At 72.7% G+C, this 54,984-nt stretch carries 60 protein-coding genes and 2 pseudogenes (2 of these 62 running past the window's edge); 28 read left to right on the top strand and 34 right to left on the bottom strand.

Translation table 11 applies throughout. The annotated features are described in order from the left end of the window. The 3 genes in view from AB0K00_RS16850 to AB0K00_RS16840 are tightly spaced (at most 1 nt apart) and all read right to left on the bottom strand, a layout consistent with a single transcriptional unit that may run on beyond the window. Nucleotides 1-1,301, bottom strand: partial view of a carbohydrate-binding domain-containing protein gene (locus AB0K00_RS16850; protein ID WP_363521536.1) — the 5' portion only. 514 nt of this gene lie to the left of the window's left edge; 1,301 of the gene's 1,815 nt are visible here — the first part of the coding sequence; the start codon lies at nt 1,299-1,301; its stop codon lies beyond the left edge, outside the window. 1 nt (nt 1,302) lies between these two features. After that, nucleotides 1,303-2,052: a polyphosphate polymerase domain-containing protein gene (locus AB0K00_RS16845; protein ID WP_363521533.1), complete on the bottom strand. Its 750-nt coding sequence runs from the start codon at nt 2,050-2,052 to the stop codon at nt 1,303-1,305. Continuing rightward, nucleotides 2,049-2,627: a DUF4956 domain-containing protein gene (locus AB0K00_RS16840; RefSeq protein ID WP_363521531.1), complete on the bottom strand. Its 579-nt coding sequence runs from the start codon at nt 2,625-2,627 to the stop codon at nt 2,049-2,051. The genes AB0K00_RS16845 and AB0K00_RS16840 overlap by 4 nt, the downstream gene beginning before the upstream one ends. A 248-nt stretch (nt 2,628-2,875) precedes the next feature. Here AB0K00_RS16840 and AB0K00_RS16835 point away from each other — a divergent pair, with 248 nt between their 5' ends. Together AB0K00_RS16835 and AB0K00_RS16830 are read left to right on the top strand one after the other, a co-directional pair. Continuing rightward, nucleotides 2,876-3,124, top strand: a complete 249-nt coding sequence (locus AB0K00_RS16835; protein ID WP_363521529.1) for a hypothetical protein — start codon at nt 2,876-2,878, stop codon at nt 3,122-3,124. A gap of 402 nt (nt 3,125-3,526) precedes the next feature. Then, a complete protein-coding gene (locus AB0K00_RS16830; protein WP_363521633.1) occupies nt 3,527-4,900 on the top strand; it encodes a DUF1996 domain-containing protein in 1,374 nt (457 codons plus the stop codon). A gap of 101 nt (nt 4,901-5,001) precedes the next feature. Here AB0K00_RS16830 and AB0K00_RS16825 read toward each other — a convergent pair whose 3' ends face one another. The 3 genes from AB0K00_RS16825 to AB0K00_RS16815 form a co-directional block, all read right to left on the bottom strand. Beyond that, entirely contained in the window at nt 5,002-6,585 is a 1,584-nt protein-coding gene (locus tag AB0K00_RS16825) for a beta-1,3-glucanase family protein (protein WP_363521526.1), read from the bottom strand. Between the two features lie 192 nt (nt 6,586-6,777). After that, the gene (locus AB0K00_RS16820; RefSeq protein ID WP_363521523.1) at nt 6,778-7,854 is read right to left on the bottom strand and encodes a GGDEF domain-containing protein; all 1,077 of its coding nucleotides are present in this window, start codon (nt 7,852-7,854) and stop codon (nt 6,778-6,780) included. A 199-nt stretch (nt 7,855-8,053) separates the two neighbouring features. After that, on the bottom strand, nt 8,054-8,872 hold the full coding sequence (locus tag AB0K00_RS16815) for a PIG-L family deacetylase (RefSeq protein ID WP_363521520.1): 819 nt from the start codon (nt 8,870-8,872) through the stop codon (nt 8,054-8,056). 59 nt (nt 8,873-8,931) lie between these two features. Between AB0K00_RS16815 and AB0K00_RS16810 the strand changes: the two genes are divergently transcribed. Beyond that, complete coding sequence (locus AB0K00_RS16810; protein ID WP_363521518.1) at nt 8,932-10,047, top strand: glycosyltransferase family 4 protein; 1,116 nt, start codon at nt 8,932-8,934, stop codon at nt 10,045-10,047. Beyond that, a pseudogene (locus AB0K00_RS16805) lies at nt 10,044-10,751 on the top strand (phosphatase PAP2 family protein); the annotation flags it as partial. The gene AB0K00_RS16810 and the pseudogene AB0K00_RS16805, both read left to right, overlap by 4 nt. Nucleotides 10,752-10,916: 165 nt before the next feature. Here AB0K00_RS16805 and AB0K00_RS16800 read toward each other — a convergent pair. Together AB0K00_RS16800 and AB0K00_RS16795 are read right to left on the bottom strand one after the other, a co-directional pair. Next, on the bottom strand, nt 10,917-11,957 hold the full coding sequence (locus AB0K00_RS16800; RefSeq protein WP_363521515.1) for a lysylphosphatidylglycerol synthase transmembrane domain-containing protein: 1,041 nt from the start codon (nt 11,955-11,957) through the stop codon (nt 10,917-10,919). A gap of 207 nt (nt 11,958-12,164) precedes the next feature. Beyond that, nucleotides 12,165-13,043, bottom strand: a complete 879-nt coding sequence (locus AB0K00_RS16795; RefSeq protein WP_363521513.1) for a TIGR02452 family protein — start codon at nt 13,041-13,043, stop codon at nt 12,165-12,167. Between the two features lie 105 nt (nt 13,044-13,148). Between AB0K00_RS16795 and AB0K00_RS16790 the strand changes: the two genes are divergently transcribed. From AB0K00_RS16790 to AB0K00_RS16770, 5 genes are all read left to right on the top strand, one after another. After that, nucleotides 13,149-13,400, top strand: a complete 252-nt coding sequence (locus tag AB0K00_RS16790; RefSeq protein ID WP_363521510.1) for a hypothetical protein — start codon at nt 13,149-13,151, stop codon at nt 13,398-13,400. A gap of 64 nt (nt 13,401-13,464) precedes the next feature. Beyond that, nucleotides 13,465-13,593, top strand: coding sequence for a hypothetical protein (locus AB0K00_RS16785; protein ID WP_363521508.1), 129 nt, complete (start codon nt 13,465-13,467; stop codon nt 13,591-13,593). Nucleotides 13,594-13,725: 132 nt separating this feature from the next. Continuing rightward, nucleotides 13,726-14,325, top strand: a complete 600-nt coding sequence (locus AB0K00_RS16780) for a hypothetical protein (protein ID WP_363521505.1) — start codon at nt 13,726-13,728, stop codon at nt 14,323-14,325. After that, nucleotides 14,325-15,614: a class F sortase gene (locus AB0K00_RS16775; RefSeq protein ID WP_363521502.1), complete on the top strand. Its 1,290-nt coding sequence runs from the start codon at nt 14,325-14,327 to the stop codon at nt 15,612-15,614. The genes AB0K00_RS16780 and AB0K00_RS16775 overlap by 1 nt, the downstream gene beginning before the upstream one ends. A gap of 24 nt (nt 15,615-15,638) precedes the next feature. After that, nucleotides 15,639-15,869, top strand: a complete 231-nt coding sequence (locus tag AB0K00_RS16770; RefSeq protein ID WP_363521499.1) for a hypothetical protein — start codon at nt 15,639-15,641, stop codon at nt 15,867-15,869. On the opposite strand, the gene AB0K00_RS16765 is transcribed toward AB0K00_RS16770, so the two are convergent. Together AB0K00_RS16765 and AB0K00_RS16760 are read right to left on the bottom strand one after the other, a co-directional pair. Beyond that, the gene (locus AB0K00_RS16765) at nt 15,866-16,723 is read right to left on the bottom strand and encodes an EcsC family protein (RefSeq protein WP_363521496.1); all 858 of its coding nucleotides are present in this window, start codon (nt 16,721-16,723) and stop codon (nt 15,866-15,868) included. The two genes, AB0K00_RS16770 and AB0K00_RS16765, sit on opposite strands and share 4 nt — an antisense overlap. An 82-nt stretch (nt 16,724-16,805) precedes the next feature. Next, the gene (locus tag AB0K00_RS16760) at nt 16,806-17,270 is read right to left on the bottom strand and encodes a MarR family transcriptional regulator (protein ID WP_363521493.1); all 465 of its coding nucleotides are present in this window, start codon (nt 17,268-17,270) and stop codon (nt 16,806-16,808) included. Nucleotides 17,271-17,346: 76 nt separating this feature from the next. On the opposite strand from AB0K00_RS16760, the gene AB0K00_RS16755 reads away from it, so the two are divergent. Continuing rightward, complete coding sequence (locus tag AB0K00_RS16755) at nt 17,347-18,624, top strand: NAD(P)/FAD-dependent oxidoreductase (protein ID WP_363521490.1); 1,278 nt, start codon at nt 17,347-17,349, stop codon at nt 18,622-18,624. A gap of 83 nt (nt 18,625-18,707) precedes the next feature. Further along, nucleotides 18,708-19,751, top strand: coding sequence for a serine hydrolase domain-containing protein (locus AB0K00_RS16750; protein ID WP_363521631.1), 1,044 nt, complete (start codon nt 18,708-18,710; stop codon nt 19,749-19,751). Here AB0K00_RS16750 and AB0K00_RS16745 read toward each other — a convergent pair whose 3' ends face one another. The 4 genes from AB0K00_RS16745 to AB0K00_RS16730 are packed head-to-tail and all read right to left on the bottom strand — an operon-like array spanning nt 19,752 to nt 21,592. Beyond that, nucleotides 19,752-20,555 carry an SAM-dependent methyltransferase gene (locus AB0K00_RS16745; protein WP_363521487.1) on the bottom strand — a complete coding sequence of 268 codons (804 nt, stop codon included), beginning with the start codon at nt 20,553-20,555 and terminating at the stop codon, nt 19,752-19,754. A 22-nt stretch (nt 20,556-20,577) separates the two neighbouring features. After that, the gene (locus tag AB0K00_RS16740) at nt 20,578-20,922 is read right to left on the bottom strand and encodes a DUF1330 domain-containing protein (RefSeq protein ID WP_363521484.1); all 345 of its coding nucleotides are present in this window, start codon (nt 20,920-20,922) and stop codon (nt 20,578-20,580) included. Continuing rightward, on the bottom strand, nt 20,919-21,041 hold the full coding sequence (locus AB0K00_RS16735; protein WP_363521480.1) for a hypothetical protein: 123 nt from the start codon (nt 21,039-21,041) through the stop codon (nt 20,919-20,921). Before AB0K00_RS16735 ends, AB0K00_RS16740 begins: the two co-directional genes overlap by 4 nt. Continuing rightward, complete coding sequence (locus AB0K00_RS16730; protein ID WP_363521477.1) at nt 21,038-21,592, bottom strand: TetR/AcrR family transcriptional regulator; 555 nt, start codon at nt 21,590-21,592, stop codon at nt 21,038-21,040. Before AB0K00_RS16730 ends, AB0K00_RS16735 begins: the two co-directional genes overlap by 4 nt. Nucleotides 21,593-21,687: 95 nt before the next feature. Here AB0K00_RS16730 and AB0K00_RS16725 point away from each other — a divergent pair, with 95 nt between their 5' ends. The 3 genes and pseudogenes from AB0K00_RS16725 to AB0K00_RS16715 all read left to right on the top strand — a co-directional run bounded on the left by AB0K00_RS16725 (nt 21,688) and on the right by AB0K00_RS16715 (nt 24,050). After that, nucleotides 21,688-22,386, top strand: coding sequence for an SDR family oxidoreductase (locus tag AB0K00_RS16725; protein WP_363521476.1), 699 nt, complete (start codon nt 21,688-21,690; stop codon nt 22,384-22,386). Between the two features lie 5 nt (nt 22,387-22,391). Beyond that, nucleotides 22,392-23,303: pseudogene (locus AB0K00_RS16720) on the top strand (glutathione S-transferase C-terminal domain-containing protein); the annotation flags it as partial. A gap of 15 nt (nt 23,304-23,318) precedes the next feature. Further along, nucleotides 23,319-24,050, top strand: coding sequence for an SDR family oxidoreductase (locus tag AB0K00_RS16715; protein ID WP_363521474.1), 732 nt, complete (start codon nt 23,319-23,321; stop codon nt 24,048-24,050). 40 nt (nt 24,051-24,090) lie between these two features. On the opposite strand, the gene AB0K00_RS16710 is transcribed toward AB0K00_RS16715, so the two are convergent. The 5 genes from AB0K00_RS16710 to AB0K00_RS16690 form a co-directional block, all read right to left on the bottom strand. Next, complete coding sequence (locus tag AB0K00_RS16710) at nt 24,091-24,672, bottom strand: dihydrofolate reductase family protein (RefSeq protein WP_363521472.1); 582 nt, start codon at nt 24,670-24,672, stop codon at nt 24,091-24,093. Nucleotides 24,673-24,738: 66 nt separating this feature from the next. Then, nucleotides 24,739-25,578, bottom strand: a complete 840-nt coding sequence (locus AB0K00_RS16705) for a helix-turn-helix domain-containing protein (RefSeq protein WP_363521470.1) — start codon at nt 25,576-25,578, stop codon at nt 24,739-24,741. Between the two features lie 75 nt (nt 25,579-25,653). Then, entirely contained in the window at nt 25,654-26,886 is a 1,233-nt protein-coding gene (locus AB0K00_RS16700; RefSeq protein WP_363521467.1) for an Ig-like domain-containing protein, read from the bottom strand. Between the two features lie 125 nt (nt 26,887-27,011). After that, a complete protein-coding gene (locus AB0K00_RS16695; protein WP_363521464.1) occupies nt 27,012-27,368 on the bottom strand; it encodes a DUF427 domain-containing protein in 357 nt (118 codons plus the stop codon). 11 nt (nt 27,369-27,379) lie between these two features. After that, nucleotides 27,380-27,922, bottom strand: coding sequence for a TetR/AcrR family transcriptional regulator (locus AB0K00_RS16690; protein ID WP_363521461.1), 543 nt, complete (start codon nt 27,920-27,922; stop codon nt 27,380-27,382). Between the two features lie 103 nt (nt 27,923-28,025). Between AB0K00_RS16690 and AB0K00_RS16685 the strand changes: the two genes are divergently transcribed. The 7 genes from AB0K00_RS16685 (at nt 28,026) to AB0K00_RS16655 (ending at nt 34,237) form a co-directional block, all read left to right on the top strand. Continuing rightward, nucleotides 28,026-29,228, top strand: coding sequence for an MFS transporter (locus tag AB0K00_RS16685; protein ID WP_363521458.1), 1,203 nt, complete (start codon nt 28,026-28,028; stop codon nt 29,226-29,228). Nucleotides 29,229-29,293: 65 nt separating this feature from the next. After that, on the top strand, nt 29,294-29,485 hold the full coding sequence (locus AB0K00_RS16680) for a hypothetical protein (protein ID WP_327010241.1): 192 nt from the start codon (nt 29,294-29,296) through the stop codon (nt 29,483-29,485). 17 nt (nt 29,486-29,502) lie between these two features. Beyond that, nucleotides 29,503-30,171, top strand: a complete 669-nt coding sequence (locus AB0K00_RS16675) for a VOC family protein (protein ID WP_363521455.1) — start codon at nt 29,503-29,505, stop codon at nt 30,169-30,171. Between the two features lie 8 nt (nt 30,172-30,179). Beyond that, nucleotides 30,180-31,082 (top strand): alpha/beta hydrolase, encoded by a 903-nt coding sequence (locus AB0K00_RS16670; protein WP_363521452.1) that lies wholly within the window; start codon nt 30,180-30,182, stop codon nt 31,080-31,082. 21 nt (nt 31,083-31,103) lie between these two features. Then, on the top strand, nt 31,104-32,198 hold the full coding sequence (locus tag AB0K00_RS16665; RefSeq protein WP_363521449.1) for an SPFH domain-containing protein: 1,095 nt from the start codon (nt 31,104-31,106) through the stop codon (nt 32,196-32,198). A 6-nt stretch (nt 32,199-32,204) separates the two neighbouring features. Further along, nucleotides 32,205-33,272 carry a hypothetical protein gene (locus AB0K00_RS16660; RefSeq protein WP_363521447.1) on the top strand — a complete coding sequence of 356 codons (1,068 nt, stop codon included), beginning with the start codon at nt 32,205-32,207 and terminating at the stop codon, nt 33,270-33,272. Further along, a complete protein-coding gene (locus AB0K00_RS16655; protein WP_363521444.1) occupies nt 33,269-34,237 on the top strand; it encodes a hypothetical protein in 969 nt (322 codons plus the stop codon). The genes AB0K00_RS16660 and AB0K00_RS16655 overlap by 4 nt, the downstream gene beginning before the upstream one ends. Here the strand turns inward: AB0K00_RS16655 and AB0K00_RS16650 are convergent. Further along, on the bottom strand, nt 34,219-35,061 hold the full coding sequence (locus tag AB0K00_RS16650; RefSeq protein ID WP_363521442.1) for an NAD(P)-dependent oxidoreductase: 843 nt from the start codon (nt 35,059-35,061) through the stop codon (nt 34,219-34,221). The genes AB0K00_RS16655 and AB0K00_RS16650 overlap by 19 nt on opposite strands. Beyond that, nucleotides 35,058-36,347 carry an enolase C-terminal domain-like protein gene (locus AB0K00_RS16645; RefSeq protein ID WP_363521439.1) on the bottom strand — a complete coding sequence of 430 codons (1,290 nt, stop codon included), beginning with the start codon at nt 36,345-36,347 and terminating at the stop codon, nt 35,058-35,060. Before AB0K00_RS16645 ends, AB0K00_RS16650 begins: the two co-directional genes overlap by 4 nt. 74 nt (nt 36,348-36,421) lie before the next feature. On the opposite strand from AB0K00_RS16645, the gene AB0K00_RS16640 reads away from it, so the two are divergent. Both AB0K00_RS16640 and AB0K00_RS16635 read left to right on the top strand, forming a co-directional pair. Further along, nucleotides 36,422-37,312 (top strand): ROK family protein, encoded by an 891-nt coding sequence (locus tag AB0K00_RS16640; RefSeq protein ID WP_363521436.1) that lies wholly within the window; start codon nt 36,422-36,424, stop codon nt 37,310-37,312. A gap of 451 nt (nt 37,313-37,763) precedes the next feature. Further along, nucleotides 37,764-39,890, top strand: coding sequence for an alpha-galactosidase (locus AB0K00_RS16635; RefSeq protein WP_363521434.1), 2,127 nt, complete (start codon nt 37,764-37,766; stop codon nt 39,888-39,890). On the opposite strand, the gene AB0K00_RS16630 is transcribed toward AB0K00_RS16635, so the two are convergent. From AB0K00_RS16630 to AB0K00_RS16600, 7 genes are all read right to left on the bottom strand, one after another. Then, nucleotides 39,865-40,854 carry a CU044_5270 family protein gene (locus AB0K00_RS16630; protein WP_363521432.1) on the bottom strand — a complete coding sequence of 330 codons (990 nt, stop codon included), beginning with the start codon at nt 40,852-40,854 and terminating at the stop codon, nt 39,865-39,867. The two genes, AB0K00_RS16635 and AB0K00_RS16630, sit on opposite strands and share 26 nt — an antisense overlap. Next, on the bottom strand, nt 40,851-41,375 hold the full coding sequence (locus AB0K00_RS16625; protein ID WP_363521430.1) for a sigma-70 family RNA polymerase sigma factor: 525 nt from the start codon (nt 41,373-41,375) through the stop codon (nt 40,851-40,853). Before AB0K00_RS16625 ends, AB0K00_RS16630 begins: the two co-directional genes overlap by 4 nt. A gap of 31 nt (nt 41,376-41,406) precedes the next feature. After that, a complete protein-coding gene (locus AB0K00_RS16620) occupies nt 41,407-42,243 on the bottom strand; it encodes a sugar phosphate isomerase/epimerase family protein (protein WP_363521427.1) in 837 nt (278 codons plus the stop codon). Next, nucleotides 42,240-43,370: a Gfo/Idh/MocA family oxidoreductase gene (locus AB0K00_RS16615; protein ID WP_363521424.1), complete on the bottom strand. Its 1,131-nt coding sequence runs from the start codon at nt 43,368-43,370 to the stop codon at nt 42,240-42,242. The genes AB0K00_RS16620 and AB0K00_RS16615 overlap by 4 nt, the downstream gene beginning before the upstream one ends. After that, nucleotides 43,367-44,182 carry a carbohydrate ABC transporter permease gene (locus AB0K00_RS16610; protein ID WP_363521421.1) on the bottom strand — a complete coding sequence of 272 codons (816 nt, stop codon included), beginning with the start codon at nt 44,180-44,182 and terminating at the stop codon, nt 43,367-43,369. The genes AB0K00_RS16615 and AB0K00_RS16610 overlap by 4 nt, the downstream gene beginning before the upstream one ends. A 31-nt stretch (nt 44,183-44,213) precedes the next feature. Beyond that, the gene (locus tag AB0K00_RS16605) at nt 44,214-45,047 is read right to left on the bottom strand and encodes a sugar ABC transporter permease (RefSeq protein ID WP_363521418.1); all 834 of its coding nucleotides are present in this window, start codon (nt 45,045-45,047) and stop codon (nt 44,214-44,216) included. A gap of 91 nt (nt 45,048-45,138) precedes the next feature. Next, a complete protein-coding gene (locus AB0K00_RS16600; protein ID WP_363521416.1) occupies nt 45,139-46,479 on the bottom strand; it encodes an extracellular solute-binding protein in 1,341 nt (446 codons plus the stop codon). A gap of 176 nt (nt 46,480-46,655) precedes the next feature. On the opposite strand from AB0K00_RS16600, the gene AB0K00_RS16595 reads away from it, so the two are divergent. Continuing rightward, complete coding sequence (locus AB0K00_RS16595) at nt 46,656-47,678, top strand: LacI family DNA-binding transcriptional regulator (protein ID WP_363521414.1); 1,023 nt, start codon at nt 46,656-46,658, stop codon at nt 47,676-47,678. On the opposite strand, the gene AB0K00_RS16590 is transcribed toward AB0K00_RS16595, so the two are convergent. Genes AB0K00_RS16590 through AB0K00_RS16580 form a run of 3 tightly spaced genes read right to left on the bottom strand, consistent with a single transcriptional unit; the run spans nt 47,668 to nt 50,254 of the window. Further along, entirely contained in the window at nt 47,668-48,462 is a 795-nt protein-coding gene (locus tag AB0K00_RS16590; RefSeq protein ID WP_363521411.1) for an ABC transporter permease, read from the bottom strand. The two genes, AB0K00_RS16595 and AB0K00_RS16590, sit on opposite strands and share 11 nt — an antisense overlap. Then, entirely contained in the window at nt 48,434-49,225 is a 792-nt protein-coding gene (locus tag AB0K00_RS16585) for an ATP-binding cassette domain-containing protein (protein WP_363521408.1), read from the bottom strand. Before AB0K00_RS16585 ends, AB0K00_RS16590 begins: the two co-directional genes overlap by 29 nt. Before the next feature lie 36 nt (nt 49,226-49,261). After that, nucleotides 49,262-50,254: a medium chain dehydrogenase/reductase family protein gene (locus AB0K00_RS16580; protein WP_363521406.1), complete on the bottom strand. Its 993-nt coding sequence runs from the start codon at nt 50,252-50,254 to the stop codon at nt 49,262-49,264. 79 nt (nt 50,255-50,333) lie between these two features. Between AB0K00_RS16580 and AB0K00_RS16575 the strand changes: the two genes are divergently transcribed. Beyond that, nucleotides 50,334-50,918: a TetR/AcrR family transcriptional regulator gene (locus AB0K00_RS16575; RefSeq protein WP_363521404.1), complete on the top strand. Its 585-nt coding sequence runs from the start codon at nt 50,334-50,336 to the stop codon at nt 50,916-50,918. Here the strand turns inward: AB0K00_RS16575 and AB0K00_RS16570 are convergent. Then, the gene (locus AB0K00_RS16570; RefSeq protein ID WP_363521402.1) at nt 50,897-51,223 is read right to left on the bottom strand and encodes a MazG nucleotide pyrophosphohydrolase domain-containing protein; all 327 of its coding nucleotides are present in this window, start codon (nt 51,221-51,223) and stop codon (nt 50,897-50,899) included. The two genes, AB0K00_RS16575 and AB0K00_RS16570, sit on opposite strands and share 22 nt — an antisense overlap. 30 nt (nt 51,224-51,253) lie before the next feature. Here AB0K00_RS16570 and AB0K00_RS16565 point away from each other — a divergent pair, with 30 nt between their 5' ends. Beyond that, the gene (locus tag AB0K00_RS16565; RefSeq protein WP_363521399.1) at nt 51,254-51,829 is read left to right on the top strand and encodes a DUF4291 domain-containing protein; all 576 of its coding nucleotides are present in this window, start codon (nt 51,254-51,256) and stop codon (nt 51,827-51,829) included. On the opposite strand, the gene AB0K00_RS16560 is transcribed toward AB0K00_RS16565, so the two are convergent. Together AB0K00_RS16560 and AB0K00_RS16555 are read right to left on the bottom strand one after the other, a co-directional pair. Next, nucleotides 51,805-52,491 (bottom strand): copper homeostasis protein CutC, encoded by a 687-nt coding sequence (locus AB0K00_RS16560; RefSeq protein WP_363521397.1) that lies wholly within the window; start codon nt 52,489-52,491, stop codon nt 51,805-51,807. The genes AB0K00_RS16565 and AB0K00_RS16560 overlap by 25 nt on opposite strands. Nucleotides 52,492-52,584: 93 nt before the next feature. Continuing rightward, complete coding sequence (locus AB0K00_RS16555) at nt 52,585-53,169, bottom strand: CGNR zinc finger domain-containing protein (RefSeq protein WP_363521394.1); 585 nt, start codon at nt 53,167-53,169, stop codon at nt 52,585-52,587. Nucleotides 53,170-53,215: 46 nt separating this feature from the next. On the opposite strand from AB0K00_RS16555, the gene AB0K00_RS16550 reads away from it, so the two are divergent. Both AB0K00_RS16550 and AB0K00_RS16545 read left to right on the top strand, forming a co-directional pair. After that, on the top strand, nt 53,216-54,310 hold the full coding sequence (locus AB0K00_RS16550) for an epoxide hydrolase family protein (protein ID WP_363521392.1): 1,095 nt from the start codon (nt 53,216-53,218) through the stop codon (nt 54,308-54,310). 17 nt (nt 54,311-54,327) lie between these two features. Beyond that, nucleotides 54,328-54,984: the 5' portion of a LacI family DNA-binding transcriptional regulator gene (locus AB0K00_RS16545; RefSeq protein WP_363521389.1), read on the top strand. The gene runs 333 nt beyond the window's last position; the window shows 657 of its 990 coding nt (coding positions 1-657); its start codon is at nt 54,328-54,330; the stop codon falls past the right edge of the window.

Genomic DNA, 54,984 nt, shown 5'->3' with positions numbered 1-54,984 from the left:
GTGATCGTGGCGGTGAAGTCCCCGACCGTCTCGCCGCCACCGCCGCCGAAGCCGCCGGGCCCGCCCTGGCCGCCGCCCTGCGCGCCCTGCGCGGCGTCGGTGCCGGTGCTGCCGCCGGCGGCGTTGAGGCCGTCGTCGCTGGACACGACGCGCGTGTCGCCACCGTTGACGGTGATGTGCGCGGATTCCAGGCCCTCGTAGGACTTCGTGACGTGCACGGTTCCCTTGTCGATGACCAGGGCGGTCTCGCCGTGCACGCCGTCGCCGCCGGCGGCGAGGGTCAGCGTGGCGCCGTTGAGGTGCACCGCGCCGTCGCTGTGCACCGCGTCGTCGGCGGCGTCGACCTTCGCCGTGCCGCCCTCCAGGACGCTGATGACGCCGGACTTGAGGCCCTTGACCGACGTGTCGCCGGCCTTGGTGGCGCTGCCGCCGCCCGCGGTGACGCTCATCGCGCCGCCGGTGAGCACCAGATCGGTGGCCGCGTCGGCCCCGTCGCCGCCCGCCGTGACGGTGACCGTGCCGCCGCTGACCGCGATGAACCCGGCGTCGGCCTTCTCGGCGTTGTCGGCCTTGAGCCCGTCGCCGCCGGCCGTCACGCCGATCGTGCCGCCGGTGACGACGAGGTAGTCCTTGCCCCGGATGCCGTCGTCGGCGGCGTCGACGGTGATCGTGCCGCCGGCGATGACGAGGCCGTCCTTGCCGGTGATCGCGTCGTTGCCGTTACCGTGCACGGTCAGCGAGCCGGCGCCGGCGATGGTGAGGTCCGCGGCGCTGTACAGGGCGGCGTTGACGTCGGCGTCCGCGGCGTAGGTCTTCGTGTCCGACAGCGTGTTGCTGCTGCCGTCGGCGAGGATGACCACGACCTGCTCCGCCTCCGTCGCCGCGATCGCCGCGCCGGTGGAGCTGCTGATCGTCACACCGTCGAGCACGAGCTTCACGGTGGCGTCGCCGGCGACGACCAGGATCTGGCCGTCGGTGAGCGTCCCGGTGATCCGGTACGTGCCTCCGGCGGTGATCGTGATCTTCCCGCCGGCGACGGTGACGCCCTTGCCGGCGGTCGCGGACGAGCCGGTCAGGGTGATCGCGACCGCGTCGGACGCGCTCCAGGTGGTGTCGGCCTCGTGCACGGCGGTGTTCGCGGCGAGGACGGCGGCGGCGTTCTGGGTGACGTCCGCGGTCGCCGCGCTGCTGCTCTGGCCGGTGGCCGCGGCGTCGCCGGATCCGCTGCTGCAGCCGGCGAGCGCGGCGGTGGCGAGGACGACGGAGGTGATGGCGGCGACGGCACGGTTTCGGACACGCATCTCAGGACTCCCTGGTGGAGGGGGCGGACGGGAAGTGCCGGCGCAGCGTCGGCCGCCAGCGGTTCGCGGGAAGGTCCGGCCGCAGCGCGGCGAGACCGGTGCCGTACTTCGACACGGCGCACGGCCGGTGACCGAGGGACCACAGCAGCCGGTCGGCCTCGCAGGCGCCGCTCGCGGCCTTGGTCTCGACGATCACCCGGTCCGGCACCCGCAGCGTGGTGCCGTCGTCGAGGTGCCAGGCCAGCGCGGCGTCGACCGTGACGCGTCCGCCGGTGGCCGGCAGGTAGAGCGTCGTGCGCTCGTACCGGGTGATCAGCACCGGCCGCAGCAGCTCTGTGTCGCAGGGGACGTGGATGCCGTCCAGGGCGTCGCCGCTGAGGTGTTCGGTGCCGCCGCTGTACTGGACACGCTCCTTCACCGTGGTGCCGCGCGGCCCTCGGGTCTTCACCTCGACGTAGCGGCCGCCGGTGTCCAGGTAGGTCCGGACCCGCACCTTGAACCGGCGGCGCCGGCGGTGCGCGGCGGCGAGGTAGCTGTCCAGGCCGGGGGTGTCGAAGTAGTCGGACCGGTAGCCGAACCGGCGCCGGCCGTCGACGTCGAGGACCCGGGCGACACCGGCGAGCCCTCGCAGCACCTGTGGTAGCCGGTCGGCGGGCAGGAGGTACTTGCGGTCGACGCGGGTCAGCAGCGACGCCCGCGCGACCAGCTCGTCGAGGCCGATCGGCTCGAGCACGTCCAGCGCCGCCGTCACGCCGCCACCCGCTCGGGCCGCGGTCCGACCAGCGCCGCGACGACGTACCGGACCTCGACGAGCGTCGTGTCGTTGACCATGTCGACGTGGCGGATGCTCAGGTTGACCACCTTGCCGCCGAGCCTGGCCTCCAGGTGCGCCCGCAGCGCCGCCTCGTCGGTGTGCGCGGCGTCCAGCTGCATCGTCTGCTGCCGGTACCGGCCGAACAGCCTCGGATGGTCGGCAACGAACAGCCCGCCGATGACGAGGGCCATCAGCCCGGCGGTGAGCGGGCCGACGGTCGGGCTGAGCCCGCTGAGCAGGCCGAGCGCGAGCGCGGCGAAGTAGTAGGCGATCTCGTGCTGGGCAATCTCGTTGGACCGCAGCCGGATGATCGACAGCACCCCGAAGAGCCCGAGGCCGAGCCCCGCACCGACCGACGACGAGCCGAGCACCATCGAGGTGGCGAGCACCCCCAGGTTCACCCCGAGGAACGCCACGACCAGGTCCCGCCGGTGGTGGCGGGGAAAGTACACCCCGAAGGTCAGTACGGCGATGGCGACCAGGTCGACACCGATGATCATCAGCTCATCCACGGGAGATCCTTCATCCGGAGTTCGTTGCCCGTTCATCAAGCCGGGCGGCCCTGTGCGCCACCTGTGAGGAGCCTGCGTCCCCGCTGCCGAACCCGTGTCGCCCTTGCGAACTGCCTGTGGCCCGGCTGTGGTGTCGGGTGTCCGGCCAGGCTGCAACCGACTGGGACCCGACTCGATCGTGGTGCTGCACCCGGGCAGGCGTTGAGTTGTGTCCAGCAGCACAACGGCACACCAGCGGGGGGCACACCATGATCGGAACCGTCACCGACTTCGTCGCCGAGGCCGTCTTCGCCTCTTCGCTGCAGCCGTCCCAGCCGGCCACCGCCGCCGAGGCGTGGGCCGCGGTCACCGCCGCCGTCGCCCGCTACGGCGCGCAGGGCTGCGTCGAGCTCCTGGCCGCCGAGTACGGCGAGCGCCCCGAGACGGCCACGCCCCGGATGCGGTTCGCCCGCGAGCTCGCCGACGCCCTGGCCCTCACCCCCGCCCTGGCCGCCTGAAGAATTTCGTCGAAGGCCGCCGACCGCCGGTCGAGCGACGCCGCCGCCGCCGGTCGAGCGTCTGCCGCCGCTGGGGTGACGGCCGCCGCTGGGCTCGCGGCGGGAAAGCACTACTCCCAGAGAGCGCTCCCTCGCACCGGGTGCCGCGGGCACCGCGCAGGGACGGGAACGGCCGAGGACGGCGCGGTCTGCGGGAAAACGGATTCCTGGAGAGCGCTCTCCCATTTGCCTGGATCCATTGACACCGATCGAGTACCAGGTTCAGTGTGAAGCGACAGAGAGCGCTCTCTTGCAAGATCACCGATTCCGCTGCCACGGACCCGGTGCCGGTCGGACCCCGCCCCCGACCGTTCCCGCAGAACCGGAGGACCCGTCATGTCCCACAGTGCCCTCGTGGGCAGAATGCGGCTGCGCACCCTGGTGCTCGGCGCCGCGCTGACCGCGTTGCTCGGCACGTTCCTCACCATCCAGGCCCTGCAGACCGCCGACGCCGCCGAGACCCCGCTGTCGCAGGGCCGGCCGGCAACGGCGTCGTCGACCGAGAACGGTGGCACCCCCGCTTCCGCCGCGGTCGACGGCAACCTCGGCACCCGGTGGTCGAGCGCGTTCAGTGACCCGCAGTGGCTCCAGGTCGACCTGGGTGCCCCGGCCACGATCAACCGGGTGGTGCTCACCTGGGAGGCCGCGTACGCGAAGAACTTCACCATCCAGACGTCCGCCGACGGCGCCTCGTGGACGACGATCAACACCACCGTCAACGGCACGGGTGGGGTGCAGACGCTCAACGTGACCGGTTCCGGCCGGTACGTGCGGCTGAACACCACGGCCCGCGCCACGCAGTACGGCGCGTCGCTGTGGGAGTTCCAGGTGTTCGGCACGGGCGGGGTCCAGCCGACCCCGACGACCAGCGCGCCGGCCGGCACCGGCTGGGTGAAGATGGACCAGGCCAAGTGGGCCGCGCAGCTCGCGCAGTTCAACGCGATGCCCATCCACCCGGCGCCCGCCAATGCGGTGCGGGTCGCGGAGTTCAACGCCGCGTGCACCTACAGCCACTCGTTCAAGGACGACCCGATCGTCTTCCCCGGACTGCCCGGCGCTTCGCACATGCACAGCTTCCTGGGCAACCGCAGTACCAACGCCAACACCACCACCGAGTCGCTGCTGGCGAACACGTCGTCGAGCTGCGGACCGGCGCTGGATCACTCCGCCTACTGGATCCCGACCCTGTACCAGAACGGGGTGGCCATCGAGCCGCGGGGCGTGACCGTGTACTACGGCTCGCGCCTGCCCGACACGACGAAGACGGTGCCGTTCCCGCAGGGCTTCCGGATGATCGCCGGTGACGCCAAGCGGCAGGTGGCGACACCGTCCGGCGCGCCGGGCCAGTTCTGGTGCGCGGGCCCCGGCGGCGAGATCGGCCGCAGCGCCGACGGCAACTGGCCGATCTGCGCGCAGACCGCCAATCTCACCTACCAGCTGGTCTTCCAGGACTGCTGGGACGGCGTGAACCTGGACAGCCCCGACCACAAGTCGCACGTGTCCTACAACACGATCGACGGCAAGTGCGGCGGGGCGTTCCCGGTCGCGATCCCGAACGTCTCGTTCGTCATCGACTACAACACGCACGGCAGCGCGGCCGGCTACACCCTCGCGTCGGGCCTGGCGTCGTCGATGCACGGTGACAACTTCTTCGCCTGGGACAACGTGGCCCTCGGCCAGCGGGTGAAGGACTGCATCGTGCAGAAGGCGAAGTGCAACACCGCCGGCACCTTCTGACCCTGCACAGGTAGGTGGTCCTGGCTGGCGGGCCAGGACCACGTCGGACGCGACGGCCGGACCTCCACGGGGGAGGCCCGGCCGCGGAACAGCGGGAAAGGTCAGCCCCGATGCCACTTCTGGTTGGAGCTGCCGGTGCAGGTCCACTGGATGAGCTTGGCGCCGTCGGCACTGTTGAACGACTGGATGTCCAGGCACTTGCCGGACTGGACGTTCACGATGTCGCCGGCGCCGTTGAGCGTGAAGCGCTGCGCGCCGGTGCCGTTGCAGGTCCACAACTGGATCTTCGCGTCGTTGGCGAGCGAGCCGGCCGCGACGTCCATGCACTTGCCGCCGGCGGAGATGGTGTCGCCGCTGAAGGTCCAGTTCTGCGCGCCGGTGCCGTTGCAGGTCCACATCTGCAGCTGGACGCCGTCGACGAAGTTCGACGACGGCACGTCGACGCACTTGCTGTTCATGTTGCTGATGATGCGGTTGCCGGCCGGCGGGGTGCCGCCGCCGAACGGGGTCAGCACGATGCCGGCCGCGCGCGGGTCGCCGTCGTGCACGAGGGACTCGAAGGCGCCGACGTCGTCGAAGGGGAAGGCGTACGCCTTGCCGTCGACCATGTTCGCGTGAATGATCTTGGCGTACTGGTTGGTCGGGTTGTTCTTGTAGAAGTCGGCCGCGTTGGTGCTCGGCTGGGTGTCGATGGTGCCGAGCGTGCCGCGGTTGAGGGCGGCGCACAGGGTCCGGGAGATGGGCCCGACGACCAGGTCGTTGGGCGCGGCGAGCCGGCCGGCGCAGCCCCAGACGTCGGCGCTGGTGGGCCGCTGGAACGACGCGACCTGCTGCCCGGCGGAGTTCGTGAAGTTCATCACGGTGCCGGACGTGCGCCCGAAGTACCTGGTGTTCGGCTGGTCGCCGAACGGCACGACGGTGAGCGTCTTGGACGCGTAGGCGCCCCACGCCGAGTTGATGTAGGAGTCGAGGTACGTGCTGCTGAGCCCGCCCGCCTCGGCCGCCTTGCCCGGGGCGAGGACGCGCAGCACGGTGCCGTCGCCGCGGGTGTAGACCGCGCCGCTCCAGCCGGCCTGCGCCCGGATGCCGTTGATGACCGCGTCGCGGCCGCCGGAGACGAGGTCGCCGGTCCGCTTCGTGGCACCGGTGGCGCCGGTGACGGTGACGGCGTGCGGGACGGCGAACATGTCGACCTGCGAGCTGTTGATCCACAGCCCGGCGTCGTTGTAGGTGAACTCGCTCCAGTCGAACAGGATGTCGCGGTTGGAGTCACCGCCCGCCCACGGCGCGGGCTGGACCAGCCCGTCCGGGGTGAGGAAGAAGTTGAGCCGCTGGCCGAGCGAGAAGTAGACCCGGCCGGACAGCCCGCGGGGGATCTGGATGGTTCTCGTGCCGCCGTTGCCGGGGCCGGCGATCGACACGTCCGGCGCCGGGGTGGGCGGCTGGCCGCCGGCCGGCCAGTTGTTGAAGGTGCCGGCCGAGTTGACGTACCCGAGCCGGCCGGTGCTCAGGTTGACGCCGAGCACGTAGAGGTACACGGCGTCGCCGCGTCCGGTGCTGTTGGTCACGGTCAGGGGCAGCAGGCTCGGCCCGATCGCGTGCGCGGCGGTGCCGGCCGCGAGGGCGATCGGCACCGCCAGGACGAGGGTCGCGGCTGCGCGCAGCAGCCTGGTGAAGGTGCGCAAGGTGGCTCCTCAGTTCCGCTGGACAGCCCGCAGTGCGCCCGGTGGCGGCCGGACAGAGCTGTCGCCGACGTTGTGTGGTCCGCCGGCGCCCTCTCCCGTATCTGTGAAGACTCTTAAGAGAGAGCGCTCTCACAGCATCAGGGCGAGATCGGAGCCTGTCAATAGTCGCGAAATTGGCCGGGTGGCTGCCTGTTACGGCTGCGGCACCGTCCGGGGGCGCCGTCGCGGCGCGGTCTCGACGACGGACACCCTGTCGCGGCCGCGGACCTTCGCGTCGTACAGGGCGCGGTCGGCGGCGGCGAGCAGCGCCTCGGGTTCCGTGGCACCCGAGCGGGTGGAGGCGAGGCCGATGCTCAGGGTCGGCAGGCCGTCGGGCAGGTCCGTGATCCCGGCGACCGTGGCCCGCACCATCGCGGCGATGTGCTGCGCGCCCGCCACGTCGCCCTCCACGACCACCGCGAACTCGTCGCCACCGAGCCGGGCGGCGGTGGCGCGCCCGGCCGCGGCGTCCCGCAACGCCGCCGCGACCTGCACCAGGACGGTGTCGCCGGTCGCGTGACCCCAGGTGTCGTTGATCGTCTTGAAATGATCGACGTCGATGATGAGCAGGGAGCGTTCGGCCCCGGTGCGCCGGCCCGCCTCCAGCGCGGCGGCGAGGTCCCGGTCGAACGCCCGCCGGTTGGGCAGGCCGGTCAGCGGATCGCTCAACGCCTGCCGCTCCAGCATCGAGACGAGGGCATCGGCGCGGCCACGCAGCTTCGTGACCACGATGGTCAGCACGCAGTACGCGGTGATCAGGGCCGCGACGTCGGTGACCGCGACTCGGGGCGGCTGCAGCGTGAACGTCGCCGCAGCGTCGGTCGTGCTGGCCAGCGCCAGCAGCAGATACGCCAGATCGTGCCGCAGGAACGTCGCAGCGTACAGCAACGGCCACAGATAGTAGAGGTGCGCGCTGACGCTCACGTCCTCGGTCGCCAGGTTCAGGCCGCCGATGATCGCCACGGCCAGGATCGGCACGGCGACCCAGAACGGCTCGGGCACCCGGTCCGGCGCCACCCGGCAGCACACCCCGGCGAAGACCATGGCACCGCCGGTGATCACGGTCGCGGACACCCCCGCGGCGGTGCCGCCGGCGAACCCGGGCACGAGCAGGGCGCAGGCCCCGACGACCGCTCCCCCGACCGTCAGGAAGTACGCGACCGCACGCGTCGCGGCCACCCGGTCCCGGGCGAGGATCATCGACCGGCGCAACGACGCCCGCTCCCCCACCTCGCACCGATCGGCACGCAGGCATCGCATCTGAGCACAACGCGGTGATCGGCGGGTGTGCCTCCCCCCTGCTTCAGAAGCCGACCACCTACAATTCCCCATCGGTTCGCTGCACGTTGGTTGCCGACGCAGCGGTCCTGAGGCACGGCCACTGGCATGATCGACGATCGGGGACGCATTGCCTGCTCGGGGGGACGGCTCACCGGCTGTCCGGCAGTCCGGCGAAGACGTCGTCGATCAGGGGACGAACGGGGGCGCGGCCGTGCTGGACGAACCACTCACGCCCCATCAGCATCCGAAACAGCGGCCGCGGCAGCTTGAGCAGGACCGCCAGGGTGCGCCGGCCGGTGTCGGCCCCGGCCTGGCTGGTGTGCGCGGCCATCGCCGCCCGCTTGTGCCCGGCGAAGTCCCGCACGTCGACGCGGTGGGTGAGCCGCTCCGGCGCGGCGAAGGCCCCCGCGAACCGCGCCGGGTGGAAGTCCGCCGGCACGCCCGGCAGCCAGTGCACGGCCCGCAGGACCCGCTGCAGCAGCCGCCGGTCGACGGTGGCCTCCAGCACCACCGCGGTCCCGGCCAGCTGCGCGGCCCGGGTCCCGACGCGGTGCACCTGCACGTGGTCGGGGTGCCCGTAGCCGCCGGCCGGGTCGTAGATGGTGAGCACGTCGGCGCGCTCCTGCCGCAGCAGCTCGGCCAGCCGCCGCGCCGCCTCCTCCGGGTCGGTGCCGGCGAACGCGCCGGCCGCGCCCGACGGGGCGTCCGCCATCCCGGAGTCCTCGTAGCCGAGACACTCAACCCGGGCGCACCCGAGCGCCTCCGCGGACCGGTGCAGCTCGGCCAGCCGGCGCCGCGCGAGGGGCCCCTCCGCGAGCACCTCGGAGGACGCCAGCCCCGCCCCACCGGCGGTGGCCACGACCAGGACGACGCGGTGCCCCTCGGCGGCCGCGCGGGCAAGGGTCCCGGCGGTCAGCAACGCCTCGTCGTCCGGATGAGCATGGAACGACACCATCGTGTACGGCACCGGCCAATGCTCCCACCTCACCACGGGCGCCGGCCGCCACCGCTTCGGAGCCCCCGTTCATGAGAATCGCGCACGTCACCGACTTCTACCTGCCCCGCCTCGGCGGCATCGAGATGCACGTGCACGACCTGGCCGTCCGGCAGCAGGCGGCCGGCCATGACGTCGAGATCGTCACCACCACCCCCGGCGGCCCCGCCGACGACGGCGAGCTGCGGGTGCACCGGCTGTCCGAACGCCTGTGGCTGCCCGCCGAGGTGCGGCCCGGCATCCTGCGGGCCGGCCGGTCGCTGCTGCTCAACGGGCGGTATGACGTGCTGCACGTGCACGCCGGGCCGGCCTCGCCGCTCGCCTTCGCCGCCGCCGCGCTCGCCGAGCAGATCCCGACGGTCGTGACGATCCACTCGCTGCTGTCGCACCTGGAGCACGCGTTCCGCGCGCTGGACACCGCCTCGGGCTGGTCCCGCTGGCCGGCGGTGTGGACCGCGGTCAGCGACGTCGCGGCGGCACCCCTGCAGCGGCTCGTGTGGCCGATGGAGGTGCACGTGCTGCCCAACGGGATCGACGCCGACCGGTGGCGGGTCGACCCGCACCCGGCGGACCCACGGGGCGTGCTGATCGTCGCGGTGATGCGCCTGGCCGCCCGCAAGCGCCCGATGCAGCTGCTCCGGATGCTGCGCCGGGCCCGCACGGCACTGCCGGAGGCGGCCGGGATGCGGGTGGTGATCGCCGGTGAGGGCCCCCGCCGCCCGGCCATGGAGCGCTACCTGCGCCGGCACGGGATGACCGGATGGGTGAGCCTGCCGGGTAGGCTGTCCCGACCGCAGATCAGGTCCCTGTTCGCGCAGGGTGACCTGTTCGTCGCACCGGCGATCCTGGAGTCCTTCGGGATCGCCGCGCTGGAGGCGCGGTGCGCCGGGCTTCCGGTGGTCGCGCGGGCCGAGGGCGGGATCGGCCAGCTCATCACCGATGGCAGGGAGGGTGTCTTGGTCGACAGCGACGCCGCGATGGCCGACGCGATCGCCGCACTCGCCACCGATCCGGCCCGGCGCGGCCGCATCGCCGCACACAACCTGGCGACGTCGCCGCCGGTCGCGTGGCCCGACGTCCTCGCCAGGACGACCGGGCTGTATGAGCTCGCCGCGGCGCACCGGGCACCGATCGGCGTGCGAGCGTGACCCTGCACCCCGTCACGGACCGTCCTGTCACGACCACCGCGCCCGCGCGCCGCCGTCGCCCCAATGTTCTCGGCGAACTGCTGATCGTGGTGCTGCTGGTCAAGGTGTACGACCTGATCCGCTCCCTCGCGGCGGTCCGGGAGGCACCTGCGCACCGGCACGGCGCCGAGGTGCTGTCCATCGAGCGGCTGCTGCACCTGGACTGGGAGTTGGCCGCCAACCGGTGGCTGACCGACCACCCGCCGCTCGCCCTTGCCGCGGTGTACTGGTATCAGTTCGCCCACATCGGCGTGTCCCTCGCGGTGCTGGTCTGGTGCTATGTCGCCGGGCCGCAGCTGTACCGGCCGATGCGCAACGCCCTGGTCATCACCAACGTGACCGGGATGACCGTGTTCTACCTGCTGCCGGTGATGCCGCCGAGGCTGATGCCGGGCGGTGGCTACGTCGACTCGATCGCCGCCGCCGGCTTCAGCCTCGACCACGGCGGCCAGGTGCCCGCCGACCAGTACGCCGCGATGCCGTCGCTGCACCTTGCCTGGGCGGTGTGGACGGCGTGCGTCGCGGCGGCGCTGCTGGCCGGCCGGCGCGGGCGGGCGCTGTGCTACCTGTACCCCACCACCACCGGCATCGTCGTGGTCGTGACGGCGAACCACTGGGTCCTCGACGTCGTCGCCGGGGTCGCGGTCGGGCTCGCGGCGGTCGCCCTGGCCCCGGCCCTGCCGCCGCTGCCGGCCCGGCTCACCGCGTGGCGGCCGCAGTGGTGGCCGGTGCTGCCGCCCCTGCAGGGGCTGCCGTGGTCGCGGTGGCTGCTGCCGTCGTCGCGGTGGCTGCTGCCGTCGTCGCGGTGGCTGCTGCCGTCGTCGCGGGGCTCAGATGATGCGCCGGCGCAGGAGCACCGCCAGGACGAACGCGCTGGGCAGCAGCGGCAGCCATACGGTGATCAGCCGATACCCCACCACCGCACCGAGCGCGACGGCCGAGGTGACGCCGATCGCGGCGAGTCCGGCCAGCATGGCGACGTCCAGCGCGCCGATGCCACCGGGTGACGGCACGAACGCCGACAGCGACGACACGACCAGGTAGAGCACGACGGCGGTGCCGACCGTCACGGTGACACCGAGGCTGCGCAGCACCGCGTAGAGGATGACCGCGTGCAGCAGCGGCGTGGACAGCGACCCGAGCCACAGCGCCGCCGCCCGGTACGGGTCGCGCAGCACCCCCCACAGCCCGCGGAGCTCCTCCGCCACCCGGCGACCGGCGGTGGCGACCCGGCCCACCAGCCGGCGGCGCCAGGCGGGGCGCACGGAGGCGACCAGCACCATGGCCAGCAGGGCGCCGCCGACCGCCAGCAGCGTCCAGCCCGCCGGCTCCGCGGCGCGGGACGCGGTGTCCCGCCACGACCCCGGCACCTGGATGCCGCGCGCGAGCGACGGGCTCACCGCCACCGCGACCACCAGCAGCAGCACGTGCGTCACCATGCCGACGAGCGAGTTGAGACCGACCGAGCCGACCGCGGCGCCCGAGCCGAGGCCGTGCTTGCGCAGGAACCGGATGTTGATCCCCATCCCGCCCGAACCGGCCGGCAGGACGTGGTTGGCGAACGACGCGGCGACCTGCACCGCGAGCAGCCGGCCGACCGGGGGGCGCAGCGACATCGAGCCGATCTGCGTGATCGTCCCGGCGATCCAGATCGAGGCGGTGCCCAGCCCGGCCACGATCAGCCAGGCGCTGTCGGCCCGGGCGAGCCCGGCGGCGCCGGCGCTGACCGTCGACCAGTGCATCACCGCGAGGACGACGACCGTGACCGCGACGGCGATCGCGAGGAGCATCCGGGGAAGCGAGGACCCCCACGCCGAGCCGGCCATGCCGCTGTCAGCCGGCAGGTCGACCGCGATCTCGTTCGTGCTCATCCAGCTCCTACCGCTCGTGGACCGACGCGCCGGAACATCGCAGGCGAATACGAGCGGGTAGCAGGTGGATATCGACATCAATCCGTCTATATCCTGCAACTCGCTCAATCCGGGCGCCAATTCTACAGGTGGCGAGGTAGGCCCCGACCAGGGACCAACGTAGACCGTCCGCGCTGAAAATCCGCTGAACACAGGGCCACGGCGCGGCTACGCAGGCGCGGCGGACCCGGCGGACCCGGCGGACTCGGCGGACTCGGCGGGCTCGGCGGGCTCGGCGGGCTCGGCGAACACGGCGGCGAACGCCGCGCGGACCGGGGTGCCGCGGAGCCGGTCGTACACCGCGAACACCACCCGGTCGAACCGGTCGACGTCGGCGAGGGCGGCCGCGAACGCGCCCGCCACGTCGGCGGGGACGTTGCGGAACACCCCGCAGCCCCAGCCGCCGAGGACGAGGGTGCGGTGCCCGTGCGCGGCGGCGACCGCCAGGACGCGGCGGGCCCGGCGGCGCAGCACGGCGGGCACGTCCGCGGCGTCCTGCGGCTGGTTGCGCAGGATCGCGCCCAGGTTCGGCGCGGCGGCGGTCAGGAAGGTCGCGTGGTGCGGGGCGTCGAGCAGCCGTCCTTTGTCGTCGCGGAACACCGGTACGCCCGGCGAGTGGATGACCCGGTCGCTGTAGCGCAGGTCGTGCTGCTCGCGGTGGAACGCGTAGAACTCCGGCGCGGCGCGCAGGCACGGGTAGAGGGCCGAGGCGCGGGCCAGGCTCTCCTCCTGCGCCTCGGCGCCGCCGAGGAAGCCGCCGCCCGGGTTCTTCGCCGAGGCGAACACGAGACACGCGACGCCGCCCGGGGTGTCGGCCAGGCGGCGGGCGGCGGCCAGGGTCGACTCGCCGGTGACCTCCACGGCGGGCACGGCGGACGGCCCGGCCGGCGGCGGCAGCTCGTCGTCCGGCAGGTACAGCCTGGTCCCGGCGACGGCCGCGGTCACCGCCGGCCCGATGCGGACCAGGTCGCCGGCCTGGTTGCGATACTCACCGGCGGCGGCGACGGCGACGCTCTGGCGGGCGATCTCCCGCAGCCGCCCGCTCACCGGCCCCACCGTCGAAGATCACGTGCTGACACGCCGCCACGGTACCGAGCGGCGCCGGTCCCGGCCATCGAGTTCCATCGGGCCCGGATGGGGTACGGGACAGGTATGCCACTCGACGCGCAACCGCCCCGGCGGCGAGGAACCGTCGGGCACCCGTACAGCGCCCTGAACCTGCGGCTCGTCCTGGCCACGTTCGGGCTGGTCAGCTCCGTGGTGTTCGCGGTGCTGCTGTTCCGGGCCGGGCTGGCGGTGCCGGCGTGGCTGTTCGTGGCGTTTGCCGCCGTCGCCGTGGTCGACCTCGTCGTCATCCAGCGCCGCCGCCACGCCCGCGGCGGCCACCACTCCCTGTTCGAGTAGACCCACCGCGGCACGATCTCCGTCGAGTTGGTTGACGCATCGACCGGCTGGGCATGTGTCCGCCATGCCGTGGATCGTGTGGGTACTGATCGGCGCCGTGGCACTGCGCGCCGGGGCCGGGCTACTGGTGCTGTGGGACCGCCGCCCCAGCGCCGCGCGCCCCGAGCGCCGTGCGCCGACCGCCGCGGGTTGATCGTCGATGTGGCTCGCCCACCTTAGGGCGACAGGTGCTATTGACGGGCGGTTATGCCAGGCTGACGGTTGGGTACCACCTCCAGACGCACGTTGACACCCGTGACCCCTGACTTCACGGAGGGATGGCTCGATGTCCGAACCCGTGAGGCGAGCACACGCGCGGCGTCCCCTGGCCGAGCGTCGCATGGTGGCCGCGGTCTTCGCGGTCGCGCTGCTGGTCCTGTTGGTGCTGCTGCTGTCCTACTGCGTCGCGATCCGCCCCGGCCGCAACGGCGCCGCCCCCGGCGCGACGGGCACGGCCTCCCCGACCGCCACCCGCACCGGCAGCGCCAACCCGGGCGCGTCCGGCAACGCCGGTCGGACATCGACCCCCACCGGCACTTCGACCGGCGCCGGCTCCTCGACCGCTGCGGGCTCCTCGACCGCAGCGGGCGGCGGCGCGGCCGGCCGCTCCTCGGGCCCGGCCGGCAGCACCCCCACCGGCGGCAGCTCGGCGGGCGCGGCCGGCGGCGGCTCGACCGCGCCCGGCGGTGGCACCTCCATCGGCGCGGCCGGCGGCGCAGCCACGGCCACGGCGCGGCCGGCGACACCGAGCGGCGCCCCGGGCACGGGCGGCGGTGGCGGCCTCGGCATGCGTGACCCGCTCCTCGCCGGCACCGGCATCATCCTGCTCCTGGCCGCCGCGGCGCTGATTGTGTTCCGCCTGCGACCGGCCTCCGGCTGGCGCTGATGCACGCCGGACCACCTCCCGCCGGACCCGACACGCCGCCCGGCACGACCGACACGGCCGGCACGACCGGCGCGGCCGGCACGACCGGCGCGGCCGGCACGACCGGCGCGGCTGCCACGACCGGCACCACTGGCACGACCGGCGCGGCTGCCACGACCGGCACCACTGGCACGTCCGGCGCGGCTGCCACGTCGCCTGGCACGACCGGCACGACCGGCACGACCCGCGCGGCTGGCACGTCGCCTGACACGACCGGCACGGCTGGCACGGCTGGCACGGCTGGCGCATCGTCCGACACGAGCAGCGCGGCGCCCAACAGCGGTGCGTCGCCCGACACGAGCAGCGCATCGGCCAACGGCGGCGCGGCGACTAACACCAGCGGCACGGCGCCCGGCACGAGCAGCGCATCGACCGGCACCAGCGGCGCCGCGGCCGGCGTCAGCGGCGCGGCGCCGGGCGTGGCGCGGGTCGTCGGGCGGATGCGGGCGCGGATCGCGGCGATGGAGCCACGGCGGCGGCGCCGGGTCGTCGACGTCCTGACCGCCGTCTGCGCGGTCGCCGGGCTCACGCTCGTGGTGATCGGTGCCGCGCCTGCCGACGCGCCGCAGCGCCGGGACGAGCCGCAACGTCTTGCCGAGGCCGCCGCCGGCCAGGAGCCGCTCGGCCCGCCAGGTCCCAGCCTGGCCGCCCGGGCCGGCAACCCGTCGTCGTCCACCCCCGCAAGCCCCGCCGCGACAACGCCGGCCACCGCGTCGGGCGCCGCACCGGCCGGGCAGCCGGGTGCCGGTGGAGGCTCGGCCGGCGTCGGGGCGGCGGCGGTGGGGATGGGCGCTTCGGTGCCCGTACACCTGGACATCCCGGCGATCGAGGTCAGCACGGCGCTCATGGAGCTCGGACTCAACCCGGACGGCACGATCGCGGTGCCCCCGTTGCAGGCCGGCGCGCCCGCGGGCTGGTACCGGCACCTCGCCACGCCCGGTGAGGTCGGGCCGGCGGTGATCCTCGGGCACGTCGACACGGCCAGGGACGGCCCCGCGGTGTTCTACCAGCTGCGGGAGCTGCGCCCCGGCGACGAGATCAGCGTGCGCAGGGCCGACGGCCGGACCGCCGTGTTCGGTGTCGACCGGGTCGCGGAGTACCCGAAGGCACAGTTCCCGTCCGAGGACGTCTACGGCGCGGTCGACCGGCCGGTGCTGCGGCTCATCACCTGCGGCGGGACGTTCGACCGGCTGCACCGCTCATACCGTGGCAACGTCGTCGTCTATGCGACGCTTCGCCGGACCGCGTGAGGGCGAGACCGTAAGGTCTTCAGGATGTTCGCGACGATGTCCGTTGCCGCGCTCCTCGTGGTGGTCTACTGCGTCCTGATCGCGCGGCACCTGGCCGTGGTCCGCGCGGAGCACCGGGACCGGACGCGACCCCTCGACGTGGAGACCGCGGCCGCGCGGGCGCTGCTGGACGGCACGATGACCCGGGCCGCCTATCGCGCCACGATGGAGTCCGTCGCGCGGCAGGCCGGGCACCTGCTGCGGGCCACCGACTAAGGCTTGCGCGGGTCGCCGGCCGGCAATTGCATCGGCGGGCGCGGGCCGGGCAGCTGCGGCCGGCCGTAGAGCTCCATCGCCCGCTTGGCGAGGGACTTCGTCGCGCCCGCGTTGGCGAAGCTGCCGAGGATGATCGCCGCGCCCGGGACGAGCTTCGCGAAGATGCGCTTCGCGGCGCGGACGCCGGCCATCTGGGCAAGCTTCATGCCGAGGCTCAGCAGCATCTGGTTCATCGGCCGGCGCTTGTCCGGCAGCAGCGTGTCGATGCCCTGCCGCCCCCGCGCGACCTGCAGCGCGGCGCGGGCCGTGTCGGTGTACTTGTGGACGCCCTGGAGCACGAGCAGCTCGGTGGCCCGCTCGGGGTCGGCCGGGTCGCGCCCGTAGATGACGGCGATGAGCAGCACCATCTTCGCCTGGGTCCAAGCCAGGACGCCGACGTCGAGGACCGCGCCGGCCAGCCCGACGGCACCGGAGACGGCACCGGAGAGCCGGGCGTGGTTGGTGTACCGGTAGACGACCATGCGCGCGAGCGCGTCCGGTGGCGCGCCCGGGTTCTGGGCGCGCAGCTTCTGCAGCTCGAGGACCATCTTGGGGCCGATCCTGGAGACCGCCTCGATCGCGAGGTGCTCCGGCGCGTATTCGGGGTCGGCGCGCATCTTGGCCCACAGCCCGGGCGGCGGCCCGTCGTCGACCCCGTCGGGCGACGGCGGCGGGCCCTGCGACGATCCCAGCAGCGGATCCTGGACCGGATCCTGGACCGGCTCCTGCGGCAACCCCTGGAACGGTGCGTGCGGTGGCGCCTGGGGCGGCCCCTGGTCAAGGCTGTCGGGGCGCTGCGGCGGCACGTCGGTCACAGAAGGACTGTAGGAGATCCACGCAACCTCACGACAGACCGCCGAGCAAGCCGCTCCCGTGGCGTTACACAGTCACAACCGGTCAGCCCTCGCTGAGCCGGGCCGCGTGCCGGTGCTGCTGGTCGGTGGCGAACGACAGGAACTCGATCATGTGGCGGAGGGTGGCGTCGTCGTATCGGGCGAGGTGGGCGTCGCCCTCGGCCACGATCGGCCCGTAGATCTCCGCGACGACCCGCCGGGCCTGGTCGGTGGGGTGGACGGTGACCCGGCGGCGGTCGGTGGAGTCGCGCTCCCGGGCGACGTAGCCGGCGCGTTCGAGGCGGTCGATCGCGGTCGTCACCCCGCCCGTGGTGAGCCCGGCGGCGGTGGCGAGCTCGCCGGGGCTGAGCGGCTCGGGCGCGAAGAGCAGCTCCAGGCACCGCATGTCGGTGCGGTTGAGCCCGAGGCGGTCGGCGACGCGCTGGTCGAGCACGTCGATGGCGCGCTGATACGCCTGCATGACCTGGCCGAGCTCGGCGAGCAGGTCCGCGCGTGCGGTCGTTCCCACACTTGCCGATGGTACGGGATCCCTCGTAGGCTAAGACACTAGAAAATCTAGTCACTCGACTTTCGAGGAGTCAATCGTGCGTGTGATCGTCATCGGCGGCGGTACCGGCGGCATGTGCCTCGCGCACGGCCTGCGCCGGGCGGGGGTCGACGTGGAGGTCTTCGAGCGGCACCGGACCAGGACCGACGGGCTGCACGGCTACCGGGTCGGCATCGACCCCGACGGCAGCCGCGCCCTGAAGGCCTGCCTGCCGCCGGAGGTGTACGACCTGTTCGTCCGGACCTGCGCGCGGGCGCCGGAGACGTTCGCGTTCCTCGACGAGCGGCTGCGCCGGACGCTCACCGTGCCGCTGCGGCCGCCCACCGACGACGTCAACGACGAGAAGTCGGTGAGCCGGATGACCCTGCGGCAGGTCCTCTACACCGGGATGCAGGACGTGGTCCGCTTCGGCCGCACCTTCACCCACTACGAGCGGCACGGCGACGGCACCGTCACCGCCCACTTCGCCGACGGCTCCACCGCGACCGGCGACCTGCTCGTCGGCGCCGACGGCACCAACTCGCGGGTGCGGGCCCAGCGGCTGCCGGACGCCCGCGTCGAGGACTCCGGCGTCGTCGCGATCGGCGGGAAGGTGGCCCTCACCGACGAGACCCGCGCCCTGCTGCCCGAGGGGGTGTTCCCGGGCATCGGGCTCGTCATCGCCCGGCACGGGTTCGCCTGCATCCTGCACGTGCTGGAGTTCCCGTGGGGCCCCGCCGGCGCGTCGCCGCTGCCCGACGACCCGACCTCCGACCACATCAACTGGGGCATCTCGGCGCACCGCGACCGCTTCCCCGCCGGCGTCACCGGCTTCGACGGCCCGCGGCTGATCGCGCAGACCCTCGCCATGACCCCGCGGTGGAGCCCCGCGATCCGGCGGCTGTTCGCGCTGACCGACCCCGCCAGCTGCTTCCCGATCACCATCCGCACGTCGGTGCCGGTGCCCGCCTGGCCGACCGACACGGTGACGCTGCTCGGCGACGCGATCCACACCATGACCCCCGGCCAGGGCGTCGGCGCCAACACCGCCCTGCGCGACGCGCACCATCTCGTCCGGGCCATCACGTCCGGCGACGGCCCCCTGATCTCCCGCATCCAGGTGTACGAACGTCGGATGCGCGACTACGGCTTCGCCGCCGTGGCCGCCTCGAAGGCCCAGACGGGCGGCGACCAGCTCGTGCACCGGCCGGTCGTCGGGCGCCTCGCGCTGGCCGGCCAGCGGACGTTCCTGCGGGCCACCGACCGGATCCCGGCGCTGAAGCGGCGGTTCGAGGCATCGCTGTACACCACCCGCGGCGGCGACCGCGAGGACTGAAGGCCCTGCGGGCGGCGGCTGCCCGGGGCCGGAATTGCGGGCGGGTCAGCAGCTGCGCCGGTAGGGTGCGGCGCGTGACTGACATGGTGCGGGGCAGCGTCGCGGCCGGGTTCGAAGGCGTCCGCGCGACGTTCGAGGAGCTGTTCACCTCGGGGGCGGAGACGGGTGCGTCGGTCGCCGCGTACGCCGGCGGGACCCTGGTGGTGGACCTGTGGGGCGGCTGGGCCGACGCCGCGCGGACCCGGCCGTGGCAGGCGGACACCCTCTCGACGGTGTTCTCCACGGGCAAGCCCGTCGCGGCCCTGGCGGTGCTGCGCCGGGTCGCCGACGGGCGGATCGACCTCGACGCGCCGATCGCCGCGTACTGGAAGGCGTTCCCCTACCCCACGGCGACGGTCCGGCACGCGCTCGCGCACCAGGCCGGCCTGCCAGCCGCCGCCGTTTCGGACGTCGCCGAGATCCTCGACAGCGCCCGGTTCGCCGCGGCGATCGCGGCGACCCCCCTCGAGTGGGAGCCCGGCACCGCCTTCGGCGAGCACGCCCTCACCTACGGCACCATCCTCGGCGAGATCCTGCGCGGCGCCACCGGCGAGACGGTCGGCGACGTCGTGCGCACCCTCGGCCTCGACGTCCACTTCGGACTGTCGCCGGCGGACGTCGAGCGCACCGCCGAGGTCGAGCACGCCACCCCCGACTGGCCCGAGCAGCAGCTGCACGGCCACGGCGACCTGTGGGCCCGCGCCCTCGGCCCCGCGGCGCTGCTGGCCACCGACGTCATCAACGGCCCGCTCTGGCGCGGCGGCGAGCTCCCGGCGGTCAACTGCCACGCGACCGCCCGCGGCCTCGCCGCCTTCTACGCCACCCTGCCCGACCTGCTCCCCCAGCCCCTGCTCGCCGAGGCCATCGGCCCGCAGGCGGTCGGCTTCGACCTGCTGCTGCAGGAGGAGGCGACCTGGACCCTCGGCTGGCGCCGCGACGATGCCTGGTTCGGCATGGGCGGCATCGGCGGCTCCTCCGCGGGCAGCGACGAGTCGTTCGGCTACAGCCTCGCCTACGTCACCCGCCGCCTCGGCGACCACGACCGCGGCAACGCCATGTACGACGCGGTCGAGGCCGCCCTGCGCTAGCTAGCCGAGCTTGCCGACGGCGCCGTAGACGGAGACGTCCGCGTCGGTGAGGGCGGGATCGAGGTCCTCGTCGGGACGCCAGGCGTGTGCCGCGACGACGCCCGGGTCGACCAGGGTCAGGCCGTCGAACAGGGCGGTGAACTCCGCACGGGTGCGGGGCCAGATGTCGGTCTGCCCGGCGGCGAGCATCCGGTCGTACACCTCGGCGATCTGCGCGGGCAGGAAGTCCTTCGTCGCGTTGCTGGCGACCAGGTAGCTGCCGGCGGGCAGGGCCTCGAGCAGCTCCCGCACGATCGGCTGGCCGGCGCCCTCGCCGTGGATGAAGTGCAGGACCGCGACGAGCATGAGGCCGATCGGCCGGGTGAAGTCGAGCGTGGCGCGCAGGTCGGGGTGGGCGAGGATGCGGGCCGGGTCGCGCAGGTCCGCCTCCAGGTAGGCGGTGGCACCCTCCGGGGCGCTGGTCAGCAGCGCCCGGGCGTGGACCATGACCATGGGGTCGTTGTCGACGTACACGACCCGGGCCGTCGGGGCGATCGACTGCGCGACCTCGTGGGTGTTGCCGGCGGTGGGCAGGCCGGTGCCGATGTCCAGGAACTGGCGGATGCCCGCCTCGCCGGCCAGGAACCTGGTGGCGCGGCCGAGGAAGCGCCGGTTCTCCCGCGCCGCGATCGGCGCGCTGGGCCAGGCCGCGGCGATGGCGTCGCCGGAGGCGCGGTCGGCGGCGAAGTTGTCCTTGCCGCCGAGCCAGTAGTTGTACCGCCGGGCCGGGTGGGCCACGCTGGTGTCGATTCGATCGATGGACACGCCGCAAACTGTATACGGCGGATCAGGACGATTGTGCCGCGCGGATCGCGGCGGCCATCTTGGCCGGGTCGTGGCCGGGGCGCACGCCGTCGAAGAGGATCGCCGAGCCGGTGATGTGGTCGGTGCGCAGCGGCAGGATCTCCTGGTAGGCGGGCGAGTCGTACCAGGCGCGGACCGCGTCGGCGTCGGGGAACCCGAGCAGCACGACCGTGCCGGGCCACTCGCCCTCCCGGACCTCCACCTCCGGGCCGTGGGCGAGGAAGGTGCCGCCGAACGGGTCCAGGGTCGCCTGGATGCGCTCCAGGTAGACCAGGACGTCCTCGTGCGTGTTCGGGTTGTGCAGGTGGGCGAGCGCGTATGCCGTCATGCCACCGATCCTCGTCCGGGCCAGGGAGGCGTGTCGATTACCTGTGACGTCATGGCCACGGTCTCGGTCTCGGTCTTGGTCTCGGTCTTGGTCTCGGTCTTGGTCTTGGTCTCGGTCACGCGAACGCGTCGAGCAGCATCTCGGCGGTGCGGCCGGCGACGCCGTCGATGCCGCCGCCGCGCATGACGGCCCGCACGGATGCGCCGTCGAACACCATCAGCAGCTGCGTGCCGAGCTGCTGCGGGTCGCGGGCGCCGAGCAGGGCGGCCTGGCGCTGGAAGTACACCTCCAGCTGGTGCTTGAACTCCCACGCGACGCGGCTGGCCTGGTGCGCCGCGTCGTGCAGCTCGATGGTGGTGTTCGCGAACGGGCAGCCGTGGAAGCCCGGCGCGGCGGCCTGCTCCTCGAGGACGCCGAAGACGTGCAGGATCCGCTCACGCGGGGTGAGGTCGGCGTCCTCGGGCGCGAAATAGTGCGCGACGGTCGCCGGCCCGTGCACCCGCAGTGCCTCCGCGACCAGGTCGTCCTTGGTCGCGAACAGCTGATACATCGACCGCTTCGACACGCCCGCGGTCTGGCACAGGCGCTCGACGCCGACCGCGCCGACACCCTCGGCATAGAACAGGTCGGCTGCGGTGCGCAAGAGGCGCTCACGTGTCGGGGAGGTCACACCCCAATGGTAAACCGATCGGTTTATGGTTGCCAGTGACACCGGAAACCGATCGGTTTCCGCGAAGGCGGCACGAAGGCAAGGGGAGCAACGACATGGACCTCAAGAACGCGGTGGTACTGGTGACCGGCGGCAACCGTGGCATCGGCAAGGCCCTCGCGGCCGAGGCGGTGGCCCGCGGCGCCCGGAAGGTCTACGCCGCCGCCCGCGACCCGCGCACCGTCACCTCGCCGGACGTGCAGGCCCTCGCCCTCGACGTCACCGACCCCGAGTCGGTCCGTCTGGCCGCGGAGCAGACCGGCGACGTCACCGTCCTGATCAACAACGCCGGCATCTACGTCGGCGCCAGCCTCGTCACCGGCGACCTCGACGAGGTCCGCCGCGAGTTCGAGACCAACTTCTACGGCCCGATCAACGTGACCCGCGCGTTCGTGCCGCAGCTCCTGGCAAACGGCGGCGGCCGGATCGTCAACGTGCACTCTGCGCTGTCATGGGTCGCCTTCGGGCAGTCGTACAGCGCCACCAAGGCCGCCCTGTGGTCCGCCAGCGACGCGCTGCGCCTCGAGCTCGCCCCGCAGGGTGTCGGCGTCACCGGCCTGCACGTCGGCTACGTCGACACCGACATGGCCGCGGCGGTGGACGCCCCGAAGATCAGCCCTTCGTCCGTCGCCGCGCAGGTCTTCGACGCGATCGAGCAGGACCGCGACGAGGTCCTCGCCGACGACACGTCCCGCGGCGCCAAGGCGTCCCTGACGGCCGACCCGGCGGACCGGTACGCCGCAATGGCAGGATAGGACGTATGGGTGCCTACCGGTCGACCGGCGAGTTCAAGCGGGACCAGAACTACATCACCACCCGCATCACCGCCGACGGCCGCGACGGCTACCCGGTCGAGCCCGGCCGCTACCGACTGGTGGTGAGCCGGGCCTGCCCGTGGGCCAGCCGCGCCATCATCGTGCGGGATCTGCTCGGGCTGCAGGACGTCCTGTCGATGGGCGTCTGCGGCCCGACCCACGACCAGCGCAGCTGGACGTTCGACCTCGACCCCGGCGGCCGCGACCCGGTGCTGGGCATCGAACGCATCCAGGACGCCTACTTCGCCCGCTTCCCCAACTATGAGCGCGGCATCACCGTGCCGTGCGTCGTCGACGTCACCACCGGCCAGGTCGTCACCAACGACTACGCCCAGATCACCCTCGACCTGTCCACCGAGTGGGCACAGTTCCACAAGCCGGACGCGCCGCAGCTGTACCCCCTGCACCTGCGCGAGGAGATCGACGAGGTCAACGACCTGGTGTTCCGCGACGTCAACAACGGCGTGTACCGCGCCGGGTTCGCCGGCTCGCAGGACGCCTACGACGCCGCCTTCGCACGGCTGTTCGCCCGCCTGGACTGGCTCTCGGAGCGCCTGTCCACGCGGCGGTATCTCGTCGGCGACCAGATCACCGAGGCCGACATCCGGCTGTTCACCACGCTCGTCAGGTTCGACGCGGTCTACCACGGCCACTTCAAGTGCAACCGCAACAAGCTCACCGAGCTGCCCGTGCTGTGGGACTACGCCCGCGACCTGTTCCAGACCCCGGGCTTCGGCGACACCGTGAACTTCGAGCACATCAAACGCCACTACTACGAGGTCCACCGCGACATCAACCCGTCGGGCATCGTCCCGCTCGGCCCCGACCTGTCCGGCTGGGCCCTCCCCCACGGCCGCGCCTAGGATCCAGGCATGGACCAGATCACCATCGTCACCGGCGGCAGCCGGGGCATCGGCGCCGCCACCGCCCTGCGCCTCGCCGGCGACGGCCACCGCGTCGCCGTCGGCTACCAGCACAACGCCGACGCCGCCACCGCGGTCGTCACGTCGATCGAGGCGGCCGGCGGCACCGCCGTCGCCGTGCAGGTCGACACGACGGCCGAGGACGACGTCGTGCGCTTGTTCGCCACCGCCGCCGGCGCCCTCGGCCCGGTCACCGGCCTGGTGAACAACGCCGGCACCACCTCCCGCATCGGCGCGTTCGCCGACCTCGACGCCGCCGACCTGCGCCGCGTCGTCGACGTCAACATCGTCGGCGCCTTCCTGTGCGCCCGCGAGGCCGCCCGCGTCCTGCCCCGCGGCGGCGCCGTCGTCAACGTCTCCTCGGGCGCCGCGACCCTGGGCAGCCCCGGCGAATACATCCACTACGCCGCGACCAAGGCCGCCCTCGACACCCTCACGATCGGCCTGTCGAAGGAGCTCGGCCCCGCCGGCATCCGCGTCAACGGCGTCGCCCCAGGCATCATCCGCACCGACATCCACGCCGTCTCCGGCGACCCCGACCGCGCCGACCGCATCGGCACCGCGACCCCCCTCGGCCGCCCCGGCAACCCATCCGAGGTAGCCGAGGCAATCGCCTGGCTCCTGAGCAGCGCGGCCTCCTACGTAACCGGGACGACGCTCCGCGTCGCCGGAGGGCGCTGAGCCGGCTGGGGCTGTTGCTTCGCGTGCCCGCTCAGATCGGTCAACGGCGCACCTGATAGCGCAGGTGAAGCACCCGGTTGCCCTGAATCACCGCGTCAGGATCCTCCAGCAGGTGCTGCGCGTCGACCGACCCGAAGTAGCGCTTGCCGGACCCGAACACCACGGGGACGACGTCCATGCGCACCTCGTCGATCAGGCCCGCGGCAAGCACCTGGCCACCGACGTCGCCGGCGGCGACCTCGACCAAGCGGTCACCGGCAAGCTCCTGCGCCTTGGCCACGGCTGCCTCGACGCCGTGGACGAAGTGAAACGGCGCCTCGGGGTCCCAGCCCTCGGGCGCCGGCCGGTGCGTCACGACGACCACGTGGTCGATCCCGCCCGGAGGCTTTCCGTCCCAGCCGTCCGTCATGTCGAAGACGTGGCGGCCGGCGATGGTCACCCCGATCTGGTCCCAGTACGGCCGGGTGTGGTCGTAGGACGTCTGCGACACCTTCAACTGGCCGCTCTCGTCCAGCGGCACGTCACCGCTGGTCAACCAGTCGAACAGGGGTCCGGGCTGGTCGTTCTCGTCCGCGATGAAGCCGTCCACCGACACCGAGCTGTACATGACCACTCTGCCCACGGGGCGCTCCTCTGCGTTGGGATGCCCCCAAATTAGCGTGTCGTGAGCTGTCACTCTTGTAAGAAATCAATCGGCCGGCAGCGGCCAGCTGTCCAGCACGTGGCCGGGATGTTCGCGCAGGAACTGCCGCCGGACCTCGATGTACCGGGTCGGCGTGAGCCCGGAGAACTGCCGGAACTCGTGACCGAAGTGGGCCTGGTCGAAGTAGCCTGCCCTACCGGCGAGGTCGCTCCAGTCGATCGGCCCGGCGGGGTCGATCGCGAGCACGGTGGCGGCGAAGCGGTGGGTGCGGGCCAGCCGCTTCGGCGTGACGCCGATGAGCTCCTTGAACCGCTGTTCAAGATGAGTGCTGCTGACACCGGCTGCCGCCCTCAGGTCGCCGATCGCCACCGCGCCGCCGGTCGCCGCGATGACGCTGCTCGTATGGCGGACCAGCCCCAGGCCGGCGGTCTCGCACAGCCGTCGCATCAGCTCCTCCTCGAGCAGCGTCAGCATCTCGTGCGGCCCGTCCGCCGTGGCCAGCCGGTCCCGCAGCTCAGCAACGGCGGGCCGGCCCCAAACCTGCTCCACCGTCACCGGCCGGTCACACAGCTCGGCCGCGGGCATCGGCAGGAACGGCGCCAGCCCCCACGCCTTGACGTGCACGCCGACGGACCGGGTCCAGAGTGGGTAGCCGAACTCAAACGCGCGGGTGGGCGTGGTGATGACGCAGCCGTCGGCGTACTCGGCCGTCTCGATGTCGGTGCCGGCGCGGATGCGGAACGGCGCCCCGAGGTTGATGATGAGCAACGCCCCCGGCATCGGCGGCAGCGTCAGCCGGGCGTACGGCGCCGCACCCTCCAGGTAGTAGAGGTCGTCGATCAGCCCGTCAAGGGGCGGTCGCGGCACCCTGGACACGTACTCCACACCCACAGCATCGCCGACGCCCCGCCGGCACCGCGCGCCGGGATGGCCCGGCCGTGCTGTCGGAAGAAAGCAGGTTCACCACTGGGCGTAGGGGACGTTCCAGTCGCCCAGGCCGTCGGTGAGGGTCAGGTTCTTCGGAGTGTTGCGGACCTCGACGACGTCGCCGACGTCGAAGGTGTCGTAGAACCACTTCGCGTGGTCCGGGGCGATGTTGATGCAGCCGTGCGAGGTGTTCTCCTTGCCGTGCTTGGGGATGTTCCAGTCGGCGAGGTGCACGTACTCCCCGGACAGGGAGATGCGGCAGGCGAGGCGGATCTTCTCCTCGTAGTAGTTCGGGTTGCTCTTGTCGGTCACGCCGTAGCTGGCGGAGCTCATCGTGACGAGTGGTTCCTTCGTCATGAGGACGTGCACGCCGCTGGCGGTCAGGTAGTCGATCTTCTCGCCCTTGGAGCCGATGGTGCCCTTGCCGCCCTTGCCCATGCTGCACGGGATCTTGCGGACCATCTGGCCGTCGATGTAGCACTCCATCTGCTTGGTGTTGGAGTCGGCGATGGCGATGCGGGACTTGCCGATGGAGAAGTTCGCGGAGGCGTTGGCGCCGCCGTAGACGCCGTTGCCGAGGTCGACGCCGAGCAGGTTGGCGCTGACCTTGACCGTCGTGCCGGGCGCCCAGTACTTCTCGGGGCGCCAGTGCGCGCTCTGGCCGCTGACCCAGTGCCACTTGCCCTCGACCGAGGGCGACGTGGTGACCTGCATCGCCTGTTCGACGGCGTCCTTGTTCGTGACGGCCTTGTTGAAGAAGACGATGACGGGCTGGCCGACGCCGTAGGTGTTGCCGTTCTTCAACGCGAGCATCGGGTTGGCCTGGAACGTGATCGACGCGGTGCTGGCCGGCTTCAGTGTGGTGAACGTCGCCGTCTGGTTCACCGGGGTGCCGGCCGCGTCGACACCGGTGACCGTCACGGTGTACGTCTGCCCGTAGGCGAGCGGGCCGGTGGACTGCCAGCCGTGCTTGTCGTCGGCGAGGGTGCCGGCCAGGGTCTTGCCGCCGGCTGCGACGGTGACCGTGTCGAGCGTGCCGTTCTCGATCGCGACGGTGACCGGGCTGCCCGGTGGGACGTCCTTGCTGTCCGCGGCGGGCGTGATGGTGAGCTTCGCCGGCTGCGCGCCGCCGCCTCCCCCGCCGCCCGCGCCGTCGGTCGCTCCCGCGGCCGCGCCGGACTTCTTGCCCCCGTCGGAGCAGCCCGCCAGGACGGCCGCGGCGGCGACCCCGGCACCGGTGGCCAGCATTGTTCGACGACTCAGCATGTCTGCACCCCTCCCCGTTCGCGAACGGTACCCACACGAAGACGTCTCGCAAAGCCCCTCGGGTTGCGTGCGATGACGATCATCGTGCGGGCCCGCCGGCGAATGCGCCCAAAACGGGCGAGGGGTCACTCCACCGTCAGGTCGACCTGGTTGGTGTAGAAGGCGACCCGCTTGGCGATCGGCTCGACCGCCGGATAGGGCGTCTCGTAGGTCCAGATCACGTTGGTGAGCTCACGGTCGGCGGTGACGACGCTGTAGTAGGAGGCGTCGCCCTTGTACGGGCAGTGCGTCGAGTGCTCGGTGCGGCGCAGCAGCGACTGGTCGACGTCGTCCAGGGGCAGGTAGTACACCGGTGGATACGTCGACTCCTGCAGCGTCAGCGCGTCCGTGGTGTCGGCGACCGTGACGCCGTCGACGCGGACCGTGACGCGCCGCCCGGTCGGGGTGACGGTGATCGGGTGGTCGAGTCCTGGGATCTTCATAAATCCCGACCCTAGCTCGGGGAGGCGCCCAGCAGCCGGTCGACGCAGCGCTGCGCCAGGTCCGGGGTGAGCGTCCAGGGCAGGAAGATCACGCGGTAGATGATCGGCGAGATGACCAGGTCGATGAGGTCGTCGGCAGCGAACGCGGCGGTGGAGCGGGTCGCCAGGACCTGCGCCTCGGCCCGCCGGTTGCGCAGGCAGTCCGACTCGGTCTCGCCGGCGGAGGCGGCGCCGCCGCGCAGCAGGGCGGCGTTGACCGGCTTCGCGTAGTGCTCGACGATCTCCGTGGCCCAGGCGATGAGGTCGGCGCGCAGCTCGCCGGTGTCGGGCAGCGGCCGGGCCGGGTCCAGCCGGTAGGTGGCGATGTCGTTGAGCATCGTCGGCAGGTCGCCCCAGCGCCGGTAGATCGAGGTCGGGTTGACCCCGGCGCGCTCGGCGATCAGCGGGATGGTGACCCGCTCGGCGCCGCGCTCCCGGACCAGGTCCTCGACCGCGGTCCTGACCTGTGCCAGCACGACGGCGCTGCGGCCGCCGGTGCGCTTCCCGGCCGTCATGTGACGCTCCTAACGCAACGATAGTTGCTTTAAGCGGGTCCAGACGGCCCGCAAAGGCGTAGCTTCAGCCTAACGCAACGAAAATTGCTTTAGGGGGTACGGCATGACGACCGCAATGGTTCGACCCGTCACACTGCCCGCCGGGGTCGCGTTCGCCGGCGCCGGTCTCGCGTTCGCCTCGCTGTACCTGGCCGCCGGTGCGCCGACACCGCTGCTCGTGCTGTTCGAACGCGAGTGGGGCTTCGCGCCGTGGGTGCTCACCGTCGCGTTCGCCGCGTACGCGCTGGGGCTGCTCGCGGCGCTGCTGGTCGTCGGGTCGCTGTCCGACCACATCGGCCGCCGGCCCGTCCTCGTCGGCGCGCTCAGCGTCGAGGTCGCCGCGATGCTCATGTTCGTGTTCGCACCGAACATAGGCTGGGTCATCGCCGCCCGCGTCGTGCAGGGCGTCGCCACCGGCGCCGCCAGCAGCGCGTTCACCGCGGCGCTCGTCGAGCTGGCCCCGCCGCACCGCAAACGCCTCGGCACGATCGTCGCCGGCGCCGCCCCCGCCGGCGGGCTCGGCCTCGGCGCGCTGCTGACCGGCGCGGCCGTGCAGTTCACCGACTCCGCGAACCTCATCGTCTTCGGCGTCCTGGCCGTCATCATGGTCCTCGGCACGCTCACCGCCGCGTTCTCCGGCGAGACCGTCACCCGCCGCGCCGGCGCCCTCGATTCGCTCAAACCGCGGGTCACGGTGCCCCGGGCGGCCCGCCGCGAGTTCGGCGCGGCGATCCCCGTACACCTGGCCAGCTGGATGTTCGCCGGACTGTTCATGGGTCTCGCCCCGACGATCGTGCGGGACATCTTCCACCTGGACAGCGGGCTGCTCAACGGCGCGACCGCGTTCCTGCCACCCGCGTCCGCGGCCGTCGCCGGATACGTCCTGGGCCGCCTGCACCCGCGCCGCACCATCCTGCTCGGCGGCGCCGCCGTCCTGCTCGGTGCCGCGGTCGTCCTCACCGGCATCGGCACCGTCGTGCTGCCCCTGGTCTGGGCCGGCGGGATCATCGGCGGCGCCGGGTTCGGCGCCACGTTCTCCGGGGCGCTACGCGCCGTCGGCCCTCTCGCCGAGACCCACCAGCGGGCCGGGCTGTTCGCCGCGGTGTTCCTCGTCGCGTACCTGTCCTTCGGCATCCCCGCGATCGTCGCCGGGCAGCTCGTCGCCCCGCTCGGCCTGCTCACCACCGTCGTGCTCTACGGCACCGCGATCCTCGCCGCGGCCGCGGCCGGGCTGCTCAGCCAGTGGCGGCTGACCCGCACCGGATAACCCTTCAGGTCGACGCCGGGCGCGCCGATGTGGACACGACCGACCGGCGAGCAGAGGAGCACCGCATGAACGTCGCCCAGATCGCCTCGTCCATCACGTGGAGCGTCCCGTCCGCCGGCCGCGGGGTCGACCCCGCGACCGCGCAGGCCCAGGTCAACGCCCAGGCCGACACGCTCAGCGCCCTCATGGGCACCAGGCACAACACCGCCGTCGCCAACAACGTCTCCGACGGCAAGGGCGTCGACGTGTACCTGTAGGCGCTAGATTCGGTCGGATGAACCGGCAGGAGATCAGCGACGCGGTCATCGACGTCGGATGGCGGTATGTCCTGGGCACCCTCATGACGACGGTGCCCGTCGGCTCCATCGGGCAGGCGGCGGAGGTCGCCGCCCGGTGCACCGCCGCGGCCGGCGACGACGCGGACCATCACATATGGCTCGACCTGCGCGCCGACCACGTCCTGCTGACCCTGCAGACCCTCGGCGCGGCCAGGGTCACCGTCCGCGACCTCGAGCTCGCCCGGGCCCTCACCGGGTCGCTGCGGGAGCTCGGCCTGGCCACCGTGCCCGCCACGGGACGGTCCGTGCAGCTGCTCGAGATCGCCGTCGACGCCATCGACATCCCGGGGATCCGCCCGTTCTGGAAGGCCGTCCTCGGCTACGAGGACGAGGAGGGCGCCCACAACGACCCGGGCGCGGCCGTCGTCGACCCGCACCGGCTCGGACCGGCCGTGTGGTTCCAGCAGATGGACGTCCCGAGGGTCGAACGCAACCGGATCCATCTGGACATCAGCGTCCCCCACGACGCCGCGCAGGAGCGCATCGCCGCCGCCCTCGCCGCCGGCGGCATCCTCGTGTCGGAGGCGGCGGCACCCGCGTACTGGATCCTCGCCGACGTCGAGGGCAACGAGGTCTGCATCACCACCTGGCAGGGCCGCGATTGACGCCCGACGTGTTCGCCGATGACGCCACGGCCGCGATGGTGGCGGCGTCCCGGGTGCCCGGGCCGCCGGTGAGCGTCGCCGACCTGCGCCGGGGCGGCCGGGAGCGGGCGGCGCTGCGCCCACCCGGCCCGGCGATGCCGGTCGAGGACCGCACCGTCGCCGGCGTGGACGTCCGGGTGTACCTGCAGGGCGCCGACGTCATCGTGTTCGCTCACGGCGGCGGGTTCGTCCTCGGCGACCTGCACACCCATGACGCGTTCGCGCGCCGGCTCGCGCACGCCACCGGCCGGACCGTCGTCGCCGTGGACTACCGGCGGGCGCCGGAGCACCCGTTCCCCGCCGCCGTCGACGACGTCCTCGCCGTGCTCGACCGCCAGACCGCGGCCAGGGTGGCGGTGGCCGGGGACTCCGCCGGCGGGTTCCTCGCCGTCCAGGCGGCCCTCGCCCGGCGTGACCGGGTCGACGCGCAGCTGCTCGTCTGCCCCCTCATCGACGTCACCCTGCCCGCGACCCAGCCGAGCGTCACGCAGAAGGGCACCGGGTACACCCTGGACGTCGCCGAGCTGCGCGAGTGGATCGGGTGGTGGGCGCCGCACGAGGCGCCGAACCCGCTGACCGCGGACCTCACCGGCATGCCCCCGGCGCTGGTCGCCGTGGCGGAGCACGACCCGCTCCGCGACGGCGGCAGCCTGTACGCGCAGCGGCTGGCCGCGTCGGGCGTGCCGGTCGTCCACCGGGCCGCGGCGGGGCACGTGCACAACTTCGCCCAATCTGTGCACGTGTCAACCGCCTGCGCGGAAATTGACGCACGGTGGCTGCGTGATGCCACCCGGCTACTTTCCAGGCCTGGCCGGGACACCACTGGCGGCGCCGGTGCAGACTGGGGACCGGCGTCCCGACGGGACGCCTGAAGATCGGCAAGGGGGCGCGGCGTGGGACTGTGGGACAGAATCCAGGGCGAGTTCATCGACATCATCGAGTGGCTCGATGACAGCCGGGACACGATCGTCTGGCGGTTCCCCCGTTTTCAGAACGAGATCAAGATGGGCGCGCAGCTCGTCGTGCGCGAGTCGCAGACCGCCGTGTTCGTCAACGAGGGGCAGGTCGCCGACGTCTTCACCCCCGGCACCCACACCCTGACGACGCAGAACCTGCCGATCCTGTCGACGTTGAAGGGCTGGAAGTACGGGTTCGAGTCGCCGTGGAAGGCGGAGGTGTATTTCGTCAACACCCGCCAGTTCACGGACCTGAAGTGGGGCACGCAGAATCCCGTCCTGCTGCGCGACGCCGAGTTCGGCATGGTGCGGCTGCGGGCGTTCGGCGCGTACACGTTGCGGGTGGCCGACCCGCAGCAGCTGCTGCGCGAGCTGGTCGGCACCGACCCGCAGTTCCGCACCGAGGAGGTGTCGGAGTTCATCCGGCAGCTCATCGTCGGGCACCTCGGCAGCGCCCTGGCGACCGCGCAGGTGCCGGTCCTGGACCTCGCCGCGCGGCAGCTGGAGATCGGCCAGCGGCTCGCCCCGGTCCTCACCGCCGAGCTCGCCGGCTATGGCATCGAGATCCCCAAGTTCGTCATCGAGAACATCTCGCTGCCGCCGGAGGTCGAGGAGGCCATCGACAAGCGCACCTCGATGGGGGTCGTCGGCAACCTCGACGCGTATACGAGGTTCCAGACCGCGAACGCGATCGAGGACGCCGCCAACAACACCGGCGGCGCCGGGGAGGGCTTCGGGTTCGGCATCGGCATGGCCGCCGGGCAGCGGATGGCCAACGCCGCCGCCGGTGGCGCACCACCCGCCGGGCCTCCGCCGCTGCCACAGCAGGACCAGTGGTTCGCCGGGATCGGCGGCGCCCAGCAGGGCCCGTTCGACGTCGCCGGGCTCGGCGCGCAGATCCGCGGCGGCACCGTCACCCGCGAGACCCTGGTCTGGCACAACGGCATGGCGCAGTGGACCCCGGCCGGTCAGGTGCCGGAGCTCGGCGCCCTGTTCGCCGCCGTCCCTCCGCCGCTGCCCCCGCAGGCGTAGCCGCCGATGCGGCAGTTCCCGTGCGCCGGCTGCGGCGCCAACGTCGAGTTCGCCCCCGGCACGAACGCGTTGCGCTGCCCCTACTGTGGCCACACCACGCTCATCGAGCAGCCGCCGGAGCAGATGGTGCGCGAGCACGACTGGGCGCAGTTCGCGGGCCTGCCCCGCAAACCGATCGCGTTGCTCGCCGCCAACGTCTACGTGTGCGGCGGCTGCGGTGCGCAGACGGAGAGCGACACCGTCTCCGACCGGTGCCGGTTCTGCGGCGCCGCCGTCGTCGCCCAGGTCGACCCGGCCGACCAGGTGGTGCCGGAGGCGGTGCTGCCGTTCACCGTCGACCAGCGGGCGCTGCGGGCCGCGCTGCGCGCCTGGGCCGCGTCCCGCTGGTTCGCGCCGTCCGGGCTGAAGAAGGTCGGCGAGGCCGAGTCGGCGAAGAGCACCTACCTGCCGCACTGGACCTACGACAGCCGGACCGAGTCGCAGTACCAAGGGCACCGCGGCGACCACTACTACGTCACCGAAACCTACACGTCCAACGGTGAGACCCGCACCCGGCAGGTCCGCCGGACCCGGTGGAGCGGCGCGTCCGGCACCGTCGCCCGGAACTTCGACGACGTCCTCGTCACCGGCACGACCAAGGTCACCAAGGACCACCTGGACGCCCTCGAGCCGTGGCCGCTCACCGACGCGGCGCCGTTCCGCCCGGAGTATCTCGCCGGGCACGAGACGCTGCGCTACGACGTCGAACCGGAGCAGGCCCTCGACACCGCGAAGGCCCGCATGGCGCCGCTCATCGAGCAGGACTGCCGCGCCGACATCGGCGGCGACGAGCAGCGCGTCGAGCACGTCGACACCGCCTACCACGACCTGACGTTCAAGCTGATGCTGCTGCCGGTGTGGCTCGCCTGCTACGTGTATGCCGGCAAGACCTACAACATCCAGGTCAACGGCCGCACCGGCGAGGTCGCCGGGGAACGCCCCTACAGCGCGGCGAAGATCGCCGCGGCGGTCACGGGCGGCGTCCTGCTGCTCGCCCTGGTCGTGTTCCTCATCTGGTACGCGCGGCAACCGTGACGCGGCTGCCGCGCCATGAGCGGGTGTCCGCGGCGCTGACGCCGCTCAGCGACGCGGCCCTTGCCGCGCTCATCGACGAGCACGCCCGGCCGGACGCGGTCGGCATCGGCGGGCACACCGCCACCCTCGCCGCGGCCGGTGCGCAGGTGTTCGTCAAGCAGGTCCCGGTCACCGCACTGGAGCTGGCGCACCCGCACTCGACCGCGAACCTGTTCGGGCTGCCGATGTACTGCCAGTACGGGGTCGGCTCGACCGGCTTCGGCGCGTGGCGGGAGCTCGCCGCGCACCGGCTCACGACCGGCTGGGTGCTGTCGGGGCGGCACGCCGCGTTCCCGCTGCTGCACCACTGGCGGGTCCTGCCCGCCGGTTTCGCGTGGGAGCGCGTCGACATCGAGGAACGGGTTGCGTACTGGGGCGGCGCGCCGGCCGTGCGCCACCGGCTGACCCAGCTGCGGGACGCGCCGGCGCGGCTCGTGCTGTTCCTCGAACACGTCCCGCAGACCGTGCACGACCTGCTACGCGCCGACGCGTCCGCCGCCGAGCTCGTCGACGCGCAGCTGCTGGACGCGATCGCGTTCATGAACGGCGAGGGGCTGTGGCACTTCGACGGGCACTTCAACAACATCCTCACCGACGGCCGCCAGGTGTATTTCGCCGACTTCGGCCTCGCCCTGCACTCCAGCTTCGAGCTGAGCGCGGACGAGCGGGACTGGCTGCACCGGCACGCCGACTACGACCTGCGGTACACCACCGGGCACCTGGCGACCTGGCTCGCCGAGGAGTTCCGGGGCGGCTCGGAACGCGCCGCGGTGCTGCGGGGCGAGGCGCCGTTCCTCGGCCCACCCGCGGCGCTGTCGTTGCTGCGCCGGTATGCGTCGCGGGCACTCGTCACGAACACGTTCTTCGACGCCCTCGTCACCGGTGCGAAGACGACGCCGTACCCCGCCTACAGCGGCAAGGTGTAGGCGGCGCGGAACCCCAGCAGCCGCTCGGCGGCACCGGTGTCGATCGGCACCCGGCGACCCTCGATCGGCGTGCGGACCGGGACACCTGGATGGTGCGCGGCGATCAGCTCCTCGGTCGGCTGCGGTGACAGCGTCTCCGGCGCGGCGAGGAAGAGCCGGTGGAAGCCCTTGAGGGGCCGCGACGCGGCCAGCCAGGCGGCCTCGGCGGCATCGTCGACGTGCAGATACGCCCACGAGTTGCGCGCACCCGCCGCCGGGTCGGCCCGCATCTCCGCGGCCGCCTTCTCCAGCCGCGGCGTGTCACCGGTGAACGGAAACCGCAACGCGACCACGTCCATGCCGTGCCGGCGGTGGATCATCTCGCCGGTCAGCTCGTCGACGAGCTTCGACAGCGCATACGGATCCTCCACCTGCGGCGGTGTCTGCTCGTCGAGGGGGTAATGCGGCGGGTGCAGGTCGTGCGGTGAGAACGGCATGCCGAGCAGGGCGTAGCTGCTGGCGAGCACGGCCCTCGGCACGCCCCGGCGGGCGGCCTCGTCGAGGACGACGAACGTGGCGCGGGTGTTGCCGCTGAACACGTCCAGCGCGGTGCCGAGCGTCGGCGCGGGGATCGCGGCGAGGTGGATGACGGCGTCGACGGGCCCCTCGAACGCCTCGGCCACGACGTCCGGGTCGCCGGCCGAACCGACCACGACCCGTGCCCCGGTCCCGGGGAACGTGGCCGGCTCGAGGGTCAGGGCGACCACCGCCGACCCAGCCCGGTGCAGGCGGGTGACGACGGCCCGGCCGATGTTGCCGCCGGCGCCGGTGACGACGACCCTCACGGCGCCTCCAGGGACCCGTCCGGGCGGCGGACGACGGCGGCCCAGCGGTCGAACAGGAACTTCGTCGGCGGATACTTCGCCGCTTCCGCCTCGTCCACGTCGACGCCCCACCCGGGCCGGTCCGACGGGTACATGTAGCCCTTGACCACGTCGGGGCAGCCGGGGAACACGTCGTGGGTCGCCTCGTTGTACTCGTGCGACTCCTGGAACCCGAACGCGTGGCTGGAGATGTCGACGGCGAGGTTGGCCGCCACGCCGACCGGCGACACGTCCGCCGGGGAGTGGAACGCCGTGCGGACCCCGCACAGCTCGGCGAGCGCCGCCAGCTTCCGCGTCGGGGTGAGCCCGCCGACCGCCGACGTGTGCAACCGGATCAGGTCGACTCCACCGTCGCGGATGAGCCGCGCCGCGTCCGCGACCGAGCTCACCTGCTCGCCGACGGCGAGCGGCACCGGCGAGGCGGCCCTGATCTCCGGCAGCCGGTCATACAGCTCCGACGGGATCGGGTCCTCCAGGAACGACAGCCCGAACGGCTCCAGGGCCCGTGCCAGGACGACCGCCTGCTTCGGGGTGAGCCGGCTGTGCACGTCGTGCATGAGGTTGACGCCCGCCCCGAGCCGCTCCCGGGCCGCCGCGAACAGCGACGGCGTGCCGCGCAGGTAGCGCTCCGGATCCCAGCCGTCAGGGTTCGGCGAGTCCGGGTAGTGCCCGCCGGTCCCGGCCGCGCCGTAGCTGCCGAGCCCCGGCTCCGCCCGTTGCAGGCGGATGCAGCGGTACCCCTGCGCGATGAGCCGCTCCGCCTCGTCGAGCACCTCCCCGGTGTCCGCGCCGGACGCGTGCGTGTACACCTCGACGCCGCCGCGGACCCGCCCGCCGAGCAGCTCGTGCACCGGCAGCCCGGCCCGCTTCCCGGCGATGTCCCACAACGCCTGATCCAGCCCCGACAGGGCATTGTTGAGGACCGGCCCGTTGCGCCAGTAGGACGAGAAGTGCACGGTGCGGGTGATGTCCTCGATGTCGGCCGGGTGCCGCCCGACGGCCAGGGGCCCCACGTGCTCCGCCACCGCCGCAGCGACCGCCGCGTAACGCTGGGTGAAGGTCGCGCAGCCCAGCCCGTACAGCCCCGGCTCCGACGTCTCGACCTTGACCACCACGAGCGGCAGGCCCTCGGGCGCGGTCACGATCGGACGGACCGCGGTGATCCTCAACGCGTCGCGGGCCGGCCACGGCGGGACAGCCTCGGGCAGACCACCGTCGGGGCCCAGCAACCGGTTCGGATCGTGCACGTCGTAACCTCCACTGACTTGTCCCGCGGTGGTCGCTCATGATCCGACGATCATGTGTGCGATAACGTTACGCCGTGCACGCGCCCGAAGCAGACTCCCGGCCGGTGTGGGTCCTCGAGATCGGGGGTAGCCACGTCACGGCCGCCGGCGTGCTGCTGGACGACCGTCAGGTGATCCAGCGGCAACGCCACCCCCTCGACCCCGCCCTGTCCGCCGACGCCATCGTGGACGCCCTCGCCGGCGCCGCGAAACTGCTCGACCCGCACCCCGGGGACCGCTGGGCGTTCGCGATGCCGGGCCCGTTCGACTACCGCGCCGGGGTCTCCCTGCACGCCGGCGTCGGCAAGTTCGACAGCCTCCGCGGCGTCGACCTGCGCGCCGCCCTCGCCCGCGCAATCCCGGCCGACCCTTCGGCGTTCACGTTCGTCAACGACGCCGACGCGTTCATCCTCGGCGAATGGGTCGACGGCGCCGCCAAGGGCGCGGCCCGCTGCGTCGCCATCACCCTCGGCACCGGCATCGGCTCCGGCTGGCTCGCCGACGGCAGCGTGGTCACCACCGGCCCCGACGTACCCCCGGACGGCGAGCTGCACTTCTGCACCATCGACGGCGTCGAGCTCGAAGACGTCGTCTCGGACCGCGCGCTGATCCGGGCGTACCGCTCGCTGACCGGCATCGAGGTCGACGGCATGCGCGGCCTCGCCACCCGCGCCCGCGAGCTCGACGCCGCCGCGCAGACGGTCATCGACACCGCGTTCGGCGCGCTGGGCGTGCTGCTGACCGACTGGCTCACCCGCTTCGACGCCGACGTGGTCGTCTTCGGCGGCTCGATGACCGGCGCCTGGGACCTGATCGAGCCGGCCCTGGCGCTGACGCTGCCGGCCCGGCCGGTCTCGGACACGGAGCACGCCGCGCTGATCGGCGCCGCCTGGGCCGCCGCCCACCCCACCGCGGCCGTCTACTAGCCGCCCGCGGCAGGCCTTGCCCGGCCGACGGTGATCACCAATCACGAAGTTGCGATGCCGAATTCCCGGCACGTAGACTACGGAGGGCGACGACGCCGGAGATCAATTTCCCCCCGTGGGGTACGGTGTGGTTAACCTGCCCGCCGCCGTCACCCAGCCTACGACACATCCCGGCGCCGGCCGCCACCAACCGCGCCCCGCGAACGTCACGCATCGGCATGCATCGGCACGCGCGCGGACGACGACGCGACGCGATCGCCTTCTCGGGCGCCCGCATTCTCGGCTGTCGCCCGCCTTCTCAGGCAGGGTGTCGCCGCCGGTGATCGCGGCCGATGGTTGGTGGCGGCCGGCGCGGGGATGTATGGCGGCGGTGTCGGTCGTCAGGGGTCGCCGCCGGTGATGTTGCTCGCATCGCTGACGGGGCCGTGCGGCGGGATGCTACGAACGTGGGATGGCCTCATCGGACCAGGTGACCCGTCCGGCTCCAGGGTGCTGGGTGCTGCGGACCCCCGGCAGCGCATACGTGGTGAGCCTCGACCCGGAACGCGGCCAGGACGTGCCGCTCGCCGCGCACTGGGGGATGCCGGTCGACGACGCGACCGCGGTCGCCCTGAGCGCCGTGCCGCTGGACCCGCAGCGGGGCAGCTGGGAGAGCCCACTCGACGGCCTGGAGGAGTACCCGTCCGACAGCGGGCTGCGGTTCGCGGAGCCGGCCCTCGCGGTCCGGTTCCCCGACGGGCAGCGCACGGTGCGCTGGCAGCCGCCGGTGGACGAGATCGTCGCCGGCGACGGGTGGAGTGAGCTGCGGCTGCGGTTCGCCGAGGTGACCCGGCAGCTGTGGCTGACGTTGCACTACCGGGTCCTCGACGGGCATGAGGTCGTCGAACGCTGGGTGACCCTGGAGGCCGGCGAGCCGGTCGAGGTCCGCCGGGCGGACAGCGCCGCCTGGTGCCCGCCGCGGCGGGAGGCGTACCGGCTGTCGAGCCTGCACGGGCGATGGGGGGCGGAGAGCCGGCTGCAGCGCACCCCGTTGCCCGCCGGGCAGACGCGGCTCGGGTCGCGGCGCACGACCACGGGGCCGGTGCACAACCCGTGGTTCGCGGTCGACGACGGGACCGCGTCGGAGACGGCGGGCGAGGTGTGGAGCGCGGCCCTCGCCTGGTCCGGGACGTGGCACGTGGACCTGGAGGTGCTGCCGGGCAACCGGGTCACCGCACGGGTCGGCGCCGGGCACGAGGAGCCGCTGGCGCAGCTGCGCGCGAACGAGACGTTCACGACGCCGGTCAGCGTCGGCATGTTCAGCGGCGCCGGTTTCGGCGGCACGAGCAGGGCGTGGCACCGGTACACGCGGCACGTCATGCCGACCGGGGACGAGACGCGGCCCGTGCTCTACAACTCGTGGGAGGCGACCGGGTTCCTGCTCGACGAGGCGAACCAGCTGGCCCTCGCCGAGCGGGCCGCGGCGATCGGCTGTGAGCTGTTCGTGATGGACGACGGCTGGTTCGGCAAGCGGGTCAACGACTCGGCGGGGCTCGGGGACTGGGCGCACAACCCGGACCGGTTCCCGAACGGCCTCGGGCCCCTGGTCAAGCGGGTGCAGGAGCTGGGGATGCGGTTCGGCATCTGGGTCGAGCCGGAGATGGTCAACCCCGACAGCGACCTGTACCGGGCGCACCCCGACTGGGTGTACGCCACGCCCGGGTACCCGCGGCACGAGCTGCGCAACCAGCTGGTGCTCGACGTGGGGCGGCCGGAGGTGGCGACCTGGCTGCACGGCTGGCTCGACGCGCTGCTCAGCGAGCATGACATCGCGTTCGTGAAGTGGGACATGAACCGGCCGGTCACCGACCCGGGGCCGCATCCGCAGTGGGCGCAGCGGCACGCGGAAGGGGTGTACGCGATCCTGGACCGGCTGCGGCTGGACCATCCGGGAGTGCGGTTCGAGTCGTGCGCCTCCGGTGGGGGGCGGGTCGACCTCGGCATCCTCGCCAGGACCGACCAGGTGTGGCCGAGCGACAACACCGATGCGTCGGACCGGCTGCACATCCAGGAGGGGTTCAGCCAGGGGTACCCGGCGCGGGCGATGACCGCCTGGGTCACCGACTCGCCGAACTTCCTCACGGGGCACCGGCTGCCGCTGCGGTTCCGGTTCCACGTGGCGATGTCCGGGGTCCTCGGTGTCGGCGGCGACCTGGCCGCATGGACCGACGAGGAGCGGGCCGAGGCGGCGGCGCTGATCGCCCGGTACAAGGAGATCCGGGCGACGATCCAGCACGGCGACCTGTACCGGCTGCGCAGCCCCCGCACGAGCAGCGCGCCGGCCATCGCGTACGTGTCGCGGGACGGCGACGAGGTGGTGGTGTTCCAGTGGCTGGACGGGCACCGGTTCGGCGAACCCGGCCCGCCCGCCCGGCTGGCATTCCTGCCGCCGGGCGGGACGTGGACGGACGTGGACAGCGGCGTCACCTACACGTCGGGATTCCTGCACGCGCACGGCGTCGACGCGGGGTTGCGCCGCGACCACGACAGCGCGGTCACCGTCCTGCGAGCCGTCACCTCGGGGGGCGGGTGTCCGTGAACCCCCGTTCCAGGTACAGGGTGTGCCACGTGGTGCCGGTGCCGTCGGTGTAGCCGGCGGCGATGATCTCCCCGGTGGCCGGGTCGACGAGGACGGACTCGCTGCCGTGGTCGCCGGGGCTGGGCCGGGGTCCGGCGCCGAACGGTGCCGACACGGCGATCCCGGTCCGTCCGACCGGGTCGGTCAGTTCTCCGGCGCAGGCGACACCGTCGGTGCGGGCGAGGAACCGCAGCAGCGCCGAGCGGTGCGCGGCGTCCAGGACGCGGGCACGGACGAGGTCTTCGACGCCGGCGATCGCCTGGGACGGGCCGTTCTCCCGCGGCCGGTACAGGGCGTCGGCCATCGCCGCCGGGTCTGCGGCGGGGACGTCGGGGCGGGAGACCTCGGCGGGCGGCAGGTCGACGGTCGAGGTGCCGAGGGTCGGCAGCATGCCGGGGTTGTCGCGGAAGTAGATCCGGGACGTCTCGTCGGCGTACGTGGGTGCCTGGGTGGTGGTGCGGCGGCGCTGCGAGCCGTCGGCGGCCGTCCACGTGGAGGTCTCCACCTGGTACTGCATGCTGGCGAACTTCCCGTTCTTCATCTGCACGGTGCCGCCGCTGGTCCCGGAGGTCCGCAGGTACTCGAAGGCACCCCGCACGCCGTCGTAGGGCGCCTTCGTCACGCCGTCCGCGAGTCGGTCGAGGCAGCTGGGCACGACGCTCGGCGCGGGCACAACCGGCACGCCCGGATCGGCAGGGGGGCCGCCGCGCACCAGGACCGCGGCGGTCGTGCCGGTCACCGCAGCGACGGCGAGGATCGCGGCGGCCGCGACGAGGACCCGGCGGCGGCGCACCGGGGGGCGCAGGTCGTAGCCGGTGACGTCGTGGGACGCGCGGCGCAGCAGCGCCTCGACGTCGCCGGGTCCCACCGGTACGCCCCGGGCGGGGTCGGCGGCGGTCAGGAGATCAAGGGTCCGCTCGTTCATCGGGTGCCTCCCAGACGGGCCGGCGTCGGGGTGTCGGCGAGCAGTTCGGTGAGGCGCCGCCGGGCGCGGTGCAGGCGCACCTTCGCCGCGGTGACGCCGCAGCCGAGGACGAGCGCCGCTTCGCCGACGGCGAGTTGCTCCCACGCGACGAGCCGGAGGATTTCCTGGTCGTCGTCGGACAGGCGGGTCAGCGCGGCCCGGACGTCGAGGAGCTGGTCGACGCCGTCGTGCCGGTCGGTGGCGGGGCGCTCGCCGAGTTCGACGGGCGGCGGCGCAGCCCGCTGCGCCCGCCAGTGGTTGGCGAGCAGGCGGCGGGCCACCCCGTACAGCCATGGCAGCGCGTGCGAGGGCACGTCCCAGCGCCGCCGCCACGCGACCAGGAACACCTCCTGGGCCAGTTCCTCGGCCGCCGAGGCCGCCGAGGTGTCGAGGCGGCGCAGGCCGTACCGCACGACGTCGGCGTAGTGCCGGTCGTACACGGCGCGGAACCAGCCGGTGTCCCGGTCGTTGGCGTCGTCCATACCCCCTTCTATGTGCGCGCCGCGGCGAGGGTTACAGCAGGCTCCGCAGATATTCGAGATTGTCGGCGGTCCGCTGCTCCAGCGGCAGGGCGGTGGAGAAGTCCTCGACGGTGACCCAGCCGTCGTAGCCGTGCGCGACGAGCGCGGCGAGGTACCGGCCGACGTGCGCCTGCCCGGTGCGCAGCGGCGCCCAGTCGTGCGCCCAGGTGACGGTCCCGTCGGCGGCGGTGTCCACCGGCTGCCACGCCACGTTCTTCACGTGGACGTGCTGCAGGTAGGGGCCGAGCAGCTCGAACGCGGCGCGGTGGTCCTCGTGGCCCTCGATGACGAGGTTGCCGAGGTCGTGGATGACGCCGATGTGGTGCGGGTCGAGGCCGTCGACGAGGCGCATCGCGGCGGACGCCGACGACACGATCGTCTCGTGGTGCAGCTCGACCAGGATCGACACGCCGTGCTGGGCGGCGAGCCCGGTGGCCCACTCGAGGTCCTTGCGGGTGGCGTCGAACAGGTCCGGGTACCGGCCGCCGGCCAGCAGCGGCATGGTGACCCGGACCCGGCCGGCGCCGAGGGTCGCGGTCGCGGCGAGGAGCCGGGCGACGTCGTCGTGCTCGAAGCTGCGGGCGTAGCCGCCGATGCCGGAGTACTCGAGGCCGGCACCGCGGGTCAGCGCGGCGATCTCCGGCAGGGTCGCCTCGAGGCCGGTGAGGGGCCAGGTGGCGCGGTTGCCCTTCCAGAATCCGGGTTCGGCGGCGTCGTCCTGGTCGACCACGCGCCACTCGACGCCGTCCCAGCCCTGCCCGGCGAGGTGCCGCACGGCCTCGTCCGGGGTCCAGTCCGGGGTCGATGCGGTGAAGACCGAGAACCTCACGCCTGCTCCTCCTCAATCACGTCGGTCACCGAAGGGCGCACGTCGTCGTGGACGCCGTCGAGGACCTGGTCGAACTGCACCGGACGGCCGAGGGTGGCCGCCACGTACACGGCCCGCACCGTGGCGAGGGCGAGGAGGCCGTCGGCGACCCGGACCCCCGGCGGGCGCCGCTCGTCAATCGCCTCGACGAGGTCCTGGTACTGGCGCAGGTGCCCGACGATGAACCCGTCGGCGGTTTTCGGTGCGCCGTACAGGTCCTCGGCGGCGACGAGCTCGCGGGTCTGCGCCGCGGCCGGCAGGGAGCTGTCCGCGGAGCAGAAGTATTCGAGCTGGTCCTCGTGCAGCACCGCGGAGCCGCGGGTGCCGTGCAGCTGCAGCCGCACCGGCAGGCCCGGGTAGGCGCTGGTGCTGGCGTGCAGGACGGCGAGGGCGCCGCCGGCGAAGCGCAGCGTGGCGACGGCGAGGTCCTCGACCTCGATCCGCTCGTGGGCGACGCGGGCGGTGCGGGCGGTGACCTCGACCGGCGGGCCGAGCAGGGCGAGCATCTGGTCGACGAGGTGGATGCCCTGGTTGGCCACGGCGCCGCCGCCGTCGAACTCCCAGGTGCCGCGCCAGTCGGCGGAGTCGTAGTAGGCCTGGTCGCGCCACCACGGCATGGACACGACCGCGGACGTGAGCCGGCCGAGCCGGCCCGCGGCGGCGGCGCGCTGCACGGCGACCATCGCCGGGTCGAAGCGGTGCTGGCTGACCACGGCGCAGACGAGGCCCCGGTTCTCGGCCTCGAGGGCGACCTTCGCGAACGCGCGGGCCTTCGGCAGCGACACGTCGAGGGGTTTCTCGACGAGCAGGTGCGCGCCGGCCCGCAGGGTCTGCTCGGCGGCCTCGACGTGCAGCCCGCTGGGGGTGCAGATGGCGACGAGGTCCACCTGCTCCGAAGCCAGGGCGTCGCCGAGCGTGCGGTGACATGAGGGGGTCGGGTCGATGCGCGCGGCGAGGGCCGCGTTGGCCGCGTCGAGCGCGTCCACCAAGGCCACGATCCGCAGCCGAGGATGGCGCAGGATGGCGTCGGCGTGGTTGCCGCCGATGATGCCGCTGCCGACGATCGCCACGTTGATCAGGTCTGTCATTTCACTCCCCCGGCGGTCAGGCCGCCGACCAGGAACCGTTGGAACACGAGGTACAACACCACCACCGGCAGCGCGCAGATGAGCGCGGAGGCCATCAGCTGTCCGTAGATCGGGATGGCGCCGCCCTCCTGGGTGGCGCCGAACACCTGCAGGGCGACCGCGACGGTGCGGCTGTCGGGGTTGGTCATGACGGAGGCGAACAGCACGTCGTTCCAGCCGAGCAGGAACGCGAAGATGCTCGCCACGACGAGCCCGGGCCAGCTCAGCGGGATGATGATGGAGCGCAGGATCCGCCAGGAGGAGGCGCCGTCGAGGCGGGCGGCCTCGTCGAGCTCGGCGGGCAGGCCACGCAGGTAGGTGACCATCACCCAGGTCGAGAACGGCAGCGCGAACGTCAGGTAGGTGATGAACAGCGCCCACCGGGTGCCGATGACCTGCACGCCGAGGACCGCGGACAGGTTCGCGAACAGCACGAACACCGGCAGCAGCATGAGGGTGCCGGGGATCGACTGCAGCGCGAGCAGCCCGCGCAGGATCAGGCCGCGGCCGAGGAACGCGAACCTGACCAGGACGTAGGCGGTGGCGACGGCGACCAGCGCGGACACCACCGCGACGCTGCCGGCCACGACGACGCTGTTGACGAGGCCGGCGCCGAGGTCGACCGTCGACCAGATCTTCTCGTAGTTGTCCAGGTGGAGGCCGGTGGGCCAGAACGCGCCGCGGGCGACCTCGAGGTCGTCGTTGACGGACGCGAACAGCATGTACAGGACCGGGGTGAGCACGAAGACGAGCAGCACCCCGATCACTGCCACCTGCACCCCCCGTGGGAGCAGCCTTTGGGTTTCAACTTTCATTCTGGTTCAGCCTCACCGCGCGCAGGTACACCGACAACGGGATCGCGACCAGGACCAGGGACACCACGGCCATGGCGGCGCTGAGCCCGAACCGGAAGCTTTGGAAGCTCTCCACGTAGGTGAGGACCGGCAGGACCTCGACGTCGTGCGGCGCGGGCACCCCGAACAGCACGTAGGGCAGGGTGAAGCTGTTGAGGTTGTGCAGGAACGCGATGATGAGCGCGAGGGCGAGCACGCCACGCAGGTGCGGGAAGATGACGTAGCGCAGCTTCGCCCACCACGCGGCGCCGTCGAGCGCGGCGGCCTCGTGCACCTCCTCGCTGATGCCCTGCAGGCCGGACGCGGCGAGGAGGTACAGCAGCGGCCACGACGTCCACAGCTGCACGACGACGAGCGTCCAGTAGCTGTTGGGGCCGTTGAGCCACAGGTGCTGCTCGCCGAGCAGGTTGTTGGCGGGGCCGGACGGCATGAGGATGGTCCGCCACACGGTGCCGACGACGAAGGCCGGCAGCACGTAGGGGATAAGGAATGCCGAGCGGACCAGGGCGCGGCCCTTGAACCGTTGCTGGGTGGCGAGCGCGGCGGCGAGGCCGACGGGCAGGGTGGCGACGGTGACGAGGGCGGAGTAGCCGACGGAGAGCCAGATGGCGTGCGGGAGGGCGGTGTCGGTGACCGCCTCGACGTAGTTGTCGAACGCGATGAACGGCGCGCCGGTCCACTCGCGCAGCGTGTACTGGTCGAGGTCGAGCAGCGACACGGTGAGCGCGACGCCGAGCGGCACGAGGATGACGAGGACGAGGAGCACGCCACCCGGCGCCAGCATCCACAGTGGACGGTGACGCCGGTGGCGGGCCGACGGCCCGGGCTTGGGAGCCCGAGCCGCCGGCCGTGTCACGGTTTCAATCGCCATGAATCTATTTACTCTTGTCCAGGGCGTCCTGCGCGGCTTTCTGGCCGTCGGCGATGAGCTGCTTGAGCTTCGCCTCGTCCAGCTTGCCGTCCTTGAGCGCGGGGATCGACTGCACGACCACGTTGACCAGGGCCAGCTGGACCTGGCTCCACGCGCCGTTGAACGGGGTGCCGCTGGCCTTCGACGCCGACTCGATGATCGGGGCGAGCGCCGGGTCGGCCTGCAGCTTCTTCGCCGCGGCCGCGTTGGTGGGCATCTCACCGAACGTCTTGTAGTACGACTCCTGCTGCTCCGGGCTGGTCAGCAGCTTCACCAGGGCGAGGGCGAGGTCCTTGTTCTTGGTGTACTTCGCCACGACGAGGTTGTCGCCGGACAGGATGCTGGTCGCGCCGACCCCGTTGGAGGGGGTGCTGCTCTGCCCCGGCGGGGCGGTCGGCATGATCGCGTAGGCGTACTTGCCGGCGACGGCGGACTTGTCGAGGGTGACCTTCGACGTGGCCGAGACCATCGGCAGGAACGCGGCCTTGCCGGCGCCGAAGTCGGCGATCGCCTGGGCGTTCTTCCAGCCGACGGCGGCCGGGTTGACGACCTTGTCGGTGGCGAGCCAGCCGAGGTAGGTCTGGTAGGCCTTCAGGGTCACCGGGTCCGTCAGCGACGCCTTCTTGTCCTTGACCAGGGGGTTGCCGGCCTGGACGCTCATCGCCCAGATGAACTTCCACGGGTCGAACCCGTCGGCGTAGGCGACGGCGAGGCCGTAGGTGTCGCCGCTGGTCATCTTCTTCGCCTGCACGAGCAGCTCGTCCCAGCTGGTCGCCGGCTTGTCGAAGCCGGCCGCCTTGAGCAGGTCCGTGTTGTATGCCATGACGAACGGGCGGCTGGTGAACGGGATGCCGACCACGTGCTCGGCGTCCGGGCCGGAGATGCCCAGCGTCGCGGGCAGGAACGCGTCCTTGCCGCCGAGCTTCTTCCAGTCGTCGTCCTTGAGCTCCAGGAACGCCCCGGTCGCATACGCGGTCGGGGTGAACGTGGTGCCGAGGGAGTAGATGTCGGGGCCCTGACCGGACAGCACCGACGTCTGGATCTTCGTCAGCTCGTCGTTGGGCGAGGCGAACGTCTCGAACTTCACCTCGGCGCCGGTGGCGGCCTTGAACTTGTCGTTGATCTCGGTGAACCAGGACCGCTGCTGGTCGGGGTAGATGGTGTTGGCCTGGACGAGGACGTTGAGGGTCTTGCCGGCGCCGTTGAGGCCGGTCTCGCCGGTGCTCGGGCTGTCGTCGCCGTCGCCACAGGCGGCTAAGACGAGGGCAGTGGCGGCAACGGCAGCGATGAAGGAAACGCGTCTCATAGGGGTGTCCACTCCTCAGTGAGCGGTGCGCCGACCCGTGGCGCCGGGCGGGTGCCAGGGTGTCGGGCGGGCGCATCGATGCTGCTTGACGGCGGATTGAGCCGGACGCTATCAGCGCCGCATTCATGGCGGCAACCGCTTGCCATCGTTTGCCACCGTCTGCTCTGCTGTTGGCCATGCCCCGTGCACACCAGTTCGGATCCGGTGACCGGCCGGTCACCATCAACGACATCGCCGCGGCCACGGGGGTCGCCGCGTCGACGGTGTCCCGCGCGCTGAACAACCCCGGCCGGGTCAACCCGGCGACCCGGGAGCGGATCGAGGCCGCCGCCCGCGAGCTGCGCTACGTGCCGAACTCCCAGGCCCGCGCGCTGAGCTCCGGGCGGACCGGCGCGATCGCGGTGCTGGTCTCCGACGTGACGAACCCGTTCTACTTCGGCGTGCTGCGCGGCACCCAGATGCAGCTCAAGGCCGCCGGGTACGCGCAGCTGCTCATCGACACCGAGGACTCCGGGGACCTGGAGGTGGAGCTGCTGCACAAGATGCGCCGCTCCCTGGACGGGGCGATCCTGGCCGCGTCCCGCCTGCCGGACCGCGCCCTGGCCGCGCTCGCCGAGGACATCCCCCTGGTGACGATCAACCGCAACGTGCGCGGCGTGCCCAGCGCCATCATCGACACCCCCGCCGGGATCGGGCAGGCCGCCGAACACCTGATCTCCCTCGGCCACCGCGACATCGCCTACGTGTCAGGCCCCGAACGGTCGTGGCCGAACGAGGCCCGGTGGCACGCGGCGCGTGCCGTCGCCGCCCGGCACCGGCTCACGTTCACCCGGGTCGGGCCGTTCCCGTCCGGGCGCCGTTCCGGCTCCGCCGCCGCCGACGCGGTGCTCAACACCGGCGCGACCGCCTGCATCGTGTTCAACGACCTCCTCGCGATCGGCATCCTGCAGCGGCTGCGCGAGCGGGAGGTCCGGGTGCCGGAGGACATCAGCGTCGTGGGCTGCGACGACATCTTCGGCGCCGACTTCTGCCACCCGCCGCTGACCACGCTCACCGCGCCGATCGAGCAGGCCGGGCGGGTCGCGGTGTCGATGCTGCTGTCCCGCCTGGACCCGGCCGCCCCGGCGATGCGCCAGTCGGTGATGCTGCCCGTACACCTGACCGTGCGCGGCTCGACGGGCCCCCGGCTCAGCGGGTGAGGCGGCCCAGGATGGCGGAGGCGACCACGATGGCGACGGCGGCCGAGCCGATGAGGACGCCGAAGTCGAGCAGGAGCCGGGCGTGGGTGCCGATGAGCAGGCCGCGCAGCGCCTCGACCTCGTAGCTGAGCGGGTTGACGTGGTTGAGCACGCGCAGCCAGCCCGGCATGACCGAGATCGGGTAGAGGGCGTTGGAGGCGAAGAACAGCGGCATGATGATCGCCTGCCCGATGCCCATCATCCGGTCGCGTTTCAGCACCAGGCCGGCGAGGGTGATCGACAGGCAGCAGAAGAATGCCGAGCCGAGCACGAGGACGGCGGCGACGCCGAGCAGGTGCAGCGGGTTCATGTCCAGGGAGACGCCGAGCAGCGCGGACAGCACGATGACGACGATGGCCTGCGTGAGTGCCCGTACCCCGGCCGCGAACGCCTTCCCGGTCACCAGCGCGGCACGTGGGGTGGGCGTCACCATGAGCTTCGCGAGCACGCCGGCGTCGCGCTCCCAGATGATGTGGATGCCGTAGAAGATCGACACGAACAGTGCCGACTGGGCCAGGATGCCGGGCGCCAGGAAGTCCAGGTACGGCACGTCGCCGGTGGGCACGACCCGCAGCCGGGTGAACGTCTGCCCGAAGATGATCAGCCACAGTGCCGGCTGGATCGCCCGGGTGACGACCTCGGTGCGGTCCCGGCGCAGCTTCTGCAGCTCCACCAGGCACAACGCGAACGTGCGTGACGCGAGCAGGCGCACCGGCTCATACGGCACGGCGAGTGGCACGGACATCTTTGAACCTCCCCCCGTCGAGGTCGTCGCCGGTGTAGGAGCGGAACACGTCGTCGAGGTTGGCGTCGTCGCCGAGCGCCGCGACCAGCGCCGCCGGGGTGTCCAGGGCGCGGATCCGGCCGCGGTGCATGAGGGCGACCCGGTCGCAGTTGGCCGCCGCCTCCTCCATGTAGTGGGTGGTGACCAGGACCGTCATGCCGGTACGGGCGCAGGTCTCGTGGATGCGCTCCCACACCCCGGCCCGCGCGACCGGGTCGAGGCCGATCGTCGGCTCGTCGAGGACGAGCAGCCGGGGCGCGCTCACCAGGGCCTGCGCCAGCTCGAGCCGGCGGACCATGCCGCCGGAGTAGGTGCCGGCGGGCCGGTCGGCGGCGTCGGTGAGGCCCATCGCGTCGATGACCTCGGCGGTGCGGTCCCGGCGCAGCGCCCGCGGCACGTCGAACAGCCGGGCGAACAGTGCGACATTCTCCCGGCCGCTGAGCGCGGGGTCCGCGGACAGCGCCTGCGGCACGTAGCCGATCAGCCGGCGCACCGCCATCCTGCGGCGGCGCACGTCGAGCCCGAACACCTCGACGGTGCCGTCCTGCGGCGGCAGCAGCGTCACGAGCACCCGGATCGTGGTCGTCTTGCCGGCCCCGTTGGGCCCGAGCAGGCCGAAGATCTCCCCCTGGTGCACGACCAGGTCGAGGCCGTCGACGGCGAGGGTCTCCTTGAACCGGTGCCGGAGCCCGTCGATGCGCACGGCCGGTTCGCTGGGTTCCACCCGGCCAATATATCTCGTTAGCTGGGCTAATGATCCTCACGTGATCAGCACCACCTTGCCGGCGACGCCGGCGGTCTCGGCGAAGCGCAGCGCCGCGGCCGCGTCCCGCAGTGGGAACTGCTTCGCGACCCGGGCCGTGATCTTCCCGGCGGCGAGGAGCTCCAGCACGGCGGTGAGGTCCTCGCGCAGCTGGTGCCGGAACCGGGGCAGGTTGCGCTTGCCCTTCCACAGGTCGAAGAAGGTCGCGTGCCGGCCGTTGGGCAGCAGGTTCCACCACAGCAGCCGGGCGACGAGCTTGAACACGGGCACCCGCGGGTCGCCGGCGTGGTCGCGGGTGGCGGCGCTGCCGTAGCCGACGAGGGTGCCGCCGGGCGCGAGCATCCGCCACGAGTCGGCGATGCCGGGCCCGCCGACGTGGTCGAAGACGGCCGCCACCCCGCCGGGTGCGAGCTCGCGGATCCGCGCCGGGACGTCGCCGCCGCGGTAGTCGACGGGCTCGACGCCGAGGGCGCGCAGGTCGTCGTGGTGCTTCGGCGAGGCCGTGCCGATGACCCGGATCCCGGCGTGCCGGGCGAGCTGGACGAGGATCGTGCCGACGCCGCTGTTGGCGCCGAGGACCACGATCGTCTGGCCGGCCCGGACCTTGGCGGCGCGGTGCAGCATCCGCCACGCGGTGACGCCGTTGACAACGACGGTCTCGGCCTCGGCGGCGCCCACCCCGTCGGGCACCGGGACCAGGTCCGCCTCGTCGAGCACGACCCGGTCGGCCCAGCCGCCGGTCTTGGTGAGCGCGGCGACCCGCCGGCCGGTCCCCTCGACGACGCCGACCAGGTCGTAGCCGGGCACGAAGGGGAACGGCGGCATGTCGTAGTACTTCCCGCGGCGCATCTGCTGCTCGGCGAACGAGATACCGCTCGCCTCGACCCGCACCACGACCTGCCCGTTTGCCGGCTCCGGCAGCTCCCGCGCGCGGACCTGGAGGGTCTCCGGCTCGCCGATCCCCGGCAGGACGATCTCGGTGGTCTGCATCGTTCGACTCCTCTGTTAGAACCTCTAACTTCTGTTAGAATGTCTAACACGACGACGCCCGGAGGGCGAGATGAGTGACATGCGTGACAGGTTCCGGACCCAGATCCGCGACGAGGTGAAGGCCGCCGCGCTGCGCCAGCTGGCGGCCGGCGGCCCGCAGGCGTTGTCGGTCAACGCGATCGCCAAGGAGCTCGGCGTGTCCGGCCCCGCGCTGTACCGCTACTTCGCCGGCCGCGACGAGCTGCTCACCGAGCTGATCGTCGACGCGTACGCAGACCTCGCCGCCGCGCTGGCGGCCGGCTCGTCGTTCGCGGTCGCGTACCGGGCATGGGCCCTGGCGCAGCCGCACCGCTACCGGCTGCTGTTCGCCGCACCACTGCCGGGGTATGACGCGCAGAGCGACCGGCTCATCGCGGCCGCGCAGGAGCCGATGAACCTGCTGATCCGCGCCCTGACGCCCGGCCCTCCCCCGCCGCCGGCGCTGTCGGCGCAGCTGGCCGGCTGGGCGTCACGGCGCGGCGTGCCGGACGTCGACCCGGCGGTGGCGGTGCGGGCGGTGGAGCTGTGGAGCCGCGTGCACGGCCTGGTGAGCCTGGAGATCGAGGGCAACTTCACCTCGATGGGCCTCGACCCCGCCCCGCTCTACGACGCGCTGTCGGTCTGACGCCAGCCGCGGGTGTAGATGACCGCCAGCTTGTCCTCGAGGGCCTGCCGCAGGTCGATGCCCATGGTGTGCGCGGTGACGAACGCGGTCAGCACCACGTCGGCCAGCTCCGCCTCGACGTCGCTGAACGGCCCGGGCCGCCGCGCCATCCCCGCGTGCCGCCGCACCGCCCCGACGAACTCCCCGACCTCCTCCGCGAGCGCCAGGGTCTGGCGAAGGTGCACCGACTCGGTGAACCCGGCCGCTTCCAGGTGCCCGGCGACGTCCGCGGCGGTGGCGGGCAGGTCGTTCAAATCGAATGGCATCGCAGCACCCTAACCTCCTAGGGTTTCGGCGTGCCCCATGAGATCCGCGCCGTCCGCGCCGTCTTCGACGACGAGACGATCACCGTCTACCAGGCCTACAGCGCCGCGATCGCGCTGCCGGCCCTGGACGCGCAGCGGTTCGTGCCGCCGTTCAAGCGGGACCGGATGACGTGGATCAAGCCGTCGTTCCTGTGGATGATGTACCGCAGTGGCTGGGCCACCAAGGAGGGCCAGGAACACGTCCTCGCCGTCCGGCTGCGCCGCGCCGGGTTCGACGCCGCGCTCGCCGGCGCCTGCCTCAGCCACTACTCCCCCGGCGTGCACGCCAACCGCGCGGAGTGGTCCCGGCTGCTGCGCACCAGCCCGGTCCGGGTCCAGTGGGATCCGGAGCGCTCCCTGCAACTGCAGCCGCTCGGGCACCGGTCGCTGCAACTGGGCCTCAGCGGCGACGCCGTGCACCGCTACGTGGACGAGTGGACCGTCGACATCCGCGACGTCACGCCCCTCGCGCACGCGATCCACGGCCTCGTCACCGCCCGCGCCCTCGACGAGGCGCAGGCCCTGCTGCCCGACGAGCGTCCCTACCCGGCCGATCGCAGCCGCTGAGCCAGGCGGGCGACGAGCGCCGGGTCGACCGGGCCGGCCCAGCCGCGGTCCCGGCGCACGGCGCTGCCCGAGTGGAACGCAGTGACGCCGGCCGCGCGCAACGGCCCGATGTGCTCGTCGCGCAGGCCGCCGCCCACCAGCAACCGTGGGCGGTACACCGGATCCGACATCTCGGCGAGGACCGTGGGAAGACCTTCGGAGAGGCCGGCCGGGGCGCCCGAGGTGAGGACCGTGTCGAGGCCGGGCAGTCCGGCGAGGGCGGCCCAGACGGCGGGACGGTCGGCGGCGTGGTCGATCGCGCGGTGGAAGGTCCACGGCGCGCCGTCGAGAGTGTCGACGACCTCGACGACCGCGGGCAGGTCGACGGCGCCGGACGGGTCCAGGAAGCCCAGGACGAACTCCTCCGCGCCCGCGGAGCGCAGCTCCTTGGCGGTGCGGCGCAGGGCGTCGAGGTCACCGGCGGCGAAGCCCGCATGGGTCCGCAGCATCACCCGCACCGGCAGGTCCACGGCGCCACGGACGGCGGCGACGGTCGCGGGGGTCGGGCTCAGGCCCGCGGCGGCCATGTCGCTGACCAGCTCCACCCGGTCCGCCCCGCCGTCGCGGGCGTGCCGCGCGTCCACGGCGTCGAGCGCGATGACCTCCAGCAACGGCGTGATCATGACCCCAATCGTGCCAGCGCCACCCGACGAGCCGCCCGTTTCGTCCCTCCATGGTGTCCAGCAGCACATCTGCCACCCTCGCGCGTCCGTGGGTCAGGCGGGCCTCCGGCGGGTGCGGTAGGCGCGCATGCGGCTGTTGACGCCGCAGCCGGCGACGTCGCACCAGCGGGTCGAGCGGTTGCGGGTGTGGTCGTAGAAGGCATACCGGCAGTCGTCGGCGGCGCAGGTCTTGAACCTGGGCCAGGTGCCGTCGGCGATCGCCGTGACCACGCCGCCGAGGATCACGGCCAGGGCCGCGGGCAGGCCGTCGCCGGGCTCGGTGCCGGCCGCCCGCCAGCGCAGCACGGGCGACGCCGGATCGCCGGTGAGGGCGGGCGTCACCCGGTGCTCCAGGAGCAGCGCGTCGAGCGCCGGGACAGCCGGGCCAGACGGGTCAGACAGGGCAGACGGGGTAGGCGGTCCGGGTGCCGGCACCGCGCTGTTGGCGTCGGCCAGGGCGCGGATCGCCTCGCGGACGCCGACCGCGACGGCGAGGGACGAGTCGGTGAGCGGACCGCAGCGGAAGTCGTGCGCCCGCAGCCACGCGGCCAGGGTCCGCGGGGACGTCACCGTGTTGCGGGTGCGCAGGAACGCCTCGACGAGGGCGAGCCCGCCAGGTGCCGGCGGCCGGTGGTCCATGCGTCCCAGGTTACAGCCAAAGCGCTTTCGGGCGTAACATGGGGGGATGCGATTCCCCGAGGAGCGGCTCGAAGACCTGCACCGGCGGCTCGCGGCGGCCAAACTGCCGGCGGCGGCGATCCGTGGCGGCGGCGAGTCGCCGCAGACCGTGGCCCGCCTGGACGAGCTCATCGCCTACTGGCGCGACGGCTACGACTGGCCGGCGCAGGCCGAGCGGCTCGCCGCGTTGCCGCACCGGTATGTGACCGTCGACGGCGTCCGGCTGCACGCGATCGTCGCCGAGGGCACCGGGCCGAGCCCGAGGCCGCTGCTGCTGGCCAACGGGTGGCCGAGCAGCTTCGTGGAATACCTGGACGTGCTGGGGCCGCTCACCGACCCGGCGGCGCACGGCGGCGACCCGGCCGACGCGTTCACCGTCGTGATCCCCGCTCTGCCGGGATACGGGCTGTCCGACCGGGCGCTGCACCTGGACCTGGACCGGGAGGCGATCGCCACGCTGTTCGACCGGCTGATGGTGCGGCACCTGGGGTTCGGCAGTTATGTGGCGCACGGCGACGACATCGGCGGCGGGGTGGTCAACCGGCTCGGCATCCACCACGCCGACACGGTCACGGCCATCCAGACCGCCAACTGGCTGGACGCACACGTGCCGCCGGGCGCCCCGCTGACCGACGCCGAGGAGCGTTACCTGGCCGCGTCGCGGGAGTGGGACCGCACCGAGGGCGCGTATGCGCACGTGCAGCAGACCAGGCCGCACACGCTGGCGTTCGCGCTGACCGACTCGCCGGTCGGCCTCGCCGCCTGGATCCTGGAAAAATGGCTCACCTGGAGCGACCCCGCGTCCGAGCTGAGCGCCGACCTGATGCTGACCAACGTGATGCTCTACTGGCTGACCGACACCATCGCCAGTTCGACCCGCCTCTATGCGCTGTCGAGCCCGCCCGGGCCGGACGACGTGATCCAGGTGCCCGCGTCGGTCCTCGTGCCCAACGAGCCGCGGCTGCCGGTGCCGCCCGAGGAGTGGCTGCGCCGGGCGTATCCGCGACTCACGAGGGTCGCGCACGTGCGCACCGGCGGGCATTTCCTGGCGGCGGAGCAGCCCGAGCTGTTCGTGAACGAGATTCGCAACGCGTTCCGCTGACACCATAAACTCACGTGATGCAACACAAACGGCCAACCCTGGACGACGTCGCGCAGGTCGCCGGGTTCTCGCGGGCCACCGTCTCGCGGGTCATCAACGGCAACGCGCGCGTCGCGGCGGACGTCCGCGACGCGGTGCGGCGGGCCGTCGAGCAGCTCGACTACCGCCCCGACCCGGTCGCCCGGGCCCTCGCCCGGGGGCACGGCGACGTGGTGGAGCTCATCGTCGTCGACGGCCAGCCGACCAGCTTCGGCACCAACCCCTACTACGGGCGGGTCATCGCCGGGATCGTCGACGGGCTGCGGCACTCCGAGGCGCAGATGCGGGTCCACGTCGTCGGCCGGCCCGACGCGCCGCGGCTGCTCGAGCGCGTCGCGCACTCCGTCAGCGTGGGCGCGATCCTCGTCAACGTGCCGCCGGCGCTCGCCGCGGAATTCCACGCGGCCTGCCCGCGGGTCGTGTCGATGGGCCGGACCGCCGCGCCGGTGCCGTCGATCGTGACGGACAACACCACCGGTGCGTATGAGGCGGTGCGGCTGCTGCATCGCAACGGGCGCAAGCGGATCGCGGCCGTCCCCGGCCCGGGCCACATCAGCGACGCCGTCGACCGCCGCGCCGGGTATCTCGCCGCGATCCGCGATGCCGGCCTCGAGCCGATCACCGGCGCCGGCGGC

It is taken from the genome of Dactylosporangium sp. NPDC049525 (assembly GCF_040676755.1).
GTDB lineage: Bacteria > Actinomycetota > Actinomycetes > Mycobacteriales > Micromonosporaceae > Dactylosporangium.
Note: the sequence above shows the minus strand (reverse complement) of the source record. Positions and strands in the feature narration are given on the sequence as shown.

Coding starts and splice junctions, on each gene's coding strand:
- AB0K00_RS16835 (WP_363521529.1), top strand. CDS start 2,876: ATGATCGGAACCGTCACCGACTTCGTCGCCGAGGCCGTCTTCGCCTCT.
- AB0K00_RS16830 (WP_363521633.1), top strand. CDS start 3,527: ATGCGGCTGCGCACCCTGGTGCTCGGCGCCGCGCTGACCGCGTTGCTC.
- AB0K00_RS16810 (WP_363521518.1), top strand. CDS start 8,932: ATGAGAATCGCGCACGTCACCGACTTCTACCTGCCCCGCCTCGGCGGC.
- AB0K00_RS16800 (WP_363521515.1), bottom strand. CDS start 11,957: ATGAGCACGAACGAGATCGCGGTCGACCTGCCGGCTGACAGCGGCATG.
- AB0K00_RS16790 (WP_363521510.1), top strand. CDS start 13,149: ATGCCACTCGACGCGCAACCGCCCCGGCGGCGAGGAACCGTCGGGCAC.
- AB0K00_RS16785 (WP_363521508.1), top strand. CDS start 13,465: ATGCCGTGGATCGTGTGGGTACTGATCGGCGCCGTGGCACTGCGCGCC.
- AB0K00_RS16780 (WP_363521505.1), top strand. CDS start 13,726: ATGTCCGAACCCGTGAGGCGAGCACACGCGCGGCGTCCCCTGGCCGAG.
- AB0K00_RS16775 (WP_363521502.1), top strand. CDS start 14,325: ATGCACGCCGGACCACCTCCCGCCGGACCCGACACGCCGCCCGGCACG.
- AB0K00_RS16770 (WP_363521499.1), top strand. CDS start 15,639: ATGTTCGCGACGATGTCCGTTGCCGCGCTCCTCGTGGTGGTCTACTGC.
- AB0K00_RS16750 (WP_363521631.1), top strand. CDS start 18,708: ATGGTGCGGGGCAGCGTCGCGGCCGGGTTCGAAGGCGTCCGCGCGACG.
- AB0K00_RS16740 (WP_363521484.1), bottom strand. CDS start 20,922: ATGACGGCATACGCGCTCGCCCACCTGCACAACCCGAACACGCACGAG.
- AB0K00_RS16725 (WP_363521476.1), top strand. CDS start 21,688: ATGGACCTCAAGAACGCGGTGGTACTGGTGACCGGCGGCAACCGTGGC.
- AB0K00_RS16715 (WP_363521474.1), top strand. CDS start 23,319: ATGGACCAGATCACCATCGTCACCGGCGGCAGCCGGGGCATCGGCGCC.
- AB0K00_RS16700 (WP_363521467.1), bottom strand. CDS start 26,886: ATGCTGAGTCGTCGAACAATGCTGGCCACCGGTGCCGGGGTCGCCGCC.
- AB0K00_RS16695 (WP_363521464.1), bottom strand. CDS start 27,368: ATGAAGATCCCAGGACTCGACCACCCGATCACCGTCACCCCGACCGGG.
- AB0K00_RS16690 (WP_363521461.1), bottom strand. CDS start 27,922: ATGACGGCCGGGAAGCGCACCGGCGGCCGCAGCGCCGTCGTGCTGGCA.
- AB0K00_RS16685 (WP_363521458.1), top strand. CDS start 28,026: ATGACGACCGCAATGGTTCGACCCGTCACACTGCCCGCCGGGGTCGCG.
- AB0K00_RS16680 (WP_327010241.1), top strand. CDS start 29,294: ATGAACGTCGCCCAGATCGCCTCGTCCATCACGTGGAGCGTCCCGTCC.
- AB0K00_RS16675 (WP_363521455.1), top strand. CDS start 29,503: ATGAACCGGCAGGAGATCAGCGACGCGGTCATCGACGTCGGATGGCGG.
- AB0K00_RS16660 (WP_363521447.1), top strand. CDS start 32,205: ATGCGGCAGTTCCCGTGCGCCGGCTGCGGCGCCAACGTCGAGTTCGCC.
- AB0K00_RS16635 (WP_363521434.1), top strand. CDS start 37,764: ATGGCCTCATCGGACCAGGTGACCCGTCCGGCTCCAGGGTGCTGGGTG.
- AB0K00_RS16630 (WP_363521432.1), bottom strand. CDS start 40,854: ATGAACGAGCGGACCCTTGATCTCCTGACCGCCGCCGACCCCGCCCGG.
- AB0K00_RS16625 (WP_363521430.1), bottom strand. CDS start 41,375: ATGGACGACGCCAACGACCGGGACACCGGCTGGTTCCGCGCCGTGTAC.
- AB0K00_RS16615 (WP_363521424.1), bottom strand. CDS start 43,370: ATGACAGACCTGATCAACGTGGCGATCGTCGGCAGCGGCATCATCGGC.
- AB0K00_RS16605 (WP_363521418.1), bottom strand. CDS start 45,047: ATGCTGGCGCCGGGTGGCGTGCTCCTCGTCCTCGTCATCCTCGTGCCG.
- AB0K00_RS16600 (WP_363521416.1), bottom strand. CDS start 46,479: ATGAGACGCGTTTCCTTCATCGCTGCCGTTGCCGCCACTGCCCTCGTC.
- AB0K00_RS16595 (WP_363521414.1), top strand. CDS start 46,656: ATGCCCCGTGCACACCAGTTCGGATCCGGTGACCGGCCGGTCACCATC.
- AB0K00_RS16590 (WP_363521411.1), bottom strand. CDS start 48,462: ATGTCCGTGCCACTCGCCGTGCCGTATGAGCCGGTGCGCCTGCTCGCG.
- AB0K00_RS16580 (WP_363521406.1), bottom strand. CDS start 50,254: ATGCAGACCACCGAGATCGTCCTGCCGGGGATCGGCGAGCCGGAGACC.
- AB0K00_RS16575 (WP_363521404.1), top strand. CDS start 50,334: ATGCGTGACAGGTTCCGGACCCAGATCCGCGACGAGGTGAAGGCCGCC.
- AB0K00_RS16570 (WP_363521402.1), bottom strand. CDS start 51,223: ATGCCATTCGATTTGAACGACCTGCCCGCCACCGCCGCGGACGTCGCC.
- AB0K00_RS16560 (WP_363521397.1), bottom strand. CDS start 52,491: ATGATCACGCCGTTGCTGGAGGTCATCGCGCTCGACGCCGTGGACGCG.
- AB0K00_RS16555 (WP_363521394.1), bottom strand. CDS start 53,169: ATGGACCACCGGCCGCCGGCACCTGGCGGGCTCGCCCTCGTCGAGGCG.
- AB0K00_RS16550 (WP_363521392.1), top strand. CDS start 53,216: ATGCGATTCCCCGAGGAGCGGCTCGAAGACCTGCACCGGCGGCTCGCG.